At 38.0% G+C, this 57,671-nt stretch carries 49 protein-coding genes and 2 pseudogenes (1 of these 51 running past the window's edge); 25 read left to right on the plus strand and 26 right to left on the minus strand.

Annotated elements, in window-relative coordinates:
- The 4 genes from IPO27_12580 to IPO27_12595 all read left to right on the plus strand — a co-directional run.
- Window positions 1-390: hypothetical protein (locus IPO27_12580; protein ID MBK8847323.1), on the plus strand; the 390-nt coding region annotated here is incomplete at its 5' end.
- A gap of 8 nt (window positions 391-398) precedes the next feature.
- Window positions 399-1,037, plus strand: coding sequence for a hypothetical protein (locus tag IPO27_12585; protein MBK8847324.1), 639 nt, complete (start codon window positions 399-401; stop codon window positions 1,035-1,037).
- 57 nt (window positions 1,038-1,094) lie between these two features.
- Window positions 1,095-2,051: a hypothetical protein gene (locus tag IPO27_12590; protein ID MBK8847325.1), complete on the plus strand. Its 957-nt coding sequence runs from the start codon at window positions 1,095-1,097 to the stop codon at window positions 2,049-2,051.
- Window positions 2,018-3,043: a hypothetical protein gene (locus tag IPO27_12595; protein ID MBK8847326.1), complete on the plus strand. Its 1,026-nt coding sequence runs from the start codon at window positions 2,018-2,020 to the stop codon at window positions 3,041-3,043. The genes IPO27_12590 and IPO27_12595 overlap by 34 nt, the downstream gene beginning before the upstream one ends.
- 168 nt (window positions 3,044-3,211) lie before the next feature.
- Here IPO27_12595 and IPO27_12600 read toward each other — a convergent pair whose 3' ends face one another.
- Entirely contained in the window at window positions 3,212-3,541 is a 330-nt protein-coding gene (locus IPO27_12600) for a hypothetical protein (GenBank protein MBK8847327.1), read from the minus strand.
- Entirely contained in the window at window positions 3,501-3,929 is a 429-nt protein-coding gene (locus IPO27_12605) for a thioesterase family protein (GenBank protein ID MBK8847328.1), read from the minus strand. Before IPO27_12605 ends, IPO27_12600 begins: the two co-directional genes overlap by 41 nt.
- A 113-nt stretch (window positions 3,930-4,042) precedes the next feature.
- Between IPO27_12605 and IPO27_12610 the strand changes: the two genes are divergently transcribed.
- From IPO27_12610 to IPO27_12625, 4 genes are all read left to right on the plus strand, one after another.
- Window positions 4,043-4,912 (plus strand): nucleoside phosphorylase, encoded by an 870-nt coding sequence (locus IPO27_12610; GenBank protein MBK8847329.1) that lies wholly within the window; start codon window positions 4,043-4,045, stop codon window positions 4,910-4,912.
- A 56-nt stretch (window positions 4,913-4,968) separates the two neighbouring features.
- Complete coding sequence (locus IPO27_12615) at window positions 4,969-5,370, plus strand: hypothetical protein (protein ID MBK8847330.1); 402 nt, start codon at window positions 4,969-4,971, stop codon at window positions 5,368-5,370.
- A gap of 11 nt (window positions 5,371-5,381) precedes the next feature.
- Window positions 5,382-6,641 (plus strand): T9SS type A sorting domain-containing protein, encoded by a 1,260-nt coding sequence (locus IPO27_12620; GenBank protein MBK8847331.1) that lies wholly within the window; start codon window positions 5,382-5,384, stop codon window positions 6,639-6,641.
- Between the two features lie 212 nt (window positions 6,642-6,853).
- A complete protein-coding gene (locus IPO27_12625; GenBank protein MBK8847332.1) occupies window positions 6,854-7,828 on the plus strand; it encodes an AAA family ATPase in 975 nt (324 codons plus the stop codon).
- Between the two features lie 51 nt (window positions 7,829-7,879).
- On the opposite strand, the gene IPO27_12630 is transcribed toward IPO27_12625, so the two are convergent.
- The 3 genes from IPO27_12630 to IPO27_12640 all read right to left on the minus strand — a co-directional run bounded on the left by IPO27_12630 (window position 7,880) and on the right by IPO27_12640 (window position 10,894).
- Window positions 7,880-8,506, minus strand: a complete 627-nt coding sequence (locus tag IPO27_12630; protein ID MBK8847333.1) for a hypothetical protein — start codon at window positions 8,504-8,506, stop codon at window positions 7,880-7,882.
- Window positions 8,507-8,654: 148 nt separating this feature from the next.
- Entirely contained in the window at window positions 8,655-10,079 is a 1,425-nt protein-coding gene (locus IPO27_12635) for a spore maturation protein (GenBank protein MBK8847334.1), read from the minus strand.
- Between the two features lie 317 nt (window positions 10,080-10,396).
- The gene (locus IPO27_12640) at window positions 10,397-10,894 is read right to left on the minus strand and encodes a ClbS/DfsB family four-helix bundle protein (GenBank protein MBK8847335.1); all 498 of its coding nucleotides are present in this window, start codon (window positions 10,892-10,894) and stop codon (window positions 10,397-10,399) included.
- Window positions 10,895-11,092: 198 nt separating this feature from the next.
- On the opposite strand from IPO27_12640, the gene IPO27_12645 reads away from it, so the two are divergent.
- Entirely contained in the window at window positions 11,093-12,595 is a 1,503-nt protein-coding gene (locus tag IPO27_12645) for a DUF92 domain-containing protein (GenBank protein ID MBK8847336.1), read from the plus strand.
- 213 nt (window positions 12,596-12,808) lie between these two features.
- Here IPO27_12645 and IPO27_12650 read toward each other — a convergent pair whose 3' ends face one another.
- Window positions 12,809-13,378 (minus strand): aminodeoxychorismate/anthranilate synthase component II, encoded by a 570-nt coding sequence (locus IPO27_12650; protein MBK8847337.1) that lies wholly within the window; start codon window positions 13,376-13,378, stop codon window positions 12,809-12,811.
- Between the two features lie 35 nt (window positions 13,379-13,413).
- On the opposite strand from IPO27_12650, the gene IPO27_12655 reads away from it, so the two are divergent.
- From IPO27_12655 to IPO27_12670, 4 genes are all read left to right on the plus strand, one after another.
- Window positions 13,414-13,800, plus strand: coding sequence for a RidA family protein (locus IPO27_12655; GenBank protein ID MBK8847338.1), 387 nt, complete (start codon window positions 13,414-13,416; stop codon window positions 13,798-13,800).
- 359 nt (window positions 13,801-14,159) lie between these two features.
- Window positions 14,160-16,685 carry a CotH kinase family protein gene (locus IPO27_12660; protein ID MBK8847339.1) on the plus strand — a complete coding sequence of 842 codons (2,526 nt, stop codon included), beginning with the start codon at window positions 14,160-14,162 and terminating at the stop codon, window positions 16,683-16,685.
- Window positions 16,686-16,773: 88 nt separating this feature from the next.
- Window positions 16,774-17,424 carry a hypothetical protein gene (locus IPO27_12665; GenBank protein ID MBK8847340.1) on the plus strand — a complete coding sequence of 217 codons (651 nt, stop codon included), beginning with the start codon at window positions 16,774-16,776 and terminating at the stop codon, window positions 17,422-17,424.
- Window positions 17,425-17,438: 14 nt separating this feature from the next.
- A complete protein-coding gene (locus IPO27_12670; GenBank protein MBK8847341.1) occupies window positions 17,439-18,686 on the plus strand; it encodes an LTA synthase family protein in 1,248 nt (415 codons plus the stop codon).
- Here IPO27_12670 and IPO27_12675 read toward each other — a convergent pair.
- From IPO27_12675 to lptC, 3 genes are all read right to left on the minus strand, one after another.
- Complete coding sequence (locus IPO27_12675; protein ID MBK8847342.1) at window positions 18,683-19,159, minus strand: TonB family protein; 477 nt, start codon at window positions 19,157-19,159, stop codon at window positions 18,683-18,685. The two genes, IPO27_12670 and IPO27_12675, sit on opposite strands and share 4 nt — an antisense overlap.
- Window positions 19,160-19,169: 10 nt before the next feature.
- Window positions 19,170-19,913 (minus strand): hypothetical protein, encoded by a 744-nt coding sequence (locus IPO27_12680; GenBank protein ID MBK8847343.1) that lies wholly within the window; start codon window positions 19,911-19,913, stop codon window positions 19,170-19,172.
- Window positions 19,914-20,125: 212 nt separating this feature from the next.
- On the minus strand, window positions 20,126-20,701 hold the full coding sequence (lptC, locus tag IPO27_12685; GenBank protein MBK8847344.1) for an LPS export ABC transporter periplasmic protein LptC: 576 nt from the start codon (window positions 20,699-20,701) through the stop codon (window positions 20,126-20,128).
- A gap of 142 nt (window positions 20,702-20,843) precedes the next feature.
- Here lptC and IPO27_12690 point away from each other — a divergent pair, with 142 nt between their 5' ends.
- The 4 genes and pseudogenes from IPO27_12690 to IPO27_12705 all read left to right on the plus strand — a co-directional run bounded on the left by IPO27_12690 (window position 20,844) and on the right by IPO27_12705 (window position 29,287).
- Complete coding sequence (locus IPO27_12690; protein MBK8847345.1) at window positions 20,844-22,100, plus strand: hypothetical protein; 1,257 nt, start codon at window positions 20,844-20,846, stop codon at window positions 22,098-22,100.
- A 949-nt stretch (window positions 22,101-23,049) separates the two neighbouring features.
- Window positions 23,050-25,090, plus strand: a pseudogene (locus IPO27_12695) (oligopeptide transporter, OPT family).
- Window positions 25,091-25,342: 252 nt separating this feature from the next.
- Window positions 25,343-26,961: pseudogene (locus IPO27_12700) on the plus strand (CTP synthase).
- A gap of 286 nt (window positions 26,962-27,247) precedes the next feature.
- Window positions 27,248-29,287: a T9SS type A sorting domain-containing protein gene (locus IPO27_12705; GenBank protein ID MBK8847346.1), complete on the plus strand. Its 2,040-nt coding sequence runs from the start codon at window positions 27,248-27,250 to the stop codon at window positions 29,285-29,287.
- A gap of 106 nt (window positions 29,288-29,393) precedes the next feature.
- Here the strand turns inward: IPO27_12705 and IPO27_12710 are convergent, their stop codons facing one another.
- The 10 genes from IPO27_12710 to IPO27_12755 form a co-directional block, all read right to left on the minus strand.
- On the minus strand, window positions 29,394-29,960 hold the full coding sequence (locus tag IPO27_12710) for a HupE/UreJ family protein (GenBank protein ID MBK8847347.1): 567 nt from the start codon (window positions 29,958-29,960) through the stop codon (window positions 29,394-29,396).
- Between the two features lie 14 nt (window positions 29,961-29,974).
- Window positions 29,975-31,345 (minus strand): T9SS type A sorting domain-containing protein, encoded by a 1,371-nt coding sequence (locus IPO27_12715; GenBank protein ID MBK8847348.1) that lies wholly within the window; start codon window positions 31,343-31,345, stop codon window positions 29,975-29,977.
- Window positions 31,346-31,372: 27 nt separating this feature from the next.
- Window positions 31,373-32,176 (minus strand): M48 family metallopeptidase, encoded by an 804-nt coding sequence (locus IPO27_12720; protein MBK8847349.1) that lies wholly within the window; start codon window positions 32,174-32,176, stop codon window positions 31,373-31,375.
- A 12-nt stretch (window positions 32,177-32,188) separates the two neighbouring features.
- A complete protein-coding gene (locus IPO27_12725; GenBank protein MBK8847350.1) occupies window positions 32,189-33,190 on the minus strand; it encodes an alkane 1-monooxygenase in 1,002 nt (333 codons plus the stop codon).
- 1 nt (window position 33,191) lies between these two features.
- Window positions 33,192-34,649, minus strand: a complete 1,458-nt coding sequence (locus tag IPO27_12730; GenBank protein MBK8847351.1) for a TlpA family protein disulfide reductase — start codon at window positions 34,647-34,649, stop codon at window positions 33,192-33,194.
- Between the two features lie 371 nt (window positions 34,650-35,020).
- Window positions 35,021-36,385 (minus strand): pyridoxal-phosphate dependent enzyme, encoded by a 1,365-nt coding sequence (locus IPO27_12735; protein ID MBK8847352.1) that lies wholly within the window; start codon window positions 36,383-36,385, stop codon window positions 35,021-35,023.
- Window positions 36,386-36,500: 115 nt separating this feature from the next.
- Window positions 36,501-36,869, minus strand: a complete 369-nt coding sequence (locus IPO27_12740; GenBank protein MBK8847353.1) for a CrcB family protein — start codon at window positions 36,867-36,869, stop codon at window positions 36,501-36,503.
- The gene (locus IPO27_12745) at window positions 36,866-37,468 is read right to left on the minus strand and encodes a phosphatase PAP2 family protein (GenBank protein MBK8847354.1); all 603 of its coding nucleotides are present in this window, start codon (window positions 37,466-37,468) and stop codon (window positions 36,866-36,868) included. The genes IPO27_12740 and IPO27_12745 overlap by 4 nt, the downstream gene beginning before the upstream one ends.
- Window positions 37,468-38,478, minus strand: a complete 1,011-nt coding sequence (gene obgE / locus IPO27_12750; protein MBK8847355.1) for a GTPase ObgE — start codon at window positions 38,476-38,478, stop codon at window positions 37,468-37,470. The genes IPO27_12745 and obgE overlap by 1 nt, the downstream gene beginning before the upstream one ends.
- 46 nt (window positions 38,479-38,524) lie before the next feature.
- On the minus strand, window positions 38,525-39,550 hold the full coding sequence (locus IPO27_12755) for a quinone-dependent dihydroorotate dehydrogenase (protein MBK8847356.1): 1,026 nt from the start codon (window positions 39,548-39,550) through the stop codon (window positions 38,525-38,527).
- 123 nt (window positions 39,551-39,673) lie between these two features.
- On the opposite strand from IPO27_12755, the gene IPO27_12760 reads away from it, so the two are divergent.
- From IPO27_12760 to IPO27_12770, 3 genes are all read left to right on the plus strand, one after another.
- Window positions 39,674-40,339 carry a metal-dependent transcriptional regulator gene (locus tag IPO27_12760; GenBank protein MBK8847357.1) on the plus strand — a complete coding sequence of 222 codons (666 nt, stop codon included), beginning with the start codon at window positions 39,674-39,676 and terminating at the stop codon, window positions 40,337-40,339.
- Window positions 40,340-40,361: 22 nt separating this feature from the next.
- Complete coding sequence (locus IPO27_12765) at window positions 40,362-42,227, plus strand: Nramp family divalent metal transporter (protein ID MBK8847358.1); 1,866 nt, start codon at window positions 40,362-40,364, stop codon at window positions 42,225-42,227.
- A gap of 96 nt (window positions 42,228-42,323) precedes the next feature.
- Window positions 42,324-44,096, plus strand: coding sequence for a tail fiber domain-containing protein (locus IPO27_12770; protein MBK8847359.1), 1,773 nt, complete (start codon window positions 42,324-42,326; stop codon window positions 44,094-44,096).
- 154 nt (window positions 44,097-44,250) lie between these two features.
- On the opposite strand, the gene IPO27_12775 is transcribed toward IPO27_12770, so the two are convergent.
- The 4 genes from IPO27_12775 to IPO27_12790 form a co-directional block, all read right to left on the minus strand.
- Entirely contained in the window at window positions 44,251-45,450 is a 1,200-nt protein-coding gene (locus IPO27_12775; protein ID MBK8847360.1) for an amidohydrolase, read from the minus strand.
- A 10-nt stretch (window positions 45,451-45,460) separates the two neighbouring features.
- Window positions 45,461-46,429 (minus strand): hypothetical protein, encoded by a 969-nt coding sequence (locus tag IPO27_12780; protein MBK8847361.1) that lies wholly within the window; start codon window positions 46,427-46,429, stop codon window positions 45,461-45,463.
- A 12-nt stretch (window positions 46,430-46,441) separates the two neighbouring features.
- Window positions 46,442-46,804, minus strand: a complete 363-nt coding sequence (locus tag IPO27_12785) for a sulfite exporter TauE/SafE family protein (GenBank protein ID MBK8847362.1) — start codon at window positions 46,802-46,804, stop codon at window positions 46,442-46,444.
- Between the two features lie 137 nt (window positions 46,805-46,941).
- Window positions 46,942-50,217, minus strand: coding sequence for a hypothetical protein (locus IPO27_12790; protein MBK8847363.1), 3,276 nt, complete (start codon window positions 50,215-50,217; stop codon window positions 46,942-46,944).
- Window positions 50,218-50,309: 92 nt separating this feature from the next.
- Between IPO27_12790 and IPO27_12795 the strand changes: the two genes are divergently transcribed.
- The 3 genes from IPO27_12795 (at window position 50,310) to IPO27_12805 (ending at window position 52,807) form a co-directional block, all read left to right on the plus strand.
- Window positions 50,310-50,768 carry a hypothetical protein gene (locus tag IPO27_12795; protein ID MBK8847364.1) on the plus strand — a complete coding sequence of 153 codons (459 nt, stop codon included), beginning with the start codon at window positions 50,310-50,312 and terminating at the stop codon, window positions 50,766-50,768.
- Between the two features lie 87 nt (window positions 50,769-50,855).
- A complete protein-coding gene (locus tag IPO27_12800; GenBank protein ID MBK8847365.1) occupies window positions 50,856-51,719 on the plus strand; it encodes a lysophospholipid acyltransferase family protein in 864 nt (287 codons plus the stop codon).
- 221 nt (window positions 51,720-51,940) lie between these two features.
- On the plus strand, window positions 51,941-52,807 hold the full coding sequence (locus IPO27_12805) for a hypothetical protein (GenBank protein ID MBK8847366.1): 867 nt from the start codon (window positions 51,941-51,943) through the stop codon (window positions 52,805-52,807).
- A 204-nt stretch (window positions 52,808-53,011) separates the two neighbouring features.
- On the opposite strand, the gene IPO27_12810 is transcribed toward IPO27_12805, so the two are convergent.
- The 3 genes from IPO27_12810 to IPO27_12820 all read right to left on the minus strand — a co-directional run bounded on the left by IPO27_12810 (window position 53,012) and on the right by IPO27_12820 (window position 55,967).
- Entirely contained in the window at window positions 53,012-54,664 is a 1,653-nt protein-coding gene (locus IPO27_12810) for a gliding motility-associated C-terminal domain-containing protein (GenBank protein MBK8847367.1), read from the minus strand.
- Window positions 54,665-54,807: 143 nt separating this feature from the next.
- Window positions 54,808-55,425, minus strand: a complete 618-nt coding sequence (locus tag IPO27_12815) for a hypothetical protein (protein MBK8847368.1) — start codon at window positions 55,423-55,425, stop codon at window positions 54,808-54,810.
- Between the two features lie 23 nt (window positions 55,426-55,448).
- Entirely contained in the window at window positions 55,449-55,967 is a 519-nt protein-coding gene (locus tag IPO27_12820; protein MBK8847369.1) for a DUF4199 domain-containing protein, read from the minus strand.
- A 176-nt stretch (window positions 55,968-56,143) separates the two neighbouring features.
- On the opposite strand from IPO27_12820, the gene IPO27_12825 reads away from it, so the two are divergent.
- The gene (locus IPO27_12825; GenBank protein MBK8847370.1) at window positions 56,144-57,118 is read left to right on the plus strand and encodes a hypothetical protein; all 975 of its coding nucleotides are present in this window, start codon (window positions 56,144-56,146) and stop codon (window positions 57,116-57,118) included.
- A protein-coding gene (locus IPO27_12830) for an O-antigen ligase family protein (protein MBK8847371.1) crosses the window boundary here: on the plus strand, window positions 57,118-57,671 show its beginning. The gene runs 886 nt beyond the window's last position; 554 of the gene's 1,440 nt are visible here — the first part of the coding sequence; it begins with the start codon at window positions 57,118-57,120; its stop codon lies beyond the right edge, outside the window. The genes IPO27_12825 and IPO27_12830 overlap by 1 nt, the downstream gene beginning before the upstream one ends.

Below are 57,671 nucleotides of genomic sequence, written 5' to 3' on the forward strand. Positions count from 1 at the left end.
ACCTATGATGATTTCAGTTGGATCGTATTTTATGGCGTGGGCTTTTTTTTCGTGGTAACGATGATGATATACGTTTTCCCACGTTTGTTTGGGTTTAAAAAACCATTGCCTATAACCAATACTACACCACGTCCTAAAGTAGCCTTCCCTTCTTGGTTTTGGTGGGGTGGAGGTGTTTGGCTGGTAGTATTGGGATTTTTGTTAGGTCATTTTTCTTCACCTAAATGGCTGCTCAATTGGGCTTATGTGCCGCTTTATTGGGGTTTAACTTTTTATTGGATGGCATTGTTTATAAACGAACCGGAGGCAAATCTATGTTCAATAACGATCCAAGAGTTGGTTGGTATTGGTGTATCATCTACTGCCGGATGGCTCATTTTGAATACTTAAATTTTTTCGTGCTTGAATTTTGGTATTATCCTAATGGTGAAATGATTCCCGATGCTCAGTTTTGTACGTATGCAATTTTTGCATCATCTGCTTTGTTGCCATTGGGTTTCCAGTTTTATAGTTTGTTTAATTCATTTCCCCGATTTGTAAGTCTTTATCAGAATGGGATAAAAATTCGCTTTGGAAAAAACATGCAGGTCCTGATACTTGTAGCCTCTTATATAGGATTATTTTTAATGAGTTTTATGCCTGATATTCTTTGTCCTGTAATATGGTTGGCACCCTTGTTTATACTTACATGCATGTTAGACTTACTTGGTATATGGTCACCGTTTACACCAATTACCAAAGGTAATTGGTCGCCTGTGCTGCTTACTGCCCTTACCTATCTGGTATCAGGATTTTTGCTTGAAGGGCAAAACTTCCTGAGTGCAACGCATGAAGGTGGAGTGCTACATTCGCACTTGCCAGGGTACTGGGTTTATAATGTTCCATTTATAAATAAATTTCATGTTTTTGAAATGCCCGTGATGGGATTTTATGGCTATCTACCCTTTGGTATATATTGTTTGGTTTGGTGGATATGTTTTGCATTCACGCTAAATATTCCTACCAACTTTGCTAAGTACGAGAGTCCTGTATATTAAAAATCAAGAATCAATATTAGTTTATAATTCTTTTTGTGTAATGATAAAAACTATCAGATGAAAGAAAAAATTACATCCTTGCTTATTGTTGCGATGTTGTATATGGTGACATCAACTTTGCAATCACAACCTCTTAAATGGGATGGAGAAGAAAAAAAATTGGAAATCGGCAATAAGGTGACTATATTGGAAGATGCAAATGGTATCCTTACTTTTGAGCAAGCACGTGGTGACGGCTACAGCAAGCAGTATAAGCCCTCCGAATCCACTAACCTTATTTTGGGATATACGCTGTCGGTGTTTTGGGTTAAGTTTTCACTTGATAATTCGATGGCTGCGCCCTTACTGTTGGAGGTAACGCAAGCAGGATTGCCCGACTGCGATCTTTATTATAAAGATGACAGCAATAAAACCGTTTGTTGGCAAGCCGGATTCAATACAGAATTTAAAGACCGTGCCGTAAAGAGTTCGTTTCAGGTTTTTCCACTCTTAACAGGCCAACGCGATTATTATTTGCGACTCACTACAAACTCCGGCCCAATACCTTTGCGTATTTATACCAAGCCAGAGTATGATGAAAAAACCATCTATCTGAAATTTGTTTATGGAATTTATTTGGGATTAATGTTGTTCGTTTTTCTCAGTAACATGTTTTTCTTTTTCTCCATGCGACAATTTCTGTATTTGTTTAATGCTATCATGGTATTAATATTTATTACGTACTCAGCAATCGTTGTTGATGGTTTTATTGTATATTTTTTCAATAAGGTGGATATGCTATTTTGGTACACCATAATTCCTTGTTTTGGAGTAACACTACAAACCCTTTATTGTTTGTGGTTTCTAGAAGTGAAGAAATACAAACCCCGTGTGTACAAGTTTACTATCTGGGCCGTAGTTATATTTTTTGCCTGGTGGATAATCGAATTCTTCCTTCCTTTTCCAATTAAGCAACCTATAAACACGTTGCACTCGCTATTGTGCTTCTTTATTATGGGCCATACATTGGTGTAGTGGTAGGCCGAAGTGGCAACCGCTTTGGATACCTTTTTGCTCTTACCTATTTCGCATATTTCTTGCTTGTACTTACCGAGGCCGCGTATATCAATGTTGGCAAGCCGGAGTATATTCTTGGTTTTAGCTACTCGGGCTGGGCAACTGTAATGGAAGCGCTGGCACTTTCATTCTTACTTACACAACGCTTCGAAGTTGAAAAGGAGGATGTGTTGCAAAAAGAAAGTGAAACACAATTAAGGCTAATGGAAAAAACTTTGGAAAACGAGCGAATTGTGCGTAATCAGAATAAGATGCTGGAACAAAAAGTGGAAGAACGTACCCGCGATTTGCAAATGGAAAAGCAAAAAAGTGACGACTTGCTATTAAACATATTACCTGCCGAAACCGCCAATGAACTTAAGTTACACGGAAAGGCATTGGCCAAATCATTCGACATGGTTACGGTTATGTTTACCGACTTTAAAGATTTTACAACTGTTAGTGAAAAAGTGAGTGCCGAAGTGTTGGTTGAAGAAATTAATACATGCTTTAGTACGTTCGACCTGATATTGCAAAAACATAATGTAGAAAAAATAAAAACTATAGGCGATGCGTACTTATGCGTTACCGGCTTGCCGGTAAGCAGTTCAACTCATGCCGAAGATATGTTGAATGCAGCTCTCGAAATTCGCGACTTTATGGAGAAACGCAAGCAAGAACAAACAGCACGTGGTGGATTTTCGTTTCAGATTAGACTAGGTATGCATACCGGACCTATTGTAGCTGGCATAGTAGGCCTTAAAAAATATGCTTATGATATATGGGGCGATACTGTAAACTTTGCTGCACGTATGGAACAAAACTCTGAAGCAGGTAAAATAAATATAAGTGGTACTACCTACGAACTTATAAAGGATAAATACAACTGTTCTTACCGTGGAAAAATTCCGGCTAAAAACAAGGGAGAACTGGACATGTATTTTGCAGAGCGAATAGGGGAGATGGCTTAATTTTTTCAAAGAGCAGATACAAAGTATGAGTATCGCTCCCAACGCATTTTTATAGTAAACGAAAGAAGCCGCAAAATTTCTTTTGCGGCCTCACTACATTACTAACCTTAAAACTAATTATTTAATTTAACTAACCAATGTGAGTTTATTTGCATAAAGCAAGTCACATTAGTTTTTCGACTCAATGGCGCTCACTATCTGCTCACTCATTGGTTTGGTGCCCGACCGATACCGATGAATCAGCTTGCCTGATTCGTCAAATAAAAATTTTTCGAAGTTCCATTTTATATCTCCTGTGAAATCAGGATTGGGTGCTTGAGTTAACCACTTAAACATTGGATGTTGGTCATCTCCATCAACTGATAGTTTTGAAGCAACCAAAAAGGTTACCCCATAATTTTTGCTGCAAAATTCTGCAATCTCCTTGTTAGTGCCTGGTTCCTGACGTCCATAGTTGTTAGCTGGTACACCTACAATAACTAAAAAATTTTTCTGGATTGGATACTACCTTTTTACGCTCGTAGTCGTAACAGAGTATGCCGGTTTTTACAATGGCAATTTCTTTATCACCTTTTTGAATGCGATAGAAAATATCAAAGGAGGCCCGTCCTGTAATTTTTATTGCAATCGAAAAATTAAGAACATCACTCAAAAACGCTTCGTTTTTATACACAATTTGCGCATCGGTCATGATAATGCCGTTGCCAAAAAAATTGAGCTCAGTGCTTTGAATCGATTGTAAGTAAAGCACACGTGCCTCGTGCGCCAGGCTAAGCACCCTATCGTTGCTTAGGTGATTTCCATAGTTAAGGTCGTACACGCGCACGGTTAACAAACATTCATAAACCTGCAGATTTTGCGGAAACTCTATAACAAAACGTGACATATTAAAATGCAAAACAAGTAAACTTCCCATACTTATCAATAAAATGATATTTAAAATCGGTTTGTGCAACTTCAATTTCTTTTTTATGTTTACCCAATAAAGAATACTAAGCTATGATTGCAGAAACAGAATTAATCTTAAATCCTGATGGAAGTGTATATCACCTTAATCTAAAGCCTGAGGACATTTCGGATATCATTATCAATGTAGGCGACCCGGACCGCACCAAAACAGTAAGCGATTTTTTTGATAAAATAGAAATACGCAAGCAGAAGCGCGAATTTGTAACGCATACCGGCACGTATAAAGGCCGCAGAATGACTGTTATTTCTACCGGCATTGGCACAGATAATATAGATATCGTTTATAACGAACTAGATGCATTGGTAAATGTAGACCTGGATAAGCGTGTAATAAAAGACCAAAAGACAGCGCTAAAGTTGATAAGGTTAGGCACTAGCGGTGCACTGCAAGCAGATATTGCCCCTGATAGTTTTGTTTTCTCACTCTATGGCTTAGGATTAGATGGCCTGCTAAATTTTTATCGCTATGAAAATACGGAAGACGAAAAGGCAATCATTCAGAAATTTCAGGAATATTATCCTCATTACAATACGTTTGCCCAGTCATATTTATTTAAAGGTAGCAAATTGTTGTTGGATGCAGTAAGCGAAGGAATGTTCAAAGGCATTACTGCATCTTGTTGCGGCTTTTATGGTCCGCAGGGGCGCATGGTACGCGCGCCTTTGGCGCGTGCCAATATGATTGACCTCTTAAGTGATTATCGATTTAATGATTTACGCATTACCAATTTTGAAATGGAAACCAGTGCCATGTTTGGCCTTGCCAGTATTTTAGGACATCACTGTGCAAGTGTGAATGTAATTGTTGCAAACAGGGTGCGGAAGGAATTCAGCAAAGATTATAAGAAAAGCCTGAACGAGATGATTGAAACCACCTTAGACCGACTGGCTACCTTATGAGAATAGTTTATTTGATTGTATCTATTTACCTCTTTGCATTACTAACATCGTGTACAATGCAACCTTTGCAATACAAACGATACGAAAAGCTGAAAGTTGCGAAACTTAAACTTAATCCTGAATTGCAAATGGACTTGGTGTTTTTTAATCCGAATGGTGTTGGATGCGCTTTAGAAAATATTGATGTAAAAATTGTGAGTGAGTCAAATGATACGGTTGCATATGTAATTTTGCAAAATGAGATTAAACTTCCGGCAAACACTGAATTTAAAGTACCCATTGCGTGCAATATTTCGACAGGAAGGCTTTTGAAAAATTCATTACAAGAAATGATTAACGGTGAGGATATACAGGTAACTTATGTCGGAAATTTTACAGTGCGTAAATTTATATTCAAAAAAGAATATAGTTTTGTTTCGAAAGAAAAGTTTAATCGAAAAATGTTTCTAGGATTTTAATTTTATAAAAAATGAAAAAAAGAAATTTACTATGGCTGCTAATTGCTTTCCTGTTTGCTACAAATACAAAAACTCAACTGAATTATGTTGACCAGCAATATAACTTTGTAAAGGAAGCAAGTGTATTGTATGGTGTCGATAATCAATATAATGGTGCTAACACTAACTTGTACATGGACATATACAAGCCTGTGGGTGACAATAATACTTCGCGGCTTATATTGATGTTTATACACGGTGGAGGCTTTGTGCAAGGAACGCGGCAAGAGATGGATCAAATGTGTATTGACTTTGCCAAGCGTGGCTATGTTACTGCAACCATTGATTATAGATTGGGATTTTATCAACCATCTTTTTACCATCACCTTTTGCTTACGATTCGGCAGAGGTGGTGCGGGCTGCCACGTGCGGTTCAGGATGCTCATGGTGCTATGCGATTTTTAAAAGGCAGAGCAGCGCAGGATAGCTCAAATGTAAATCTTGCTTTTGTAGGCGGTGCAAGTGCAGGCAGCATTACCGCGATGCACATGACTTATGTAGATAAATTAGCTGAGGAGCCTCCCGCTGCTGGTTCTATAAGTAATGTAGTTACTAACACTCTTAATGTACCACGACCTGCCTTAGGAAGTATCTTTGGTGTGCTTAATCAAAATGGTCAAAATTCGCAGGTACAGGCTGTCGTAAATATATTTGGTGCATTGCTCGATACCTTGTTAATTGAAACAGCCAATGATGTACCTTTATTCAGCTACCATCAAACTGGTGATCCGGTTGTGGCATGCGACAATAAAAAAGGCTTATGGGGTATGCCTCTTGGCATAGGCCAAAATTATCCTTACCTCTATGGTAGTTGCAGTATTGAACCACGTATGCAAACGCTAGGGTTTACTGCTCAACATTATCAATCTATTATTTATACCGGAAATACCCATGGAATTCATGATGCTGTCTTGCTTGATACCACCGCAGCCATATTTCTGGCACAACGTATTCAGGAAATATTTTCAATCTCGATTCCTGAAAGCAAACAACTTATAGCTACGGTATTTCCTAATCCAGCCAATAATATTATTACCATACAAACAAATGTACTGGATGGTGTAACCGTAAGTATATACGATGCTATGGGTAAGTTGTGTTTTGATGATAATGTTACCAGCAGTGAGCCTTCGTTTAATATCAGCACGGCTAGTCTTAACTCGGGCTTATATACACTAAAGGTAACTTCCAATAAATCAGAACTTGTAAGGAAGGTATTGATTATCCATTAAATGATGCCAGTTTATTTGATGATACGCGGGTTGTAAAACCTGCAAGTTGGAGAATCTAAACCTGCTTAGATTTCGCTATTATCAGTCAATTAGTTTCAATTTTATGTTGGCAATGCATGTTTAATCAAAATAACACATACTTAACTACACCAAAGAGTACCAATGGTCTAAAACATTTCTTTAATTTGCGCCTCAATTTTTTGTATTAAACTATGGTAAAGAATTATGACTCAGATGTAGAGGCAGTCGATGAATTAAGAAAATCATATTCGGCTCTAAGATCAGAAATAGGAAAAGTAATTATTGGACAAGATGAAATAGTACGTGATGTGCTGATTTCAATATTTAGCAATGGCCACTGTTTATTAGTTGGTGTTCCGGGACTTGCAAAAACGCTTTTAGTAAATACCATTGCACGGGTTTTAGGACTATCGTATAATCGTATTCAGTTTACCCCCGACTTAATGCCTTCGGATATTATAGGCACCGAAATTTTGAATGAGCAACGCCATTTTCAATTTATTAAAGGTCCATTGTTTGCTAACATAATTTTGGCCGATGAGATTAACCGAACGCCACCAAAAACACAAGCTGCATTGCTCGAAGCCATGCAAGAGCGCGCTGTTACAGCTGCTGGTAAGCGCTACGAACTCGACAGTCCCTTTTTCGTATTGGCTACACAAAATCCGATTGAGCAAGAAGGAACCTACCCATTGCCCGAAGCGCAGTTAGACCGATTTATGTTTAACGTGTTGCTTACTTACCCCAAGTTTGATGAGGAAGTTACTGTGGTAAAAAATACTACTTCGTCATACAACCCTGAACTGAAAAAAATAGTAAGTGGGGAGGAGATACTTGCCTACCAACAATTAATTAAGCGTGTTCCAATTCCTGACAATGTATTGAATTATGCTGTGGGATTAGCATCTAAAACCAGAACCGGCACAAGCACTGCGGCAGCAGTATCCAATCAATATATTGCCTGGGGTGCGGGACCAAGAGCGTCACAATTTTTAGTAGTAGGCGCCAAGTGCCATGCTATACTTAATGGTAAATATGCCCCCGATATTGAAGATGTAAGGGCCATAGCGCCAGCTATACTGCGCCATCGCATAGTGAAAAATTATAAGGCCGAGGCAGAAGGCATTTCGGTCGAAAAGATAATTGACGACTTAATTAGGTTGTAAAAAAAAAGCATATCAAACGATATGCTTTTTTTTTGTAATCTAGTTGACTTGTTAGTCTATTTCGTTCAGTTTGCTTTTTAAAGCTTCTACTTGCTTTAATTGGTCATCCGTTTGCAACTTGGCATCTTCCTGCTTTTTGATATTGTCTTGAATATCTTTTTCACGATCTGAAATTTTGCGTTTATAATCTTCGATGTCGCGCTCATAGTCGGCCTTTCTTTTCACCAAATCCTTTTGATCATCCTGACGTTTTTCCAATTCTTTGGCTGCTTTTTCTACTTCTTCTTCTACTACTTTCTTTTTCATACGAACAGCAAAATCATAGAGATACTTCTTTACATTATCTGCATCTGCCTGCGAAGCAGTAGTGCTTACAAATTGCCCATCTTTAACCACAGCTGCTGTAAGGCGCACACCGCCCTTGTCTTCGAGCAAGCGAGAAAAAATGGCAACAGGCGAGGCACTCATGGATGGGATTACGGCATTGGCAGCGCTCACATCATTTTTATCCGTAGTAAGTTTTGCCTTTTGATCTTCAAGCATTCTTTTCCATGCCTTCATTACAGTCTTATATTCGGTACCTTCCATATACACCGAAAAAACATTGTTCATGCTTCCCCCAATGTTGTCAGTAGTTTCGGAAATTGTTGTTTTTGTGCTGTCAATAAGCCGGAGCATAAAATAAATGCCAGGGCTAAATACATTTTTACTTTCATCATCTTTTTTACTTTCATCATCTTTTTTGTTTTTATTTTTTTTAAAATTTATCGGGGATGTTCAATAATTATGCCGCATAGCGTAAAGGCAAAACTAATTTTTTTTATCATTAAAAATACATTTTACAAACTCCAATAGCCGTTAGTACACAAACCAAATCTACCAGCAACATAATGGCAAGGGTGTAACGTGTGTTTTTTATGTTAACACTTCCATAGTAAAGGGCAATTACATAAAAGGTAGTTTCGGCTGCACCTTGAAACAAACAGGACAGTTGCCCGGCCAGGCTGTCGGCTCCATAGGTTTTCATGGCATCGAGCATAAATCCTCGTGAGCCTCCGGCACTAAAAGGTCGCATGAGTGCAACAGGAAGGGCATCTATTATTTGCCTTTCCACATTAAAATATCCAAGTAATGTGCTAAGTCCACTCATTAGTATATTCATCAATCCACTGTTTCTAAAAAGGCTAAGCACAGCAAGCATAGCAATCATGTAAGGCAATATTCGCAAGCCTGTTGTGAACCCATCTTTGGCACCATGCACAAACGAGTCGAATAGGTTGGTATTTTTTGCAATAAATATTTTTTCACGATAAAACGCATAGCCCACTATGGATAGAATAATAATTAGCAATACTGCATTGCTCAGGTTGCCAGTAAACGATAACTTGGTAGTGCTGTCAAGTTTTTGTATATAAAACAAGAGCATACTTATTAACGCACTTACACCAGTTACCAGGCCAATAATAGTAAGGTTAACCAAGTTGATGCGTTGTCTGATGCTAACAAAAACTAAGGCTGCTACGGTACCTATAAACGAAGTAATTATACATGGCACCATAATATCGGACGGATTTGCTGCATGTTGTGCTGCACGATACCCAATGATGGAAGTGGGTATAAGGGTAAGTCCGGCCGCGTGAAGACATAAAAACATAATTTGACTGTCAGATGCTTTGTCTTTGTCAATATTAGTTTCTTGTAAACTCTCCATGGCTTTTAGTCCAAAAGGGGTAGCAGCATTATCAAGACCCAAAAAATTTGCTGCAAAGTTCATAGTCATAAAACCAAAGGCCGGATGGCCTTTTGGCAATTGAGGAAAAATTTTATTAAACAAAGGAGAAAGTAATCTGGCTAACCCCGATGTTGCATCCGAGTCACTTAGCAAGTGAAGCAACCCGCAGAAAAAAGTGAGATAGCCGATTATAGGGAGCCAGATATCTATGATAGCATTTTTACATGTAGGAAACAATCCATCGGCAGCCTGTTTTCCGTGGCTCACTTGTACTATCATATTGTTGGCAAGTGTGTACGTTTTTCCAAGATGCTCCGCTGTTTTTTCCGAAATTAATTGGTTGTATAACAAGGTGTCTTCCTTTAGCGAACTAAGAGCAACTTCACTTACTAACACCGGATCGTTTTGCTTTCCATTGATAACACCACTAAGTGTGTATATGTTGCCTGCAAACAGATTGAATAGTATAAATACAATACTGGAAATAATTATAAATGTCCAAAACCTGCTTAGCGCCATAAACTATAAATGGTTGAATTGTTTGATTATGCAATTATAGATAAAATAGTTGCAAGAAAAATATGGCTTTCTCGCAGCATTTAAACAATAGCAAAATACTGACTTGGGGTGACTAAATATGTCTGCTGCCAAATACTTATTGGTCAACTTTTTGCCATCGGGTGCTTGTTATTAAGTTGCATAGCAAGGTAACAATCACTGCGAGTCTTTTGGAAAAAAAAAGTAATCAATTTTTATAAAGCATAAAATAATGAAATACTCATTCGTTAGTTTGGTAATTCATAAGCTTAGAACAGGTGCATCTGCATTTCCCCTATTTATTTCATCGCTTTCTTAATCAACCTAAAGGCCCAATCGTAATGACTGGAAGTAGCCGAAATAAAATACGCTCCCAAGGAAGTGGTGCCCGTCCATTTATATCTCTTTTTTTCAAAAAGTTCCTCGTTACTATGCTTGCCAATTAATTCCATCATTTGGATATTTGACATAGTTAATTGCCTTCTTGCATTTTTTAAGTCGGTGGCACGATAGGTTTCCCATATTTTTTTATTCAAGTCAGGTGTAGTTTTCCAGGTGTATCCTTTGGCAGGCACTTCGGGCAAAGCGCCCTTCATGCCAATGTTGTACCATTCAGCCATAAGCAAGTGCCAGTGATATAGATGTGCAAGCACATCTCGTATGTTTCGGTTCATGGTACCCTTAGGAAATTCCTTATTTTGTTCTGCAACCGAAAAGGAGTCAACAAGATTATTTAAGGCTTTAAAATTCTTTTCGCTCAGGCTTAGCAATTCTAGTTTGTTGGTTGGTCGTGGCATGATGTTTTTGTTTTAATAACTGGCTTTTATTCAAGAATTATATTTATTGTCATACAGCAAAAGTAAAAAACATAAATCGTTGACATTGTATGGCGAGCAATTTATTTTTTGATTAACCAAAAAGACCAGTCCATCAAGAAATTTTTATTCTATAAGTCTTATCAAGCTGAAGTTATAATTATATAGGATAAGAAAACTTTGCAAGGCAAAATTTTATTACTTCGTCATCAATTTATGGAAGATATTCTTGCTATCATAAGTCTTATTACCATTATTTTGTTTAGCACCATCACCAGTGAAGCATTAACAAGGTATGGATTGGTTCAAGCTACGCTTGGCCGCAAGTTGCTTCATATTTCTGCAATTACAAGTTGTGCCGTTGCTCCATTAATTATTGCAAATCACATTGTATTTGTATGTATTGTGGCTTCTTTTACTATCATACTTTTTTTTGCGGTTCGCAAAAAACTTTTTCAGCTAGATCAAGCACATCATCGCAGTTGGGGCATCTTCTTTTTTGTATTGGCATTTTTAATTTTAATCGTGTTATGCCATCCACATAGTAATTATTTAATTTTTTATCCCATGATTATAATGGCCTGGAGTGACAGTGTTGCAGGTTTAGTTGGGATTAAATTTTCAAAAAAATATTTTCAACCAATTAGCGAGAAGAAATCACTATTGGGCTGCCTAGCTTTTTTTTCAACAAGCTGCCTTATTTTTGGTTTATCAAAGTTGTTCCCGGGGCGCTTCCCTGTTATTCCATTATCGCAGGATGTAGCGTATTTTATAAGTGCTGTTATCATTATTGGATTAATGCTTACGCTATGCGAAGCAGTTTCTACCCGCGGCAGCGATAATTTATCAGTACCATTAGTTGCAGCTATACTGATGCATTTACTTTTCGAAAACAAAACTTCATCTCCCATAGTTCAATATTGGTTTGCCATGATGCTAGCAGTACTATTTGCTGCGGCAGCATACCGATATAAGTTGTTATCGTTGAGTGGTTCACTTACAGCACTTGCACTTGCTTTTTTTGTTTTTGGTATAGGCGGATTAGCATGGTCCGTACCAATACTATTATTCTTTGTTAGCGGAAGTCTTGCTTCAAAGCTTAATAAAAAATCAGGAGTAAGCAGCGATGCTAAATCTAAAAGGCCTCGCGATTATATTCAGGTAATATGCAACGGTGGTGTTGGTTTAGTTTGCATTTGGTGTTATGGTATAACAGCCAACACCGATTGGTACCTGGTGTACCTTGTTAGCATAGCAGTGAGCACAGCCGATACGCTTAGCAGCGAAATTGGAATTTACATGCGTAGACAAACGGTACATATTATAAATTTTAAAAAATTGCCGACAGGAGTTTCAGGCGGAGTTTCGTTACCCGGAACGTTGGCAGCCGCAGTTGGTGCTGCGTGCATAGCCGCAGTTGGCGTTTTTTATCTTTCTACAAATTATGCAAAAGCATTTGTTTTAATAACAACATTAGGTTTTGCTGGTAGTATTGCAGACAGCATAATTGGGGCCTGTCTACAAGCAAAGTATATGCATACCGATACAGTTAGCGATGTGCCCCAACATCCGGGTGATAAATTAATTTCCGGTATGCGTTGGATGACCAATGATATGGTAAACATTCTAGCGAACATCATTATTAGTTTGCTAGCCGTTCTTTTAATTAATATACCACAATAGGCATGTATCTGCTCTTACACTTACAGTTGCGCATGCAATCTTGCGGCAAAGCAAAAGGGCAATGGTACCTAAAACCATAGCTTTGCATATTTTCAGTAAAATCACTAGTAGCACATGCCAAAATTCTGTGCCAACTGTTTGTAATAATTACGTACGCAATTGACACGTATTAAAATTGCTAAACAAAAAAACCAATTTTCAATCAAGATTTGATTAGCAATGAAAAAGCCAGTTGTAAACTAATTGTTCGCCATAGGGGGTGAGTACCGACTCGGGATGGAATTGCACTCCACGCAAATTAAATTGCTTGTGCTTTGCTGCCATGATGTTGTTTTCTTTATCTATAGCGGTAATCTCGAGGCTGTCGGGAAAGTCATCTTCATCAACCACCCACGAGTGATACCTGCCGCATTCAAATTCGTTGGGAATATTAGCAAAAAGTAAATCCGGTTTTACAATAACGGTTGGTTGGGCAATACCATGCTGAACCTGCTTAAGGTTTTTGAGCTTTGCTCCAAAACAAATTCCCATAGCCTGCAATCCAAGACATACACCAAGTATTTTTTTTGTAGGGGCATATTTTTGTAGCAGAGGCAAAGTAATACCTGCATGTTCCGGTAAACCCGGGCCGGGCGAAATCAGTATTGCATCGAATTCTGCGGCTTGTTCAAGCGTAAGTTTATCATTTAAAAAAACACTGGTTTTTATACCCTCATATTTTTCTAAATAGTGCACAAGATTATATGTGAACGAATCGTAATTATCAATGACTAAAATGTGCATATTTGAAAAAAATTTACGCGCAAATTAATTTTCTTATGGATAATAAAAAAATCATATTTACCGAGCAGGCACCAAAACCTATTGGACCTTACAGTCAAGCAGTATTGATAGGCAATACAATATATGTTAGTGGACAAATAGCAATTATTCCGGAAACGGGTGCTATGGCTCTGGATAATATTATTGAAGAAACCACCCAGGTTATGAAAAACATTACTGCAGTGCTTGATGCGGCAGGCATGAGCTTGGCGCAAGTAGTTAAAACCAGTATTTTTCTTAAGGACATGAATAGTTTCGCTCAAGTCAATGAAGTGTATGGGTCCTTCTTCAGTAAGAATTTTCCAGCACGCGAAACAGTTCAGGTAGCACGTCTTCCAAAGGATGTAAATGTTGAAATATCAGTTGTTGCTGTTAAAGACTAAGCGCAAAAAATATTTTTTGTAAATAAACGCTTTATACTCTATGGGATAATTACAACGGAAAGTGTTGTATTCAAAGTTTTAATTATTGAAAGAATGCAACCTTTGATTGTGTAAGTTCATGCCTACCAGGTTGAAGAATATATTGCTTAGTTTGGATGATTTACTGACGGTATCTATATGTTTTGTTTGGACTTTTAAAGGTTATGCTTTCAGATCCTTCTCCTTTTTCAGTATTTAACCCAAACTTGCGGTTATTTTTTTTTTAATTATTCAATTGTTACATTTGTACTCCATAGGATTCATGAAAATCATTTTAAAAAGCAAGTCCAAAAAATTTTAACGAATAAAATTATATCAGAATGAAAAAAAAGTTATTTAGCGTTCTATTAGTATTATGCTGCGTTTTCGGATCAAAAGCGCAACTCGTAGTTAATGAATACTCGTGTAGTAATCTTACACAGTATGTTGACAATCATAGCGACTACAACGATTGGTTCGAAATATATAATGCAGGTGCAAGCTCTGTTAATCTGGCTGGTTATTATCTAAGCGATGATTCGTTGGTTAACAATAAGTATATAATACCACCTAATGTTTCTATTGCAGCAAATGGTTTTTTACGCGTTTGGGCTTCGGGCCGCAACGAGGTATCATTACCCCATTTGCATGTAAACTTTAAATTAACTCAAACCAAAAAGAATAGCGAGTTTATTGTTATTTCAGACCCATCGGGTGTAATTCTTGATTATGTAAAACTTAGCAAGCAAACCAAGAATGGCCATTCGCGCGGCCGTAAACCTGATGGAGGTTCTACATGGGGAGTATTTACAGTGCCTACTCCTAATGGTACTAATAATAATGCATTGCAATACATTCGTTATGCAGATAAACCTGATTACAGTGTAAATGGTGGCTATTATGCTTCGGCCCAGACGGTTACCATAACTACAAACGACAGTAATGCCATCATTCGTTATACGATTGACGGCAGCGAACCCACCAATGCATCTCCAGTATATTCTGCGCCAATTACTGTAAGTTCAACAAAGGTATTGAAGGCAATAACATACACCAGCAATCAGGGAGTACTGCCAAGTTTTATAGAGTACCAAACACTTTTTATCAATGTTTCTCATACGCTTCCAATTGTGTCTGTGTCGGCTACCTCATTAACAAGTTTGGCTAATGGAAATGGAAATCTTGAACCTCACGGATCTTTTGAGTTGTATGATACAACCGGAAATCGTGTTGGACATTCGTATGGTGAGTTTAACCGTCATGGACAAGACTCTTGGGTGCTAAGTCAAAGAAGTCTTGATTTTATTTCGAGAGATGAGCATGGGTATACGGACGCCATTCGTGAGCAAATATTTCTTGACTCGCCTCGCGATAGTTATCAGCGTGTGATGATACGTGCTGCCGGAGACGATAATTATCCTGCTGATTTTAATTCAGCCAATGCAGGAAGTGCACACTTACGCGATGCCTATATTCATACACTTGCTATTAGAGGAGGTATGAACCTGGATGTACGCAGAGCAAGAAAAGTTGTAGTGTATTTAAATGGTCAATACTGGGGTGTGTATGATATTCGTGATAATCCTGATGATCATGATAATACTAAATTCTATTATGGACAAGATAAATATAACTTGCAGTTTATTGAAACATGGGGAAACACATGGGCACAATATGGAGGCCAGGCTTCACTTACCGCTTATAGCTCTTTGCGCAGTTATATATTAAACAGTTCAAATAATTTTAGCGATCCAGCGAAGTATCAGTTTGTCTACGATCAGTATGATGTAACCAGTTTAGTGGATTATGTTATTGCCAATACATTTACCGTTTGTACCGATTGGTTAAATTATAATACAGGTTGGTGGCGTGGAATGGATAGCACCGGTACGCACTTAAAATGGGGTTATATATTATGGGATAATGATGCTACCTTCGATCATTATATTAACTATACTAATGTACCAGGAACCCTATATGACAGCGACCCTTGCGATGTAGAAAACAGCTCGCAAGTAAGCGACCCACAGTTTCACATTGATGTTTTGAATAAGTTACGTCAGAACCCTGGCTTTAATCAATATTATATTTCGCGTCAGATTGATATGTGGAATACCGTATGGAGTTGTAGCAATATGCTTGCAGAATTTGATAGTGTTGTAGCTGTAATTGATCCTGAGATGGCAGCACATGCTACACGTTGGGGCGGAAGTTACAGCGGTTGGGTTGCTAACAAAAATACACTGCGCCAATTTATTGAAAACCGTTGCAATTGGATGCATAATGGATTTATTAATTGCTATCAACTTACAGGACCTTATGATATAACCATTACTGCAAATCCTACTAATGGAGGCTCTATTGATTTTAATACTTTAAAGCATACGCAACTTCCTTTTACCGGAAAATATTTTGGTGGTATGGATAACAAATTTCATATAGACGCAAACCCCGGATACACCTTTGCCAATTGGTCGGCCAATGTAAATACCATTAATCCGATTAATACCAGTGTAGATATTACAGTTAACCCAAATGCTTCAGATACGATAACTGCACATCTTACCTTTGGAATTGGATTTTTGGAGCACGAAGGATCGGTTCCGCATATGAGCGCATTTCCTTCTGTATTTAATAGTGCTACAACAGTGGAGTATTACCTTCCTGAAAATGCATCGGTAAATATCAGAATATTCAATAACCTTGGAACTGAAGTTGCTACCTTGGTAAGCAATATCGAAATGGTAAAAGGTAACTACATGGTAAATGTAGATTTTGGTCGCACCCAATTACCAGCCGGAGTGTATTATGTTCAGATGATTGCCGGTGGTCACAAAGCTGAAACTAAATTGATGTACGTAAAGTAAATCTCTTTATAATCATAATATATTAAACCACCGGAAATTAAACCGGTGGTTTTTTTATTGTTTTGCACTTTAACTCAGAATGCCTTCTATGTCTATTGAATATAAACTATTACTAAAGCGCATACTTCTGCTTCAGGTGGTTTACCTGGTATTGAGACTATTGTTTGTTGTTTTCAATTTTGCATTTCTTGATACGGCAAGCAGCAACATATGTATGCTTTTTGTGCATGGGGTAAGGTTCGATATGGCAGCTATTATTTATACCAATGTGCTTTTTATTTTGATGCATTTGTTTTGTTTTGGTTTGTTTCACAATAAAGTATTCCAACATTTACTATTCACCTTATTTTTACTTTGCAATACAGTTTTTTTTGCCTTTAATTTTATCGATTTAGCTTATTTCCCTTTTTCGCATAAACGAAGCACTATGGATGCCCTGCGCATTTGGACCATGGGAACCGACACCGGAAATAACCTGACTGATATGGCCATCGATTTTTGGAAGGCTCCCGTATTTCTGATCTCGTTTGTTGCGATCTTAATCATTTTTTATCCTAAGTATAAAGACATCAAATACAATTATGCGGGATGGAAGCAAATTGTGCTACGTTTATTTTTGGGTATAATAATTTGCGGCCTCTGTTTTGGCATTGTGCGCGGTAGCTTAAGTATTAAGCCCATGCAGGTATTCAAACAGCATCGGCTGAAGCAAATACAACCAATGCACCTTTTGTGTTGAATACGACTTATACCATGATCCGCTCTTATGGGCAAGAAACGATTGAAACTAAAAACTACTTTTCGAATGAGGAATGCGACAACATCGCTCCATATATTAAAAGGGTAACAAGTGGCAATACTGATTTCGATAAGAAAAATATAGTCATCATTATTCTCGAAGGAATAGGCAAGGAGTACATTGGTGCATATACTCCGCAAAATAATTTTACACCTTTCCTCGATTCGTTGCGCTTGCACGCTACCGAATTTTCGAATAGCTATGCCAATGGCACTATGAGTATAGAAGGTATTCCGGCAATTGTAGCAGGTATTCCTTCGTGGATGAACAACACTTTTATTTCTTCGCCTTACAACGGCAATCAATTCCCCCCCCCCCCCCCCCCCCCACAATTTGAATCGATTGCTACCGTGCTGAAAAAGGAAGGATATAGTACTGTTTTTTTTCATGGGGGTAACAATGGAACCATGGGCTTTGATAACTTTACGCTAGCAGCTGGCTTTGACAAATACATTGGAAGAAGAGAATACGGCAACAAAGATTATGATGGCAATTGGGGTGTATTCGACAAACCATTTCTTGAATTTGCCTGCAGGCAAATGACACAACTCGATACCCCATTTTGTTCCACCATTTTTACATTGAGCTCGCATCATCCATACACCATATCCGATGATTACAAAGAATTGGTAAAGAAAGGCAACCATCCTTTTTTGAGTTCTGTTAATTATGTTGACTATGCTTTAAGTAATTTTTTTGCCATGGCAAAAAAAACAGATTGGTATGAGCATACTGTTTTTGTTATAACTGCAGATCATACTAGTCATCGCACCTTACCATATTATCAAACAAGGAAGGGCCTATACGAAATTCCGCTGTTGATTTATGATGCAAAGAGACCGGTGCACAACGAAGTAAATACTTGTATACAGCAAATTGATATTTATCCTACATTACTTGGTTACTTGGGGTATAACAACTATGTTTATTCATTTGGTAATAATGCATTGCTCGATTCTGCCAATACCGTAATACAATATGGCAATGGTGCTTATCAATTGATAAGCAAGGATAGCTTGCTTGAGTTTGATGGAGAAAAATTTATAGGATTATATCATCATGCGAGCGATAGCTTATTGCAGCAAAATTTAAAAACCAATGTTGAATCTGAAGGCTTTATGCAACAGCGCCTAAAGGCATCGGTGCAGCAGTACAACAACCGTATGATAAAAAATAAAATGGCCATACGAACAGCGCGTTAATCATTCAACTTAATCGAAATATTGTAAACCTGTTCTTGTGGTTTTGGGCTTTCAGCTGGTTTGTCGGATGCAACCGCAGGTGTGGTAGAATAAACAACACGAATTCCTGTTGGGTGTGTAATTTTAACTTCGGCATGACGTATTTTGTATTCAGTAATGCTGAATTGTATATTCAACGTTTCGTGAAAGGTAATGCGTACTCCACGATTATGTGTCTTTGCAAATTTTAAAAGCGATGCTATGCGCATTGCTTCAGCATCTATTAATTCGTGAACACCACTTTTAATTTTGATATTACTGGTGTTGCCTTTGTTATCTACATCAAGCTGCATTTGCACTACACCTTCAATTCCCTTTTCTAGGCAAAGTTCAGGATATTTCATTTCGCTTAATATAAACTTGCGCAATTCTTCGGGCCCACCTGGATAGAATGTTTTGCTTATAAAACTTTCAGGCTTTCTGTTTTTTTTCATTCTTTAAATTTTACTTTTCGGTTACGAAAATATCATATTTGGTTTTGGGCCTGTCTGCTATTCGCCAATTAAAGCCTCGCAATAGTAGTTCGTTGGTGTTTAACTCATTCATTGGATATAGCGTTGCTTCGGGCTTGGTAAGCATAATGATGCGTTTCACTGTATTACTATCTATGTAAATAACCATGTCGGTGCAGTCTGCACGGTTTACACCTATATACTTCTTGGCGTCATCGCGGGCGTAGTAGATGGTTTGTCCACTTCCTGTTACCGTTATTTGCTTTAATTCATTATCACTAAATAATCCAATCATATCCGCTCCCTTTATCTGATTAAATCGTTCAGCATCTTCTTGAGAGGCGATAAATGATTTGTCGTACATAAATAATTTGTCAATCCGTTCATTAGCAAGTTGCAAGTAAATGGTGTCGGCTGTAATTTGATTAGAATCGGTCCACAAAACAGGATCGTTAAACATGCGCAATAATGTATCAGTATTACTATACGATAGCGAATCGCAACGTCCCTGCATGTTTGATTTAAAAAACACAACATGGTGGTAAGCAAAATAAGATTTATTTCCGGTAGCAGTGTCCTCAATAGCATACAAAGTATCAGCGTGCATAAATAAGGTATCGTTATCCATTACCTGCATCAGTTGCGATCTGCCGGTTACAAAAGAGTGTTGCGTGACTTCACTATAGCTGGCATAGTTACCTCCAATGAGTACTTTTTGATCATCATCTGAAATCATTACATTTCCGTAAGCTTCGCCAAGTCCCTTTTTCTTATCATAACGAAGGCTGTCGCCAACTATTTTTTGTCGTTTACTTTGTATATAAGCATCGTTACTAAAATAGGACTTATCGTTGTCGGTATTATACCATCCATTCTTGCAAAAGATAAATGTGCTGTCTGCACCTGTTGAATTAATATGCGTGGGGCCAACAAAATAGGCCGTGTGCGTTAAGGTGTTGTATAGTAACGTGTCCGCAAGGGTTTATACCTCGGATTAACCAATACCACAGCATCTCTGAACGAAAGCATTTTGGTTTTTCCATTGTATAAACCGACACGACTGGTTAGGGTGTTTTGCTTGTCAACGATGGTTGCTCCTGCAGTATAATTAGCGGCTTCAGTTGCCATGTCATAATGCAATTCCTCTGTGGTTAAGGTCATTTGATTATCACTCATATACACATTTTGCCGAACAATAGCTTTACGTGTATCGCCATTATAGTTCAGGTATTTGCCTGTAAGTTGGGCTCCATCCGGTTTTGTGATTCGCACATTTTCGTAGGCTTCAATCTGGTTTTGCTCATCATAAAAATACGCGCTGTCACAGTACATGCGCATCTCTCCCTGACTAAATATAACATTGCCTCTTAGGCGTCTTGCCTTGCTAAAGCCTTGATCGTATACTAACTCATCAGCCTGCTCGAGTTTAATCTTTTCTTTTTTTTCCTGCGCATACAAATGGCAATATACCATGAACAACAGCATGGCGGTTAAGAAAAATCGTGTCTTTATTATCGATTCCATATTTCTATGCAAAACTACTATTTCAACTATAATCTGATATGTGCTTGCAATGAACTGTTAAAATATTTTTACGCGTTTGTATTGTGTATAAGCAATATCTGATTTTCTTTGCATCAATCACAAAAAAATTTAATTAGAGGATATGATGAAAAAAAATATTTTACTGCTATGCCTTGTACTTTCTTCCATTGTGGGGGTTAGTCAAAACATGATAGGGTTGCAAGGAAGTAATTATGCAGGAATAAATGCTATACAGCAAAACCCTGCCGCAACTGCCGATTCGCGTTACCTTCTTGATATCGCAATTGGTACTGGAGGCGTGTATTTTAATAACGACTATTTCTATCTGCAAAAAAACAAAACTGCGTTTTTCGGAATGCGTGCATATACTGATGCATTAACAAACGATGGATTATCTGAAAAATTAGATCTTACTAAATCGTTTAACGAAGGAACAGTTAACTTTAGAGGCATGGTATTGTCAGGGCTTTGGTCAATCAATCCGAAGCATTCGGTTGGAATTTATTTTCAAGCACGCGCTGCCATCACACTATCGAAGGCCACGCCACAAGCAGTTAATTTTGCAAACAGTGGTTTTACAAATGAATCCTTATGGAACAAAACCCAAACCGTTCGCGACCTTGATTTTTCAGCTGCCAGTTGGCTGGAATATGGAGTTTCTTATGCTACAGTTTTTCATAATAAGAACAATAATGTGTGGAAAGCAGGAGCAAATTTGAAATATTGTGGAGCTATTGCGGGTGGTTATGTTAAGGATGTAGATTTGGATATATTAATAAAGAATGATTCGCTTGCAGATATTACCGTGCGTAATATCGAATATGCACGAGTAGATGTTGAAAATTCTAGTCGCGAGAACTTTGCCGGTACCGGCTTTGGATTTGATTTGGGAGTACAGTATGAATGGCGCGAAGACGCTTCGGTATATTCAACTGATCCAAAAGGGCAGGCAATGAGAGAGCGTAGTGTAAATAAATATAAGTTACGTGCCGGCCTTTCTATCATTGACATTGGTGGTTTAAGTTTTAATGAGAACACGCAAGTTAACCGCGTAGAAAACCGCAGTGGAACTAATTATTATTGGAAAGGTGTAACCTATAGCAACATTGAAGATTTTGATACTAGTTTTTCAAACTTCTTTTATGGCGATTCGCTAAAGACACGCGTAGCAGATAATTTTAAAATGTCGCTTCCTACTGCTATCAACATTCAAGTAGATTATCATATCAAAAAAGACTTTTATGCAGGCTTTCAATTTCAGAAAGATATAAATTTTGGCGATAAGTCGCGCCCCACAAGCCTGGAGTATCTTAGTATTATACCTCGTTGGGAGCGCAGATGGTTTGAAGTCAGTTTGCCAATTTCATTTATGGAGTAAAAGAAGATATCTGCAGGAATATTTCTGCGCTGTGGTCCATTGTTTTTTGGCAGCGATCGTATTGGAAATTTATTTGGAGGTAAAGACTTGTATGGCATGGATTATTATGGTGGCCTCAAAATTCCGTTATACCATCGCAGGTACGAACCTAAATCATAAGCACAAGATACAAAGCAATAATTGAATCTAAGGAGCCGGAAGTTCTTCCGGCTCTTTTGTTTTTCATTAGTACTTGATGGTTACAATACAAAATAAGAAATCGTTTGATTTATTATCATTTATTACTAAAAATCTAATTGCGTCTTTTTAAGAATTGAATAAAGTAGATATCAATTATTGTAAAATGAAAATACTAGCAAGTGTGAGGTTTATAAGAAGCAATGATTGGATAATAATTTAGTTCAACATCTGTTTTTTTTTAATTCAAGAATAAAATGTTGATAAGTGTAAACCCAATTTATAATAAAAGCTGATTAGAATTTTTAGTGAAAGAAAAAATCACTTTTCATTTTGCACCAACTACCTTAAAAACAAAAAGCGCCAAAACCATTGATTTTAGCGCTGTTTCGCGATTTTATTTGAAGATTTAGTTACGCGAGCAAATTAATTATTGTTTTCTTGATGTTTATTTAACGATGCAAAAGTAATCAATGTATTTCAATAAACATAATACATGATTGATTTTTTTTAACATGGAGTTTATCGAAACCCTATCTTGTAATTTAATAAGTAATTGAATTCAGTTTTACTGGTTGTTAAACATCGCATTCATATTTTTTTTAGCAGCAAAATTGTATTCTGATTTTTGATACATCATTTTATTTGGTACATGTATTTCTTCTGCTAAAACTGTCATTACATTATTTTAGCAAAATAATTTTTAGGCACGGCATTCAATACATCTTATTTATATATTTGATGCATCTATACTTTTAATCTCCATAAAAATATGAGCGAACAAAAAATTTTCAAGCCCTATATCTCGGCAACTGACAGTGTAGCTGAGTTTACTGTAAAGTCAATTTTATTAGGTTGCGTATTTGGTGTTTTGTTTGGCGCAGCTACAGTATACCTTGCACTAAAGGCAGGCCTTACAGTTAGCGCATCCATTCCAATTTCGGTATTAGCTATTTCGCTCGGTCGAAAATTTTTTCGTACCACCATTCTCGAAAATAATATTATTCAAACCACAGGTAGTGCAGGAGAATCTATTGCTGCAGGTGTGGTATTTACACTTCCCGGTTTTTTATTTTTAAGTAATACAGGAAATGGAAGTATAGGACTTCCTTATTTTAATTACCAAACTATTTTTGTGCTTGCTGCACTTGGAGGAATGCTCGGCACCATGATGATGATTCCTTTGCGTAGATCATTAATAGTGAAAGAACATGGAACACTGCCATATCCTGAAGGAACCGCATGTGCCAGTGTTCTTATTGCTGGCGAGAAGGGCGGAGATTTTGCACGCACTGCCTATTTAGGTCTTGCTGTAAGTTTGGTGTATGCAACCTTGCAAAAAGTATTTCATATCATTTGCGATGTTCCAGTTTACGTTACCGATCGTGCTTCCCGATATTTTCCTGCAGCGCGTATCGATTCAGAAATAACACCTGAATACCTTGGAGTAGGATATATAATTGGCCCTCGCATTGCTGCAGTGCTAGTTGCAGGAGGTGTGCTTAGTTCGTTTGTTCTTATTCCGTTGCTTGCTACCTTAGTGCCTGGCGAACTGATTTTTATGCAACTTACGAAACTTGGAATTAACCGGGCCAAGTTTGATTGGAATGCAACTAAAACCTTTGGCGATACCGCAGAAGCTATATATACCGTGCCTACACTACGTCAGATAGGTGCAGGGGCTGTAGCGGCAGGTGGATTTATTACATTAATAAAAACCATCCCTACCATAATTACATCTTTTAAAGAAAGTATTGGGTCGGTGAAGGCCGGAGCGGCAAAAGAAGTAGCACGCACCGAACGCGATATTAATTTAAAGGTAGTTTTGTTTGGTAGCTTAGCATTAATACTATTAATCATGTTACTTCCAATGATTCCAGGAGAAGGCATATTAAGTAAATTTCTTATCGGAGTGCTTGTAGTTATATTCGGAGCATTTTTTGTAACCGTGTCTTCGCGCATCGTAGGCATTATTGGTTCTTCCAATAATCCTATTTCAGGAATGACTATTGCCACAATCATGGCCACATGTCTTGTATTTATTGGAGTAGGGTGGAGTGGAAGTGTATATGAACCCATGGCACTTGTGGTAGGTGGAATGATTTGCATAGCGGCAGCCAATGCAGGAGCTACATCGCAAGATTTAAAAACAGGATATAATGGGATTGTGCCCTCGGTATCAGCAACTTGCATTATTTATTGGTGCCATTGTTTCTTCTTTAGTAATTGGTAGGACAGTAAATTTACTTGATACACCAACAGCTACTATGAAAGCTAACGGCATCATAAATACAAGTGGTTGGCACTTACAACGCCCGCAAGCAACATTAATAGCTCCTTTAATCAAAGGTATTCTGTCGTTTAACCTCGATTGGCAATTTGTAATAGTTGGTGCATGCCTTGCCCTTGTGTTAGAATTGTGCGGAATAAAATCGTTATCGTTTGCGGTAGGTGCCTATCTGCCACTGTCAACCACATTGCCCATTTTTGCCGGAGGCGCTTTAAAGGGTTTAGTAGATAAAGTGCAAGAGCGCAAAGGAGAAAAAAAGGAGGACGATGAACTAGGCAGAGGAAGTTTGTTTGCTACCGGCCTTGTTGCCGGAGGAGCCTTGGCAGGCGTGCTAGTTGCAATGCTTAATGTAAACGAATCGGTAGCAAAAAAGCTAGAATCAATTAGCGCTGCTTCCGGATTACAATCTATTTTAGGAGTAGGTGGCTATATGTGGCTTGGAGTGATTTTCTTTTTGGCCATGGCAGCAATTTTGTATCGTATAGCTACAACGGGCAAGCAATCCGATGTGACTCAGATGTAATTCTGAAAATAAGCTTTGATAGTTTCTGCTTAGCAAAATAGCCAATCGATTTGTTGGGCAATAGGTTGCCTTATTGTTATTTCTTTTTTTGAAATTATTGGTCTTGGTTATAGGGCTGCTATGATTGACAGGTAAGTCAATCTTCCATCTTTTGCAGAAAAATTAATACAAGAATAAATTTAATTTAATAAAAGCACTCAATATCTGTTTCACTTACTACTTTTGCATCCCGTGTTCTAAAAATTAAATCTGATGAATACGGTTAAATATATTTTTGTTACAGGAGGTGTTACCTCTTCACTTGGTAAAGGGATTATTAGTGCATCACTTGCCAAATTATTGCAAGCCCGAGGATATAGAGTTACGATCCAAAACTCGATCCATATATAAATGTAGACCCGGGCACACTCAATCCTTATGAACATGGAGAATGTTATGTGACTAATGATGGAGCCGAAACCGATTTGGATTTGGGACACTACGAGCGTTTTTTAAATACATCTACCTCTCAGGCCAATAATATAACTACAGGTCGAATTTATCAAACCGTTATTAACAAAGAGCGCGAGGGAGTATACCTTGGAAAAACGGTACAGGTAATTCCACATATTACCGATGAAATAAAATACCGGATAAAGCTGCTTGGCGAAACAGGAAATTATGATGTTATAATTACTGAAATAGGAGGAACCGTAGGTGACATTGAATCGTTGCCATACATTGAATCGGTTCGTCAGCTTATTTGGGAAATGCAAAGTAATTGCTGTGTGGTGCATCTTACGCTATTGCCTTACCTTGCAACTACCGGAGAGTTAAAAACAAAGCCTACCCAGCATTCTGTAAAAACATTGCTTGAACACGGTATACAACCTGATGTACTTGTGTGCCGCACCGAGCATGCCATGAATAATGACTTGCGCAGAAAGATTGCCTTATTTTGCAATGTAAATATCAATTCGGTGATAGAATCGATTGATGCTCCCACCATTTATGATGTACCACTACTGATGATGAAAGAGCAATTAGATAAGGTAGTGTTGTCCAAATTGAAATTGCCGCTTAAGCAAGAGCCAGAGATGGAAGTCTGGAAATCATTTTTGGGAAAACTTAAAAATCCGGTGAATGAAGTAAGAATTGGGCTGGTAGGGAAGTACATCGAATTAAAAGATGCCTATAAAAGTATAAGCGAAGCGCTTATACATGCCGGTGTTGCCAACGAAACCAAAGTAAATGTAGAGTGGATACATTCGGAAAAAATAAGCGAAGAAAATATAGGCGAAAAATTAAAAGGACTGAATGCCGTATTGGTAGCACCGGGATTCGGAAATCGTGGAATTGAGGGTAAGTTGATTGCGATAAGATATGTGAGAGAAAATAAAATTCCATTTTTGGGAATTTGCCTGGGTATGCAATGTGCTGTAATTGAGTTTGCGCGAAATGTATTAAAAATTGAAAATGCTAATTCAAGCGAAATGCATCTGGATTGCAAAGACCCGGTAATTGATATAATGGAATCGCAAAAAGACATAACGCGAAAAGGGGGCACCATGCGCCTTGGCGAGTACTCTTGCAATTTGCTCAAAGGCAGCAAGATTTCTTCGGTTTATAACAAACAAAAAATAAGCGAGAGACACCGGCATCGCTATGAGTTTAATAATGATTATCTTGAACGTTTTGAAGCAGCAGGAATAATTGCCAGTGGAATTCATCAGGGTGAAAAGGGAGATTTGGTGGAGATAATTGAATTAAAAAATCATCCTTTTTTTATTGGCGTGCAGTTTCATCCTGAATATAAGAGTACGGTAGAAACACCGCATCCTTTATTTGTAAAGTTTGTAAAGTCGGCACTCGAATATCGATTACATAAATAGATTTATTGCATCAAGTTGGGTCCGTTGCTTTTCTATTTTATGGTGGTTAGATTTTATCAATTCTAAAATTGGTTTTGTAAAAATTTACCTATGCGCTATATCGCACTAGCCAATTACGTAGTAGCGCAACCCTTAATGCACTTATTAGAGTTTCAATAAAGGTGCCATTTTGCTTAAGCATGCTAGTCTTGTTTAAATTAACATTGCTTCATGCGTAATTGTCGCAACAAAAAAATAAATATTACATTTCGCACACTAAAAAACCACCTCTAATTTAATGAATAAAATGAAAAAAACTCTTGTATACTTATTTGCATTAGTTATTCAATTCGCTAATCCTGCAAATGCTCAAGTTGCCGCATTACCTTATGTTCCTGGGCTTGATTCTTTCAATGTTTTTTCGGGAATAACGGTTGATTACAATATGGCTGATGATGTTGTGTTTTCAAACATTCCTATCGGATTTGATTTCTACTATGGCGGAGCGCTTCACCAAAAAATGTCCATTAGCACCAATGGATTTATTGAGCTTGACACTACGTCTTCAAGCTTTTGGATTAATATTTTAAGCGGTGTACGTAATAATATTATCGCTCCATTTGGTGCTGATTTAAGAAATAGTGGCTCAAACTCAAGTTTACAGTATACCGTTACCGGAACAGCACCCAATCGTATTTGCATTATTCAATGGTTGCACTATACCTATTTTGCCGGACAGGCAGATATCAATTTTCAGATAAAATTATACGAAACCAGCAACTGTATAAAGTTTGTTTATGGCACAACCACGCTACTTACAAATCCACTTAATACGCAAATCGGATTACGTGGCAGCAATAACCTTGATTTTCTTGTGCTAGGTGATACCGTTTGTTCATGGGCAAATGCATTTCCATATCCACTTATCACCACACTTTTTCCTGTAAGTTTAAATTGCAGTATGCCATCCGGCTTTGCCTTTAATTTTGGATCTTGCAATGGAGGCAATGCCAATTTCGGGTTTCTTGACGGTTCCATATTTATTGATGATAACGGCAATGGATTTTTAGATAATAACGAAAGTCCGATTGCAAATAAAATTGTGAATATGCAGCCGGGCAATTATTTTGTAAGCTCCAATACGCAAGGCAACTATACTTTTTTCTTTGTTGACTCAACACTTACTTATAGCTTAAGCACTGCTCCAATATTATATTGGAATCAAACCACATTGCCAACTGTGCTTACCTGTAACCCAGCTTCGCAATCAACAAAGGATCTTGATTTTGGTTTCCAACCTATTCCAAATATACATGAAGTATCAGTGTATTGCCCAAACTGGAATGCCAAGCCCGGTCAGCCGGAGCCTATGCCTATAAGTTATCATAACAATGGTACTGCTGTTGAGAGCGATACTATTGTTTTAGAAATGGATTCGTTGTATTCATTTATCAGCGCAACACCGGCACCCCTCTTGGTAAATGGTAAAACCATCACCTGGGTCTACTCTAATTTGCAGCCTGGTCAATCTGGAAGTATTATGTTGTATCTGCTTCCTGATTCCAACGCAGTTATGGGCAATTATCTTGACTCTAAACTTACCATAGGACCGGTTGCAAATGATACAGTGCCTGCAAACAATCTGGTTGCATTGCATCAGTTAATTGCCAATTCATGGGATCCCAATGATAAGTTAGCCGAGCCAGCAGGCATTATTAAGGCTGGCGATAAGATTAATTACACTATTCGCTTTCAAAATACCGGAACTGCCTCTGCCGACAATGTAACCATTCTTGATACCCTTGATGCTAATTTGGATTTACTTTCATTTAAGTTGTTAGGTGCTTCCCATTCGGTTAATTTTACAATGGAAGGAAATGGAATTGCCCGTTTCACTTTTTATAACATTCAATTGCCTGATAGTGGCACCGACCTTGCCGGTAGTAATGGTGCTGTATGGTTTTCGATTAATGCCAAGGCTAATTTGCTTCCACTAACGATAATTAATAATACCGCAGGAATTTATTTCGATTTTAATCCGGCAGTTATTACCAATACAACAGCAGATACTATTGCAAATATATTATCGGTTGGCGATGTTGATGGAACAAGCAAGTTTGCAATTGCACTGCCCAACCCTGCCTCTAACCTGATTATTTTTAATTCCAATGATGGCAGTTCAATTCAAGCGGTAAGCATTTACAACACGGTTGGACAATTATGCCTTGATCAGCAAATTGCATCACCCAACAGTCCGGTAAATATCTCGCAACTATCCAATGGTACCTATGTTGCAAAAATTGTCACCGACAAAGACTTTTATCAAGTCAAGTTTATTAAACAGTAAGCTTTAGCTTATTTAATTCTATAGTTGATTGTTGCATCAGCAATCGCATTAACAAATAAGCCGGAATTTATTCCGGCTTTTTTGTTTCGTAAAAATATAAAATCCATTAGATACGCTCTACTATCAACCAAGCAGCATATATACCTACCGGTACACTAATCATATAGCAAAGCACCTTGTCAGAATTTTTTAAATTTGAAGTGATTTTATAATAGATAGACATTAGGGTTAAGCAAATAGCCAACACTACAATTTGACCAATCTCAATGCCTAAATTAAATGGCAATAAGGTTGTAAACCAATTAATCTGCATGCCGGTAAACAATTCTTTGAGATGACCGCTAAAGCCCATGCCATGCACCAAGCCAAAGCAAAGACTTGTAAATATACGCAACTGCTTAGCTTTGCTAAGCAATATGTTTTCAAGACAAGCAAGCAATATGGTGGCCGCAATAGCTATTTCAACCCAATTAGAAGGAATTGATAAAATATTGAGGGCGCTAAAGACCAATGTCATACTATGCGCTATTGTAAACATGGTAACTACCAACAGTAATTGTTTCCATTCATGATAACGATAGATAGCTACCAGTGCCAGTAAAAACAAGATATGATCCAATGCATCGGCAGATAATATATGAGTAGCGCCTTGCTGAAAAAAGGTTTGAAACATAAACGAAATATTTATTACTTTTTAACAAACATCTTTCTGATATTTGATTTAGCGCTTACCAATTTTAAGGTGTACATTCCTTTTGAAAACTTACTTATGTCAATAGTAGAAAGAGAAGAACGGTTTTCATAGACCAATCTTCCAGCATAATCAAAAATTGCAATTGAATAACCTGAAACAGGTGTACCACTTAGTGTTATATACTCCTGAGCAGGATTAGGACTCATAATTAGTTCGTTCTTGTCAACCGATTGCAGGCCAATGCTTATCACATTTTTACAGATAGATGTATCGGTGCAACCATTTTGAGTAACTGATACGGCATAGCTTCCATTAACAGTGGCAGTATACGTAGCGCTTGTTGCATTTGGAATTATGGCAAACCCATTATTGCAATCAAGCCATTGATAGGTGGCATTTGGTGTTAGGCAAGTAAGGTTTGCACCAACCTGACTTACTACTATTTGAATAAGATTTTGTGAAAGCGAAAGTACAAACATCGAATCGCAGTTGCCATTAGCTGCACTGACTGCATACACACCCGGTACTGCATACGAAATTCCATTATAGATGTATGCCTGACCGGCACAACCTGTGTCAACTATAAGTCCAAAGTTTTGAGAAACGCCATCAACAAAATTTGAATTGCTACCTGTAAGTGCAAACCCTGTTATATCGGAGTTTAATTTGTTTGCCGAAAAGTCTAAGGCCGAAAAGATACTCGTATTGTTTCCAGCGGGCTCACCATCATTTAGACTATAATAAAGTTCGAGTGATGGATGGTTAAGGTCAAGAGCATTGGATGCATAAAGGCATTGCGCATCGGCTGCAGTAAGAGCGCTTGACCACAAGGCTACATCATCAATCTTTCCATCGGTAAAAAATTGTGTATTTTGAAAAGGCAGCATTCCCATATACAGTGGATCAGATGTGCTTATAAATGAACCACTAGCGTTTGCAGTTCCAGAAAAGATTCCGTTGTGATACAGGCTGATTGCAGTACCATCATATACAAATAAAAAATGTTGCCAGGTGTTCAATTGCAATCCGGTAAATACAATATCGCTTGCAATGCCATTATCACCTCTATAGCGTGCTTCCACATCGGTGGCTGACAACTGCAAAATATAAAAGTCGCAGTTGATATTATTTCTAAATCCGGCAAAGCCATCGAAATTAGGAAATGCAGGTGCGGTGTTTCGGGGATACACCCAAAATGACATACTCACAGCCTGACTAGATAAAACCAATTGCGAAGCATTTGGTGCAGCGCAGTAGTCATTTGTGCCATCAAAGTCCAGGCTGCTATGATACTGAGCCGATAAGGTACGAGCATTATAAAATATCATAGCGCATAGCACAAGTTTTAGTAATTGTGATTTCATCCTTTTAATTATTTTCAGCTAAACTATTTATTTTTTAATCGGCTTATAATATTTCAAAGCCTGAGGCATATATGCCTTCATAGTTGCCATGCGCTTAGCATCACTTGGATGCGTGCTTAAAAACTCAGGTGGCTTTTGACCTCCGGTTGCACTCATACGCGACCACATTTCGGGGGCTACGCGAGGGTCATAGCCCGCCATTGCCATAAATACCATTCCGAGTTTGTCAGCTTCAGTTTCGTGTAAACGCGAAAAGGGCAATATGGCTCCAACCGAGACTCCCATACCAAATGCCTGTTGAGCCAATACTCTTGTTTGCTGATTTTTTTGCGAAAGCGCAACATCTAAAGCTACACCACCAACTTGTGCTGCCAGTCCTTGACTTACTCGTTCATTACCATGGCGGGCTACTGCATGCGCAACCTCATGTCCCATAACAAAGGCAAGCGAGGTTTCATCTTTCGTAATAGGTAAGAGGCCTGTAAAAACAACTATTTTTCCACCAGGCATACAAAAAGCATTCACCGCTTTGTCTTCTACAAGATTGTATTCCCATTGGTAACCTTTAATACGGTCGCTGAGTTTGTTTTGTGCCATAAATAATTTTACCGCATTCGAAATCTTAGTGCCCACCGAATTAACCATTTTGGCATCGGCATTTTTTGGATCAACTACTTTGGCTTGCGACAAAAACTCTTTATACTCACTCAAACTTAGTTGTGTAATCTGCGATTCAGGTATTAGGTTCATTTGTTTGCGATTGGTAATAGGCACTTTGCTGCATGACGTTAGCAACAGGGCAACAACTAAAATTTTCCAGCTCTGTTTCATTTTATCTTTTTATTAAATTAATTTTCTATTTTTCAGTATGCGATGTGTAGCTTTAAACCACAACGGAGGAATCAAAACATAGTATATCATTTGAGCATATCCTCCTGGCAGTACTGGCGAATTTTCATATGACATTAATGTATGATAGGGCTTGGAAGCATAATAATGATGATCGGCATGCCTGCTCAAGTCAATAAGAAAAAAACGACTTATTACCTTATCGCTTTGCCAAGAATGTATCTCTCGTACGCGTTCATTTTCGTTCCTTATGAGTCCGTAGTGTTCAATATAGTTAACATACTCTAAAAGGAAGTTAGCTATCAGCACATGAAATAAAAAGGCAAGCGCACCGAGCGGAGAAATAGCAAAGTATACAGTAACTGTTAGAGCAAGAATTCCAACTATGGATATAAATACATAATTAGAAAGCATAGATGCTTTCTCCTTTTCAATCCGTTTGTTTTCAAGTTTAATGGAACTTTTTATTTGACCAATACAACTGCGTATAAAAAAACGGTAAATCGTTTCGTTTAATACAGATGTTGCAGGGTCCTTTTCTGTACCAACGTACTTATGATGCACCCTGAGGTGATCAACATAGAAGTAGCAGTTGCCAGCAGTAAAAAGTAAGTACTTGCCAAGCGTTTGCATAAAAGCGTTGGGACGGTGGATTAATTCGTGAGCAATGATAATGGCTGATGTGCTGCTGTGAATGCCTAACGAAAATGCACCTAGCATTAGTTGCATCGGGGTGTTGTCATAAAATTTCAAACTATAAAAGAAAGAAACAATACATGCCGTTTGCATCAATACATGCGTGTATAAAATCAAATCCGGTAACTTATCTTCTTTATCGCATTTATTCGATTTGTCTTCAGAGGTAAAAAATTCAAGCAGGGCCAGCACCACAAAAGAAAAAAAAGTATTCATACCCATATACCAGCCGCCAGCCAGGTTGCCAGTAACCACCACCATGCCAGGTGTTAAACTAAGTAAATATTTTGCGTTGCGCATGTTACTGCTTTATCAGTTTAATTAGATCATCGTACACTACCGGGTCTGCAGGTCGTTTTGCATTAAAGTCTACTACTTCTCCTTTTTTATTCATAATCATATAACGAGGTATGCTATTGATTTTAAAATAGCGACAGATTTCCGAATTCCAGTCACCAGGAACAATTCCGTTTTTTCCCTCTAACCCATTTTGCTTAACAGCATTGCGCCATGTTTCCTCATTGCTATCAATGGATATATACAAAAACTCAATTTCCTTCAATTCCTTTTTCGAAAACTTCTCATGTAAGGCTTTGCTAAATGGAAATTGCTGCCGGCAGGGCCCGCACCAGCTAGCCCAAAAATCAATATAAACTACTTTGCCTTTAAAATCTTCAAGCGTAAAATAATTTTCGTCAAGGTCTTTAATACGCGGTCCGCTTCCTGCTGGTTTATCAGTTGCGGTCTTTTTCGAAGCCACCGTCTTATCTTCTTTTTCTAGCATACGTGCATTCATCTGTACCCTAATGCAATTGGTCAATTCAGTGTTTTTGTAATTACCTTCTAGTTTAGTGAAAACCTGCTTTACCACTGACGGTGATATGCGCTTGTATTCATCACTCAGGTATTTGGCAATGTACCAATTGAGGGTTTTGTCTTTTAGATGGATAAATGCAAACGCACATTTTCGCTCACAAGAAACCGAATAGTCGGTGAACTTATTAAAGTTATTAAGCTTGGATGTTTGATAGGTAACATAATAGTGAACAAAATTGCGATACTGATCAATGTTTAATAATTCATCGTGCTGTGCGGTAGCATCAGAAATATTTTCGATCATAATATCAGGCAATGGTGATACCTGTAGTACTTCCTTATTGGCATTTGCAACTAAAATTGGGTATGATTGTAACTGATACAAGTAATTATAAGTAATAATACTTTTTATCAGGGTTTTAAAATTTTCGGAACAAGAACTAAATAAACTGTCGGTGGTAATAAAGCCGTTTTGCAATTTTCGCTGCTTATAAATTTCGATTTCAAATGCATCTATTGGATTCTCTAAAGCAGCATTCCGAATAAGTGTGTCGGAGTACGATTTAGCGAATTTATTTTTAAAATTTCTAAAAGATACATTTTCTGAAGCAAGGTCACCACTAAATGCGATGGATTTATGCAACGAATCGGTTCCTATTTGAAGTTGTAAATCTTTTCCAGGCTCTACATAAATTTCTGTTGTTTGATTGTCGAAATTAAAATTTACGAAACGGGGCTCGTTCACCGAAAATTTAATGATAGCCTCCCGCTCATGTAGGGGCGATGAAATAAATACAGGATTGCCAATGTAATTATGATCAATAGACACACTGCAACTATCCGAAAGGTCGAGTACAAAAGAGCACTGTAAGGTAACCTGTTGAGCATTTAGATTTAGCATTGCTGAACTAAAACAAAGTGCTGCGAAAATTATTTTTTTCATTTCTAGATTTGATAAAGCCATAGAGTGCAAACTTAATGCTAAATTACTTAAAGTTATTAGTTTGCCTAACAAGTATACATAATCATAAAGTAATATTGGCTAAATATTGGCTTAATAGACCTCCCTTATTTTTGCGTTAAAAATAAAATGATAATTCAAGCAACAAATACAATTACTCCAATCTGCAGTTGCACCAGATGCGGCAGCTTTGGACAGCCAATCGAGCTTTCAGTTTCGCAGAAGGTGGTCAATGCAATTACGCTAAACCTAATTAAACTTTCACGCTTTTACTGCCCATATTGTGCTAAAACTTTTGTAAAGGCCAGGTTAAATCCGCTATAGTTTGCCTTTGCAATGCAAGATGAGTAACTTTATTTTGCTAAAGCACTTAGCACATCGTACTTGGTAATGATATAGGTAGCATCGGTTTTAAAATCCTTTACCAGTATAGCAGTGTTATTGTTCAATATCATTTCTGATAAGGTTTCTATTCCGGTACTGATATCAGCAAACGGAAATGCCGGTTCCATTATATTCTTGATGGGTTGATTTTTAATATCAGGATTTTTTACAAGCTCACTCATCAAATGATTTTCGTTTATAGAACCCACTATACGTTTGTTTTCGGTTACAGGTATATGCGAATAGTCATTTTTGGTAATAATCTCAATAGCCTTACTTACAAGTTCACTAGATTCAAGCATAATTAAATCCTGCTTGCGGTTTCCGGTAAGATCTTTGGCGGTCATTCCTTTTATATCAAGGTATCCTTTGCTACGCATCCAATCATCGTTGAATATTTTGGCAATGTATCGTGAACCATGATCGTGAAAAATTACTACCACTACATCGGTTGGTTTTAATTGATCTTTTAACTGTAATAAACCTGCCACTGCACTGCCTGCGCTATTGCCAACCCAAATGGCTTCTTTGCTTACGAGGTCGCGGGTCATTAGCGCTGCTTCCTTATCGGTTACCTTTTCAAAGTGATCAATGACAGAAAAATCGTAGTTCTTCGGAATAAAATCTTCGCCAATACCTTCGGTTACATATGGATAGATTTCATTTTTATCAAGTTCTCCGGTTTCGTGATATTTCTTTAATGCACTTCCATACGTATCAACCGCCCAAATTTTTATGGCAGGATTTTTTTCTTTCAAAAACTTTCCTGTCCCCGTAATGGTGCCACCAGTGCCGGCACCCACTATCAAATGGGTAATGGTTCCATCGGTTTGATCCCATATTTCGGGACCTGTTTGTTCGTAATGTGCTTGCCTGTTAGAGAGGTTGTCGTATTGATTTGGATAAAAGGAATTTGGGATTTCTTTATTTAATCTTGCCGCAACACTATAATAGGAGCGAGGATCTTCGGGCTCTACATTAGTAGGACATACAATTACATCGGCACCGAATGCTTTTAAGGCATCAACTTTTTCCTTTGATTGCTTATCTGTTGTTGTAAATATGCATTTATAGCCCTTCACTATTCCGGCAATGGCAAGGCCCATGCCTGTGTTGCCGCTTGTGCCTTCTATAATTGTACCTCCAGGTTTAAGTTTTCCGGCCTTTTCGGCATCTTCAATCATCTTAACCGCCATGCGATCTTTAATAGAATTTCCGGGATTAAATGTTTCTACCTTGGCATAAACGGTACATGGTAAAGATGCGGTAACTTTGTTTAAACGAACAAGCGGTGTATTGCCAATGGCTTCAAGGATATTATTACAAACTTTCATATATAATTAGTGCCTTTATTATTTGAGGCGCAAAAGTAAATTAATTATTGAAGTGTCTGTTTAAGTGGTCGAAAAATGTTGTTGATTCAATCGCCTTTAAAAACAGGCACAAGGCCTAATTTTTTAAACAAACATAAATATAACTGCCTAGTAAAAAAGTAAGTATGCATAATACCATATTTGCAATAATATTTACTCCTGCTATGGACCAATTTCCCTGTTGTATTAAAGTCATGGATTCGAAAGTAAATGCTGAAAAGGTGCTAAAACCTCCGCATAATCCAACCAATAAAAACATGCGTGTCAAAGTTTGATTTTGTTGTAATAGGGCATTGGCCATTAGACCCATTATGAAGCAACTTAAAGCATTAACTATAAGCGTTGCAAGAGGAAATTGAAGGTTTTTTGAAAGCAGTAAAACATTTATACCATGTCTTGCTATGCAACCCAATCCTCCTCCTATAAATACCATTAACCAGTTCATTGTTCAGGCTTAAATATTTTATCAGTTAAATTATAAATCAAGTCATGGTCATGATGAATGAAAACAAAATAAAAGAGAAAGCCAATGGAAGTGCCAAGTGCTGCGCCTGCAAGTATATCGGTAGGGTAGTGCACACCCAGATATACACGGCTAATGCAATTGAGCATGGAATAGGCAAACAACACGTAATCGAGCCACACCAATTGCTTGCGCCATAGTAAGGCAACAAAAGTAGCCAGTGCAAATGTGTTGCATGCATGTTGCGAAACAAAACTATACAAGCCACCCTGATAGCCATTTACTATGTGCAGTAAATCCATAAATCCGGTATCGTGTGTAGGGCGTAAGCGCATAAAATAATTCTTAAGAAACAAACCACTCTGATCACTTGCCAGAATAAGTAATGGTATTAAAAACAAGGTAGCTATTGCTTTACGCTTATAGGTTTTGAAAATAAAGAAGATGATAAGGAGGTAAAGTGGAATCCATGTTTTGGCTTGCGAAATGTTCCAAAAAATAAAATCAAGGGTTGGTGTATTACAACCATTTACAAAAAGCAAAACTGCACGGTCCCACTCAAGAATTTTTTCAAGAATCATTACCTGGTTATTTGTTGCCACAAAACATCTTTAAGTTCTTGTAAATTTTGTGTTGCTACCGAAGAAATTAAAACAACCGGAATACTTGTTCCATCGGTTTGCTTATCGCGCGGTACTTCTTTTTTTAATTCCTTTTGCAATTCAGCATCGAGCATGTCACATTTGGTAATGGCAATTACCCTGCGTTTATGCATCAGTTCGGGATTGTGTAACTTTAATTCGCGCTTCAGTATTTTATATTCTTCTTTTAAGCTTTTTGCATCGCATGGAATCATAAAAAGTAAGGTAGAGTTGCGCTCAATATGTTTTAAAAAACGTAACCCCAGGCCTTTACCAAGATGAGCATCTTCAATTATACCGGGAATATCGGCCATCACAAATGACCGGTCGTCACGATAGCCTACCAAGCCAAGATTAGGAACTAGGGTTGTAAACGGATAATCAGCAATTTCGGGTTTGGCATTTGAGAGTGAAGCCAGCAAAGTGCTCTTTCCGGCATTTGGAAAGCCCACCAAACCAACATCTGCCATTAGTTTAAGTTCAAGAATCTTCCATTCATCGCGGCCCGGCTCTCCAGGCTGCGCATAGCGAGGAGTTTGGCGGGTGGCCGATTTGAAAAAGGCATTGCCTTTACCTCCTCGTCCTCCAGGTGTTAAAACAAATTCTTGCCCTTCATGCTCAATTTCTACCAGTAATTCGTTGGTTTCAAAATCGCGGGCTATGGTACCTAAAGGCACATCAAGAATTTCGTCTTTCCCATCCGAACCGGTCTTGTTAGAGCTGCTGCCATTGGTGCCTTCTTCTGCAATAATGTGTTTGCGGTATTTTAGGTGTAGCAATGTCCATAGTTGCTTGTTACCCCTTATTATAACATGTCCTCCGCGGCCGCCATCACCACCATCAGGGCCGCCTTTGGCAGTAAGGGCATCCCGGTGTAAATGTACTGATCCTGCTCCGCCCTTTCCACTGCGGCAGCATATCTTTACATAATCTATAAAATTACTTTCCATATGTTGTTAGGCGCAAAAGTACTGTATTTATTGGGTTACTGCGTCTTTATCTGCTTACAAGCGATTTGGAGATGGTACCTACTATCGAAGGACCTTGATAAACATAGCCAGTATATAATTGTATTAAATCAGCTCCAACATCAAGTTTCTCTTTTGCATCATAGGCTGTAAATATTCCTCCAACACCAATAATACAAAATTGCGAACTACAATTTTTTCGCAAATGTTTGATGACCTCGGTACTGCGTTTGCGCACCGGTGCCCCGCTCAATCCTCCGGTTTGCCCGGTTAATATTGAGGGTGAACTTAACCCTTCGCGACTCACAGTTGTATTGGTTGCAACAATGCCTGATAGTTTTGTCTGGTGGGAAATGTCTATTATTTCGTCCAACTGCGAATACTCCATATCTGGAGCAATTTTTAGAAGGATGGGTTTCGGATTAGCAAGTTCTTGATTGGCGGCCTGCAAGGTGATTAATAAATTACTAAGTGGTTCGCGGTCTTGTAAAGTGCGCAATCCCGGTGTATTGGGTGATGATACATTTACAACAAAGTAATCGGCTACCGGATGTAGTAATTTTAGACATGTAAGATAATCGTCCGATGCATTTTCATTTGGTGTCAGTTTGTTTTTTCCAATATTAACTCCAATGATGTTACCCGGTTTTTTTTGTTTTAATCGTTCCAATACTTTATGAGCGCCATCATTATTAAAACCCATACGGTTTATGAGTGCCTCATCTTTGGGCAACCTGAATAATCTTGGTTTATCATTGCCTGCTTGTGCCTTAGGTGTAACGGTTCCTACTTCCACGAATCCAAAACCCATATCATGAAACACATCGTACAAAATAGCATTTTTATCAAGACCGGCTGCCAACCCAACAGGACCGGGAAAGGTTATGCCCATGCACTTTCGCTCCAGGCCTGGATGTTTGTATCCGTATAATAATTTTAGTAAGTCAGAACCTCCGGGAATGTTGTTTATTATTCGCAAGGCAGCAAACGTAATATGGTGAGCCGTTTCTGCATCTAAGGTAAATAAAAGAGGTTTAAAAATGTGTTGGTACAACATCAAATAAAAATTTGAAAAGGCAATATTACATTAATTTAGTAAAGCGAGTGGCTGCGGCTGTTTAAAAAATATTAGGCGCGCCTAAAAATAATATTACTTTTGCCTCAAAATTAATTTAGGATGTATAAAAGCCAGTCAGTAGAAAACTACCTAAAGGCTATAGGAAAGCTTAGTAATTATGGAGAAAGTCCGGTACTGACCAATGCAATTGCTTCGGAAATGAATACCAAAGCAGCATCAGTTACCGAAATGCTAAAAAAACTAGCCGACAAAAAACTTATTAAGCACAAACCATATTATGGTGTGAGCCTCACAGTTTTAGGTATGCAACAAGCCATGCAGGTAATACGCAGACACCGCTTATGGGAGCTATTCCTTGTGCAAACGCTGCATTTTAAATGGAACGAAGTGCACGAAATAGCTGAGCAACTGGAACATGTGCAATCAGAAGAACTTGTAAGTCGAATAGATTCATTTCTTGAGCATCCTGAATTTGACCCCCATGGCGACCCTATACCTGATGCAAAAGGAAAAATTCCTAAGCGCAACGTTATCGAACTATCGAGCATTGCAGTGAATAAGGAAGTAGAATTGAAAGCAGTAACCAATCACACCGACTTGTTCTTCCAACATCTCGAAAACATGGGATTAAAAATTGGATCAACCTTAAAAATTATTTCTAAAAGCGATTTTGATAATTCGCTAAAAGTAAAAACACGCCAACATGCAGAAGTATTTATTACGCATGAAGTTGCAAGGCATTTATTAATGAAAATAAAAATATAAACCAATGGAGAATTCTAAAAATATCACTTCATCGCTTTCGGAAGTTAATGCAACCGTAGAGACACGACTTCAGGGAAGTTATTTTAAACGCCTTTTCGCGTTTATGGGCCCAGCCTATCTGGTTAGTGTTGGCTATATGGATCCCGGTAATTGGGCCACCGACCTTGCCGGTGGCAGCAGATATGGCTATGCATTGGTTTGGGTGTTGCTAATGTCAAACCTAATGGCCTTGCTGTTGCAAAGTTTTAGCGCTCGCTTGGGAATAGTGCGTAACAGAGACTTAGCACAGGCTTCGCGGGAATTTTACCATCCTGCTATCAACATGTTTTTATATGTGTTGGCAGAAATAGCTATTGCAGCATGCGACCTTGCCGAAGTGCTCGGAATGGCCATTGGTTTACAACTCCTGTTTGGCCTTCCTCTCAATTATGGCATTTTGATTTGTGTACTCGATACCTTTCTCTTGCTTTTTTTGCTAAACTATGGTATGCGTAAAATGGAAGCCTTCATACTTGCTCTGGTTGCATTAATTGGTGGCGCTTTTTTTATAGAGTTGTTGATGGCACAACCTTCCCTTGCTGCTATATCCACCGGATTTATACCATCACTACCTGATGACGAAGCACTTTACATTGCCATAGGAATAATAGGCGCCACGGTTATGCCACACAACTTGTACCTGCATTCGTCACTTGTACAAACACGTAGAATAGATCGTTCGTCATCTGGAATTAAAAAGGCAATAAAATTTAATTTTATTGATTCGGCCATTGCCCTCAATCTTGCCTTTTTTGTTAATGCTGCTATCTTAATATTAGCAGGCACTGTTTTTTATAATAATGGCTTGTTTGAAGTTGCTGAAATTCAGGATGCTTATAAATTGCTTTCGCCAATGCTTGGTACTAAGTGGGCATCCATTCTTTTTGCGCTTGCATTAATTGCGGCAGGACAAAGCTCTACTATTACCGGTACGCTGGCTGGACAAATTGTTATGGAAGGTTATCTCAACCTACGTATACAGCCTTGGATACGCAGAATAATTACCCGCACACTGGCAGTAGTTCCGGCTCTTATAGTAATTAATATTATGGGCGAAGGGGCTACAGGTAAGATGCTCATATTTAGCCAGGTGGTGCTTAGTCTGCAATTGGGTTTTGCGATTGTTCCACTTATACATTTTGTAAGTGATGCTAATACTATGAAGGAATTTGCGATAAAGCCGCTTTTAAAAATTCTGGGTTGGACATCGGCCATCATTATTATTGTACTTAATATCAGATTAGTTGTTCAGCAACTTACTGAATGGGAGGAAAGCGCAGGTTCAATGATTTGGATGGTTTATTCGGCTTATGCCATAGCATTACTTGCATTTGGTGTATTGGCATACATAACTGTTAAACCCTTTATAGTGAAACTGAAAGAAAGAGAACCTTATATACCGCATCGCGATGCAGGGTCGATGCCAAAGGTGTTGCCCTCGCATTACAGCCGTATTGCTGTTGCACTTGACTTTTCGAAAAGTGACAGTAAAACTGTATCGCATGCACTTTCGATTGGTGGTAAACAGGCAGAGTATATTCTTATTCATTCTGTTGAAACGGTTGGTGCTATGTTTTTTGGTAAAGATACCGGAGACTACGAATCTTCTTCGGATAATAAGATATTAGATACCTATATAGAACATCTAAGTAAGCAGGGATATCGTGTTTCCAAAGCCATTGCCTATGGAAATCCTAAAACGGAAATTCCCGCGGCTGTTAAAATATATCATGCCGATTTGCTTGTGCTAGGTTCACACGGACATAAAGGAATTAAAGACTTAATTTTTGGTACTACGGTTGATGCGGTTAGACATCGTGTAAAAGTGCCTGTATTCGTTATACAATAATCTTTCGAATCCTTAGTAATAATAAATTTCAAATTTACCTTGACAAGGGTGATTCATTATTGTACTATTGTGCATACCTAATAATTAAAAAATAATATGATGATTAAAAAATTAACCTTCCTTGCTGTGGCAATTGGAATTGCTATGAATGCACAAGCACAATGGTCGCTTAATGGAAATGCCGGAACTAACTCAGCCACAAACTATGTAGGAACCAGCGACAATGTGGCTTTTAAGATTAAGACCAATGGTACAACACGCATATTTGTTCAAAATAATGGACGTGTAGCTTTAGGAACAACGGCCGCAGGGTATGCGTTTGATGTTAAAACAGGGAGCATCAATACCGATTCGATGTACCGAATTAAGGGAACGCGAATTTTATATTCAACCAACAACTCAAATTTAGCTGTGGGTAATGCAGGTACCTTAAATATGACGGGAGTAGGAAATACGTTAGTTGGCGAAGGTGCTGGTACCAGCATTACCTCCGCAACTAATAACACCTTTGTAGGGCGCAGTGTGGGCGGTATATGCACCTCCAATAACAATACCGTAATGGGCCGTAGTGCAGCCTATACGTTAAGCACCGGAATCAATAATTGTTACTTTGGAATGAACTCGGGCTACAATGCCAACACCGGTAGTTCAAATGTTGGCATAGGAGCATTCACGTTATACTTTAATTCTGGCAGATCAGGCTTGGTGGCCATTGGCGACTCTGCTTTGTATAATAACAGTCAGGGTAGTGTGCAATCGTATGAAGCAACTCAAAATACTGCTGTGGGCAATAAAGCGCTTTTGTCAAATGGAAGTGGGTTCAATAATACCGCTGTTGGATTTCAAGCAATGCGTAATAATATCACCGGTCATTCTAATACTGCCGTTGGTCTTGTAGCATTATCAGGATGTACCTCCGGTTTTTATAATACAGTTTCCGGCTACTCTGCTTTTCAATCACTCACTACCGGCAGTCGCAATGTTTCGCTCGGGTATTTTACAGGAATTTCCATAATTACCGGAACCAACAATAGTTATGTTGGTACGTATGCAACAGGTAGTTTTAGCAGTATCACCAACAGCTCAGCAATTGGATACGATGCTTATGTAGATGCCTCTAATAAAGTAAGAATTGGAAATACTTCGGTTAGCTCTATTGGCGGTCAGGTTGGATGGACCAATTTTTCGGATGCGCGAATAAAAAATAATATCGTACAAAATGTACCCGGACTAGAGTTTGTAAATTTACTTCGTCCTGTTACCTATCATTATGATGTTAAAAAAGAAGAGGCATTGTTGAATAAGGAAATTAATGAAGAGTTTGAAGGCAAATATGATATCGAAAAAATTCAGTTTACAGGTTTTCTAGCTCAGGAAGTAGAAGCTGCAGCCCGTCAGGTAAATTATGACTTCAGTGGTCTGGATAACACCGGCAAAATAATGGGACTGCGCTATAGCGACTTTGTAGCTCCTCTGGTTAAGTCGGTTCAGGAATTGCATACTCAGAATCAGGAACTAAAAAATATGGTAAGCGATCAGCAAAAGCAAATTAATGAATTAAAAAATCTCGTTTTAAAATCGCAGGGCATCGAAACAGGAACATTAAATGAAAGCTTCCTGATGCAGAACGAACCCAATCCTTTTGCGGCAACTACAAATATAAATTATTCCATCCCGAATGAATGCACTAGTGCAATGCTGTTGATACAGTCGGGCACAGGAAGCGATGTTAAAAGGATTGCATTATCACAAAAGGGTAGGGGACTAGTAATAATAGACGGAGCAAATTTTGCTGCCGGGCAATATTTTTATTCGTTGATTGTTGATGGTAAGAGTATTGAAAAAAAGAGTTTTACTGTTTCAAAATAGTTTGTTAACTAATTAATGAAAAGAAAGGCCGCAATGATTAATTATTGCGGCTTTGTTTTTTGAAGCAGCTTTTTTTAGCGAATTTAAAATTTTGTATCGGAAAGTGATTTGTTTAATTAGTTTTTGATGTATTGTATCGGTAACAATATACGTACTACAAATTTTTTTGTATGGTCAACTCTTGAATAGCAAGATAAGTCATCAGGCCAACTCCGACTTTCAATGCATCTTCGTCAATATCAAATGTGCTGGTATGAACCGAAGAAGTTATTCCTCTGACTTCGTTGCGTGTACCCAATCTATAAAAGCAACCTTCGGCTACTTGTGTATAATAGGCAAAGTCTTCGGCAGCCATCCAAATGTCAAGATCAAGCACATTTTCCTTTCCCAGATAATTTTCAGCATGAGCGCGCGCGCGTGCCGTTAGCTGCGGATTATTGTATAGTGCCGGATAGCCTTTTCGAATTTCAATTTCAGCTTTACCGCCCATACTTTCGCAAATACCAATTAGCAATTTTTCAAGCTTTACATGCATTTGATTGCGCCACTGCTCATCAAGCGTGCGAAAGGTGCCCTCTATGTAAACCTCGTCAGGTATAACATTGGTTGCGCCATTAGCAATTACTTTTCCAAAGCTTAAAACACTAGGCATGGTTGGATTAGCAGCACGACTTACCAATTGCTGTGCAGCAACAATAAAATGAGAAGTAATTAACACCGGGTCAATATTCAAATGGGGCATTGCCCCATGTCCACCTTTCCCTTTAATTTTAATATAGAGTTCATCGGTACTAGCCATATAGATACCGCTGCGAAATCCAACTTTACCAACATCTATCAAAGGCATTACATGTTGTCCTATTATTCCTGATGGCGAGGGATTTTGAAGCACACCTTCCTTTATCATCATGGAAGCGCCTCCCGGTAGTTTTTCTTCGGCAGGTTGAAAAATGCACTTTATACTGCCTTCGAAATTATCTTTCAATTCATTCAGAATTTTTGCTGCACCAAGTAAGCAACTGGTATGCACATCGTGACCACAGGCATGCATTACGCCTGCATGTAGAGATTTATAAGGCACATCATTGGTTTCTTGTATAGGCAATGCATCCATATCGCCACGCAATGCTATCACCTTCGACTCTGGTTTTTTTCCCTCTATTAGTGCTACTATACCTGTATTCGCTATGCGCTCAAATTTTGTGATACCAATTTCTTGCAATTTTTCTTCAATAAATTTGGCCGTCTTGTGTTCGCTATACGATAATTCGGGATGCGCATGCAAATGCCTTCGGTTTGCACGGGTTTCTTCAAAGTACTTTTCAGTAAGCGATTTTATTTTATCTATCATCAGAAAATTTAGTCTATAAAACTTGAATCTTTCTCGTAATTATTTTTTCATTGTTTTTGCCGCCTGCACTGCCTTTAATGGTTGAAACCATTAAAGCTTCTATCATGGCACCTGAAGTGCTATCTATGGTAATGTTTTCAGTTGTATTAAAGTCAAACTTCATTGTTTGAATTTCTTCCAGTTCCTTTTTCTTTTTGTCGCTGCTTCCCATTTTCTCAATCATTTCCTTCATCATTTTTTTAAAGCCTTCTATAAATTCAGCCATATCATAGTTTGTAATACGTACTAGTTCATATTTGTTTTCAGTGGCTCCCTTTTTGAGAATTGATTTAGATGTGCCGGTGAGTAAGGCCCCTTTTTTAAAAGGATTTTGTTCGTTATTCTCTTCAAACAGGGTATCTGCAAAATTTAGCATTTTGCCATAGTGACTAAAAATAATTCCGTTGTCCTTGTCCATGGACTCTTTAATACTTTCTTCTGATTCATAAACGGATTTGAGTGGATCAAAAATCATTTTCAATAATGCGCTTTTTGAATTTTCCTCATCATCTCCCTTTGACATTGCCGAATCAAGTTTGGCAAACACTGCATTGGTGTTTCCCTGAATTTCTCCCCAATTAAGCAATTCTGTTGTTCCATCTTTTTTATTTAGGCGATAAATAATTTTGCTTTCTATTTCAGACACGCTTCCGGTTAAGGAGGTGTCTCCTAATTTTCGACCCAATGCTGCTACCGGATTTGCATCTATTATAGTAAATGTAAATCCTTCGGCATCTTCCCCAGTTACTTCATAGCGATAAGTGCGTTCATCCGGTTCCTCTTCATGCCATTTATCGCGTTTAAACTCTTTGCCCAAGTCGGTTATAGTAACTTGTTTTTTTTCACCTACCTTAAGGCGTGGTGTTAGCATGATTGATTGTGCCTGCACTAATTGAGTTGTAGCCAGAACGATACAAGACATGATTGAAATTTTAAACCTCATTTTTTTAATTCATTATTTCCAAAAAACCATTTTTAATCCAAGTGCAATTATAATTACACCAAACGCTTTTTTAATTTGTTCAGGTGAGAGTGCAATGGCAAACTTACTTCCAAAATAACTGCCGGCAATAAAGCTGATGCAAAGAATGCCAGCTACTTTTAAGTCAACCATTCCTTTTTGATAGTAATTGTAAACCGCCATAATACCAATAGGTGGAAGCATCATGGCAAGTGATGTGCCCTGTGCTGTATGTTGCGAAAGACCTACAAAATAAACCAGGCATGGTACCACAACCAATCCGCCACCAATACCTATAAAGCCGCTGAATATGCCGGCCACAATACCTATACATAGTAAAATGATAATATTTGCCATGCGATGCTTTGTTTGTGGCGAATGTAGAAAGGTTTTTTAAAAAAAAGCGGGCTTTTTATTTATTGGTAATTTCTCTAATAAAGCATGAGTAGGCTAAGATTAGACTGACTTTTATTCGTAATGCAGCCAATACTATATTAAAAGTCTAAGCCAAGCGAAAAGTTGAACAAGGGTTTTTTAGCAAGAACTCGGTCGGCAAATCCATAGCTCCAATCGGCACGCATAAAGTAGCCTAAAAATTGCGCATGCATTCCCCACCCATATCCTGCAACTATAGGATCCGTCTTTTTGTTAACGGTAATAGTAAACGGTCCTGTTTGAATAACATCTATATTTATATTGTTATCCTTGCTCCAGGGTGTGAGGCCGTTCCATGCAGTACCAGCATCCACAAATCCTACTAATTGAAAACTGCGGAAAAAATCGGAGCGAATTGGTTTACTACTTAGTAATTGAAATACCGGAACGCGCAGTTCAGAATTGATTACTGAAAACGAACTTCCGTTTCGTATGTTCTGTCTGAAACCACGCATATTTGTGGCGATTGCCTGAAAGGCGTAATTCTGCGAATAGTCGATCTTAATGGTATTGTCAAAATTCTGATTTGGCACAATAGCATTATCTACACCTCCCAGATAATAAATCAATTTGGCCGCACCCCCCGACTTGCTTCCGGCAACGCGATTGCACCAAATTAGATTTTTATAAATTTTCAAATAATGTCGTGCATCAAATCCAACAACGGTTAGTAGTTTTTTCTTTTCATCCAGTTGATTAAACATTTCAGCAAAGATTTTATATCTGAAACCATTTAATGTATTGATGCCTGTGCTGAGGGTATTATCAAACACATATTCAACCTTAGCGGTTCCCCAATAGCGATTAAACCCGGGCGCTTCAAGGTTGACCGAATCAATAGATAAAGCCGTGTTGCGGTCATTTCTAATTGTAGCTGTGCCGCGTATGGCTGCTATATCATTTAGCGGGTACTTGGTAATATACTTGGCTTCGTAGGTTACAATTTTGAGTAACGAAAATCCAATAACATCATTCCTCGCTTGACGATATAAGTAATAAGACTGATCAATTTTTTTATGCAGATTATCAAATCCTACTATATATTCATTACTATTAAAATTGCCCGAAAAGCGCACACCGGCCATCATGCGATAATCTTCCATTACATCGGTCAAGCCTATTTTAAATAAGCCATTCAGGCCCGGATCGAAAAATGGTGATCCACCTGTAAACGTCTGATACGATGCATTGAGTAATTGATTATCGAGTTGTGTTACAAAATACTGTGTGCTTAAAGCGATATCATAGTTACGCTGTTTAGGGAAAATATAATTAGTGACGGCAGTATTATAACGGCCTATGCTTGCGGTATCGGCCTTAATAACTGTTACCGTATCCGTTGCTATAGTTTTTACCTTTGGTGCAAATTCGCTTTCGAAAGAATACCCTGAAGGTTTGCTAATTTCAGGCTTCTCATCTTTTGACTTATTAGGAATAACAGTGTCTGAAGTTTGTTTTAAAAATGGATTTTCGAAAAACTGATTTACCTTTGTTGTATCATTGAGCTCAAAGGCCGGTTGAGCATCGCTGTAAATCTTGTACCTTCCATTGTCAAGTAAAATATAGGCATATCTCCTTTTCGAAAAGGTAAGGTCAAAATCAAGTATGTTTCGAGGCGAATTAGTTTGTACAAAATTAGAAGCCACATACTTAAAATGTCTGGTCGAATCGTAGTAATCAAAAACACTGTCTATTCGGGCAATGTAAATATTTTTGCTTCCATTATAATTGCCAAGGTAAGCAACCCTGCCTTCATCGGCACCGTGCGTTTGTGTTTCGTTTACATTGGGTGTATTGGTTATTCGAATTAGTTTATTCGAATTTTTCTGAAGGTCATAAACAAATATATCAAACTGATTTTGACCAAGCCTGCGATGCGTTTCATATCCTATCGAATCAATATCACGATTGGATGAAAACACTATTTTATGACTGCTGTCGGCAAATGAGGGCGAAAGATCATCATATACGTCTTTGGTTATTTGAGTTGACTTGCGACCACGCAAATTCCAAATAAAAATATCGCTTTGACCCTTTTGTATAGCAGACATTACAAAACTTTGTCCATCATCAGCATAGTCAAAGCTCAATACCTTTGTAAAGTTTACTAACTTGTTTGTGCTTCGTTTTTTCTTATTCGTAGGATAGTAATGCATTAACCAATTATATCCCTTGTTTTCATAAATTATACTAAGATGCTTGCCTCCCGGATGCCACTCTAGCAATGGATAGGATTCATCGGCCTCGGTATTGAGTGCTTTATATCCACCTTTGAGCACACAGCTTTTCTTTTTGCGTTTTAGATCAAAAATATATACTTTGTAGCGTCCCATTTCATTTGTTGCATATGCAATTCGGTTTCCATCGTTGCTCACAGCTATGCGCGTAACTTTTACATTCTTCTTAAATTTCAATTGCGCAATATGTCCTTTGGGAAGTATTTTTCCAGAATCTGCATTTAGATATTTACGTTGATAGAATATCAACCATTCGTTAAATAACTGTTTGCTCGATTTGCCATACGTATTTTGAAATGCATATTCTGCACTTCGGAATATGCGTGTGCTGTAAAGCAAATTAGCAAAGGTTTCGCGGCCATAAGTTTGTTCCAGAAAAAACCAAAAACTTTTGCCGGCAAGTAACTCATCTTGCACCACCAATTTGTTAAAATTAAATCTATCACTTTTAACCTTGTCAAGCAACTTATTATCATCTGTCTCGGTCCAGCCATATCCTATATATTTTGAATTGCCATAAGCAAACCATGGTGGTAACGATAGTAAAATAGAATTTTGCAAACGCTCTTTGAGGCTGCCGCCAAACATGAGTTGCTCAAGCAGCACTTTTGCTATTCCTTCTCTTATTTGATTAAGGAGATGCTGATGGTCGCCATTAAAATAAACCAGAATCTTGTTTCCGCTAATCTTGGTTGTACCTCCGGTATTATAGCTCGTTTGCATATCGGCATCAAGGCCAATGTTTGTTTGCTTCAAATCATTTAGCTTACTATATACCATAATATGTAACCTGCCTTCGGTATTGTAATCAAACAGCCTTTCTACTTCGGTAATGATGCCATCGCAATAAATGCCACAAAATTCTGCGTGCTCCCTGCCACCTTGATAATAGTAAATGTCGAAATTCTTATACCGCATAAATGTCCACTTAAACTCATTGTATTGAACACGGTTTTTTCCAAAGCTTTGTTGCAGGCCATTGTAGAATTGCGCTTTGGCATCAAGCGCAAGCACGAATATAATAATGTATAAAAATGTAATGCGTTTTAACATGCCGCTATAGAGAACGCCAATATCGTAATATTTATTGGTACACATAATAATATTGATTAGCCTTGACAAAATTTTGACAAAAAAAATCGTTTAAAGATTAGTGTTACATTTGAAGACTTTTTAAAAATCGCTTTAGAATGGTAAAACGCTTTATTTTAATCCCTTTGATGATGATGTGGTTGTGTGCCAGCGCACAAGATGCATCAAAAGAGCAGGTGAGTTGGATTGTTGAATATGTAAGTATAGATTCGCTTCATGGCGAATTGATAATGAAAGCAACCATGGACGATGGTATGCATATTTTTGCAATTGACCACACTGCAGATTTTGGCTTGCCAACTTTTTTTGAAGTTTCAAGCGATTCAAGCTATTACTATACCAATGGCCCGGTGTTGCAACCCGATCCTATTATTAAAGAGGGAAATTTTAGTGCCCCTTTGCGTTATTATTCGCATCAAGCAACATTTAAGCAGGCAATAGTTACCATAGGCAAAGTGCCTTTTATTATAAAAGGAAATATAAACTACCAGGCTTGCAACGATGAAATGTGCTTTTTGCCAAAGGATGTTCCCATTAAAGTAATTGTACGTAACTAACAGAATTAATTTAGGATGACTACCGTTTTCCTTTTTATTTGTAAAAAAGCAATTATTTTGCGTGGTAATTAGTTTTCAATCCATTAAATGCTGCTCTATCTTTTAGTTATCAAGCCTCTATCGCTATTGCCTTTAAGGTGGCTGCATTATTTAAGTGACTTCTTATATGTAGTTTTGTATAAAATTGCTGGTTATCGTAAGAAGATTGTGCGCGCTAATATTTCAAATTCGTTTCCTGAAAAAACCGAGCTTGAAAGATTGCAAATAGAGCAAGAATTCTATAGGCACTTTAGTGATGTTATTGTTGAGACCATCAAGTCTTTTTCAATATCAGCTAATCAATTGCAGCAATTTTTTAAAGTACTAGACAATATTCAATTAACCCGTCTATTCGAGAAAAATAAAAATATCATATTGGTAACTTCACATTATAACAATTGGGAATGGGGAGCATTGGCAATGCCGCTACATTTCAATCATAACACTTTTGGTATATATCAAAAGTTAAGCAACGCCTTTTGGAATAGAACAATGCTTTCAACGCGCGAGCAATTTGGTATTGATATGGTTGAAATGAAAGATGTGCTATCTCTTTTTCGCAATTATGAATCGCAATTAAAGGCGGTTGCCTTTATTGCCGATCAATCGCCTTTTCATGTTTCAAAAGCATATTGGGCAACCTTTTTAAATCAGGAAACACCCGTGTATCGTGGGCCTGCACGTTTCGCTCAAACTTTTGATTATGCATTGGTGTATGGGCATATACAAAAAAAAGCCCGCAGCCAATACGAAGTAACTTATGAATTATTGGCAGAAGATGCACAAGACTTTGCCGAAGATGAACTTACGCAAATGCACCTAACTGCTTTGGAAAAGGATATTCAAGCTCAACCGGCATTTTGGCTTTGGACACATAAACGCTGGAAACGAGCTAATCAAAAGAAAATCTAGTTTTTTTACTTCGTGTTTGACTGAATAAAGTTTCAAAGAGTATATTTGTGCAACTTTTCGTTTTACCATTTAACTAACATCTGAAATATTGTGAATTCATTATTTTATCAGGTATTGTGTGTTATTAAATTGGTGAATGAAAATATTTTGTAGGCGCTATGGCATAGTTCTTGGTTTGTGGCGTTTCGTATCCTCATACTAACATTAACTTATTTAACTGAATGAAAAGATTTTTTTTCGCTGCTTTGGCAGCAAGTACATTAATGATTGCTTGTAAAGATTATAAGCAGGAGTTAGATTCGGCAAACCGACTGAATGCTGAATTGCAAGCGCAAACCGATTACAAAGACAGCACCATAAATGATTTTATTAAGAATATAAGCGATATAGAGAGTGGCCTAAACGCCATAACCGATAAGCAAGATGCGGTGCAAATGCAGGCTAACGATAATGAAAACCGTTCGCAAGCCCGTGAAAGAATTCTTGGAAATATTAGTGAGATTGAACTGATGTTGAAAGAGAATAAAGAAAAACTTGCAGCACTGCAAGCACGACTTTCAAAGTCTGGTGTGAAAATTAAAGCTTTGGAAGAAATGATTACCGCTTTGAATTCGCAAATTGCAATGCGCGACTCTTCGATAGTATTGTTAACCGGACAAATTGAAGGATTGAATACCAAAGTAGCTAGTTTAAGCACTACAATAGATACCATGAGCCGAGTATCGAATGAAAAGACCGATGTAATAAATAAGCAAATAGCAACCATGCACACTGCCTATTACACAAAAGGAAATATGAAAGATTTGATACTGAAAAAAGTGGTGAGTAAAACCGGTGGATTTCTTGGCATGGGCAAATCGCAAAAACTTACCGGTGATTTTGAATCAAACAATTTTACTCAAATTGATATAACAACGTTTAGCAAAATTGATATCAACAGCAAATATTTTGAATTGGCTACGGCACATCCTTCCGACTCTTACAAAATAAACAAAGTAGGTAAGGACATGGTAACAGATATGGAAATTACCAATCCGGATAAATTCTGGAGTGCAAGCAAATATCTTGTGATAGTAACCGGAAAATAAAAAGCCTTTAGATGTTTTAAATGGATGGCGGTGAGTGACTCACCGCCTTTTTTTTGCGAGTCACAATCACTGATTAAATTTGAACTACTAAAACTTTACGCCATTAGAAAATTGGCAATAGTAAAATTCAATGATATGCCCCAATTAATTTAGAGTTTGAGTAAGAAATTAAGAATTCATTAGAAGGTTATCGCAAAACAGTTACTAATCTTCGGTAGGTAACATAATCATTGGTGCAAGGTGATATAAACGATACAAGATAGCCATAAGTTCCGGCAGGTGCAGGCCCATTCGGGGTATTACCATCCCAAAGCATTCCCGGATTTTTGATTGAAAAACAACACCACCAAAACGGTTAAAAATGGTTAGCTCATAGTCACGAATGTCAATAGATAAGGCACCAAACTTATCATTCACGCCATCATCGTTAGGTGTAAAAACTGATGGAAGATAAACATCAATTATTTCAGTAAGTGTAACTGTTACTGTATCCGTTTCAGAACATACACTATCACTTGCTGTAAGCCATACAGTGCCAATATCAGCTAAAGCGAATGTATTGTTGGTAGTGCCATCTTGCCACAAATAAGTAAGTAGGGGAGGAGCAGAAAAAAGCAATTGATTTCCTCGGCAAATACCTGTATCATTTCCTAAATTAATTTGTAAGTCGCGTCTTTCAATAAATGCGGTATCGGTTACTTTGCAACTTCCATTATCAGCTTCCAGATAATAGATGCTAGTTTGGGCAGGAGAAATTTGTTGTGTTGTTTCTCCGGTGCTCCAGATATAGTTTATGCCGGGAATACCGGCATCTAACATATAAGAGTCTGATTTGCATAAAATGGTATCAGGTCCTATATTAAGAAAAAAACCAGGGATGGTATCAATTTTAATAGAATCAATTTCGGTACAATAGCCGGTGGCGCTAATGGTTACCGTATAAGTACCATTCATTGTTATTGCTTGTGAAGCATTGGTGCTTCCCGTGCTCCATAAATAATTTGCATTGAGCGAAGTTAAATCAAGCAAGAAGGTTGAGCCATAACAAATGGTAGTGTCGTTGCCTAGGTTAAGATTGAAACTATTGGCAACGGAAATGTTAATTGTATCGGTAGCGCTGCAATAGGTATTGTCAACAATGGTTAATGTATATTGACCTGGTTGAGTTACTGTATAAGTTATGGTTGTGCTTCCATCTTGCCATAGGTAACTATTGCCATTGAGTCCTCCAATTAAAAAGATGGTGTCGCCAGAGCATAGGGTAGAGTCAGGCCCAAGATTTACTATTCCATTGAAATTTACGGTACTTTCCTGCAGTTTCAGGTTATGCAAGGTATTAAGCGTTGCATTATTAAAGCCATCGGTAGCTCCATTCGTTGTATTAAAACATGGCGATGTAGGAGATAGTTCTTTTCCGGCAAGGCCAGCTGATGTATTAATTGTAAGATTACCGGGAATTGTACCTGGAACTAACCATACTAAACCACTGCCACCTCCGCCACCGGGTCCAAAGCAATTAGCAATAGCTGAGTTTAAATCGCCACCTTTTGCACCTTTAGCTTCGGCAGTAAGAGGAGATAAAAAGTTATTAACCTCAAATAAAACGATACCACCTGCACCACCACCACCTGCGCCATCACCAATACCCGAAGTTTGGGCCAAATTATCGTTGCCGTTCGCCTTTATGCTATAACCATTACCATATATGTTGTTGGCTTTAATAAAAACAATGCCTCCACCATTTGTGCCTGCTGTACCAACAGCATTGTTGAAGTCTCCGCAGCCACCACCACCTCCCATAAATACCTTATTCTGAAAGTAGAAATTGCCTAGCGAAAGTCCTCCAATGCCGCCCACAGAATTATTGCAAAAATCATGACCTCCAGTACCTCCGGTTGTATAATTGCTGCCGCCTCCGCCTCCGGTATTATGTTTGTTGCCGCCTCCGCCTCCATTTGCCTTAGCGCCTCTACCTCCATTAATGGTAGTGCCTAGGATAGCTATTCCTTCTCCCTTCTCGGCTCCGCCCTCATTCCAGCTAGCACCCCTTGATTTACATCATATCCAAACAAATTACTTCCGGTGCCGCAACCTCCATCAGGATTATTGCTTATAGTTCCCCCACGGTAACCCATTCCGGATACATTAATATCAGCATTTAAGGTGAGTGAAGAATCAACCTCAATGGCTACTACCCCTCCGGTACTTCCATTCCATGGCTGACAGGTAACGGCACCAGTAACTGTAGCATCAGTATAATGTGGTACTTTAATTAATTGCACTTTACCTGCAACATCGTAATTGCGCTTTAAACTTCGTTTAAGCGAAATATCATTTCCACTTACTATCGACACGGTGGCAAACTCGTAATTTCCTGCGTTACCTATAGAAAGCACAGTGCCAAAAAAATTAGTTTGTGAAGTATCGATGGTGGCACCTTGCATTTGAATAATGACTACTCTGTCATTTGCAAAAAATCCGGCAGACGATTGCACCGTAATGGTATTGCACGTTACAGTTAATACGGGAGTATAAATATTTACAACGCCCGATAATTGTGCATTTGCGAGCAATGAGCTAAATAAAAACAGGTATAAAATTAAAGAATATCGATTCATTTAACAATCAAAGAGAATGGTAATTAAGCCATAGGGCCAATTTCATCCACTTTCTTTTTCTGAAATATTACAGCTGATATAAGCGCCACCAGCACATAAAAAATCAAGCTATATCCATAGTTTTTCAAATTCAACGATTTTGTTTCTTCTTTTCGTTTAAGCAATTCATTGGTAGTTTTTTCTAGTTGGTCTTCAGGCATTTTATCTCCATATTCATGCATCTGATTAATTACAAAATCAAAGTAATCGGTTTCAATATAATTGTAATGAACATAATTGTAAGAAGTAGTTATTATTGACATAACAAATCCACAAATAAGAGCAGCTATAAAAGCATCCTTAAAACTAATGAAACCTCCATTGGAAGCACGTGCTGCCTTGGTGCCTGCTATTACAAAAACAATGACTACAACAAAAACCAACAATAACCAAAGGCTACCCATTATACCCATACGGTGAAGGCCGGTAAGGTATAACAACAGCATATATACAATTACTGCAACCGACCCTATAATGCCATATTTGATTGAACTATTTATCATTGTTAGGTTTTTAAAATAATAGGAAACAAAGTTACATTTGTTTAAAAAACAAATCGAGGCCATTAAACTTAGATATTAACAAGTGTTTCAACGTTTTACGAATAAAATATTACTGCCGCGAGACAATGAAATTATACTATTTTTGCGCCTCCTAAAAATTAAATGATTAAATACATATGGAGTCTAATAGTTCTGCGGGTTCGCGGTTGGATTTAGTTTCACTAATATTGGTGCTAAGAAAATGGCGCAAGCACCTTGCTATAACTGCATTAGTTGCTGCGCTTGCTGGCATAATAATTACACTGCCATTTATTATGCCACCACAGTTTGAATCTACCGTAATATTATATCCCAGCAACCTTATTCCTTATTCTACCGAGAGTCCTACTGAGACAATGCTACAGCTGCTAGAATCAGATGATATAAAAGATAAACTAATTACCTCGTTTAGCTTATACGAGCATTATAAAATAGATCGAACATCAAAGTTTCCGCGCACTCGTATTTATAATCAACTTAAGGAAATGATTTCAATTTCGCGCACAGCATACGAGTCGGTTGAGATTTCAGTATTAGATGAAAATCCCAGAACAGCTTCTGCAATATGTGATACGATGGTTGCCCTGCTCGATTGGAAAGCTCGTAACTTACAACGCACTAAGACCAGCGAAGTTGTTAAAATATTTGAACGTCAGGTTGAAATTAAGAAACGAGAATTAGACTCGCTTGAGAAAATACAGGGCGAGTTGCGCAATACTTATGGAATACTTGATTACAAGTCCCAGTCGAAAGAACTTTCGAAGGCCATGTATAAAGGCAGTGGTGCTTCACTTTCTAAAGTTATGGAAGATTACAATAACCTTAAATTGAAAGGTGTGCAAGCTGAACAAGTTACAAATGCGATAACTAATGGAAGAAGGGTGTTTATGGATTATAAAGTAAACCTTGAACGTGCGCAAAGTGACTTAACTAAAATACTTACCTATTCGAACTACGTGACCAAGCCTTTGCCGGCCGAAAATAAGGCAAAACCAAAGCGTACAATCATAGTGCTATCACTAATTATTGTTTCAATATTTTTTGCTCTAATAGTTATTCTGCTAATTGAAAATTATCAACAAAATATAAAGCCAAGGCTAAACGCGCAGTGATGTTTCCCATTACGTTACAGACTAAGCTGGTATATTATTCTGCTATCCTGTTATTTGTAGCAATGGGATGTGCGGCCATATTTTTCGATATGATGTATTTATTGCTTCTGCCATTAGCATTACTGGTAGCAGCTGTGGGTTTTTTAAGGCTTGATATTCTATTTTTTGCTGCTGCAGCTCTTGTTCCTTTATCTATAAACCTAACCGAAACACCTATTGGTATAGGCATGAGCTTACCAAGCGAACCAATCATATTTGGTGCTATGCTGTTGGTATTACTCAAGTTTTTGACAGACAACAGCCTCGATCGCAAATTTCTGAATCATCCTGTTAGTTGGCTTGTGTATGGATATGTGGGTTGGATGTTTATTACCACCCTAACTTCCGAATTGCCATTGGTTTCATTTAAGTACTCGCTTGCACGCTTTACTTTTATACTTGTGTTTTATTTTTATGCTTCCGTACTTTTTAAAAAAATAAGCAACATTCATAAGTTTCTCTGGGCTTATCTGGCAGGCTTTATGTTGATTATCATTTACACTACTTATAATCA

The organism is Bacteroidota bacterium, assembly GCA_016714535.1.
Lineage (GTDB): Bacteria > Bacteroidota > Bacteroidia > AKYH767-A > OLB10 > JADKFV01.

Excerpts from the sequence above, each read along its gene's own strand:
- IPO27_12655 (MBK8847338.1), top strand. The coding sequence starts at position 13,414 with ATGGATAATAAAAAAATCATATTTACCGAGCAGGCACCAAAACCTATT.
- IPO27_12590 (MBK8847325.1), top strand. The coding sequence starts at position 1,095 with ATGAAAGAAAAAATTACATCCTTGCTTATTGTTGCGATGTTGTATATG.
- IPO27_12760 (MBK8847357.1), top strand. The coding sequence starts at position 39,674 with ATGTATAAAAGCCAGTCAGTAGAAAACTACCTAAAGGCTATAGGAAAG.
- IPO27_12805 (MBK8847366.1), top strand. The coding sequence starts at position 51,941 with ATGAAAAGATTTTTTTTCGCTGCTTTGGCAGCAAGTACATTAATGATT.
- IPO27_12650 (MBK8847337.1), bottom strand. The coding sequence starts at position 13,378 with ATGCACATTTTAGTCATTGATAATTACGATTCGTTCACATATAATCTT.
- IPO27_12670 (MBK8847341.1), top strand. The coding sequence starts at position 17,439 with ATGATCCGCTCTTATGGGCAAGAAACGATTGAAACTAAAAACTACTTT.
- IPO27_12785 (MBK8847362.1), bottom strand. The coding sequence starts at position 46,804 with ATGGCAAATATTATCATTTTACTATGTATAGGTATTGTGGCCGGCATA.
- IPO27_12720 (MBK8847349.1), bottom strand. The coding sequence starts at position 32,176 with ATGAAACAGAGCTGGAAAATTTTAGTTGTTGCCCTGTTGCTAACGTCA.
- IPO27_12730 (MBK8847351.1), bottom strand. The coding sequence starts at position 34,649 with ATGAAAAAAATAATTTTCGCAGCACTTTGTTTTAGTTCAGCAATGCTA.
- IPO27_12815 (MBK8847368.1), bottom strand. The coding sequence starts at position 55,425 with ATGAATCGATATTCTTTAATTTTATACCTGTTTTTATTTAGCTCATTG.
- IPO27_12795 (MBK8847364.1), top strand. The coding sequence starts at position 50,310 with ATGGTAAAACGCTTTATTTTAATCCCTTTGATGATGATGTGGTTGTGT.
- obgE (MBK8847355.1), bottom strand. The coding sequence starts at position 38,478 with ATGGAAAGTAATTTTATAGATTATGTAAAGATATGCTGCCGCAGTGGA.
- IPO27_12725 (MBK8847350.1), bottom strand. The coding sequence starts at position 33,190 with ATGCGCAACGCAAAATATTTACTTAGTTTAACACCTGGCATGGTGGTG.
- lptC (MBK8847344.1), bottom strand. The coding sequence starts at position 20,701 with ATGGAATCGATAATAAAGACACGATTTTTCTTAACCGCCATGCTGTTG.
- IPO27_12820 (MBK8847369.1), bottom strand. The coding sequence starts at position 55,967 with ATGATAAATAGTTCAATCAAATATGGCATTATAGGGTCGGTTGCAGTA.
- IPO27_12630 (MBK8847333.1), bottom strand. The coding sequence starts at position 8,506 with ATGCTCCGGCTTATTGACAGCACAAAAACAACAATTTCCGAAACTACT.
- IPO27_12610 (MBK8847329.1), top strand. The coding sequence starts at position 4,043 with ATGATTGCAGAAACAGAATTAATCTTAAATCCTGATGGAAGTGTATAT.
- IPO27_12665 (MBK8847340.1), top strand. The coding sequence starts at position 16,774 with ATGTCTATTGAATATAAACTATTACTAAAGCGCATACTTCTGCTTCAG.
- IPO27_12605 (MBK8847328.1), bottom strand. The coding sequence starts at position 3,929 with ATGTCACGTTTTGTTATAGAGTTTCCGCAAAATCTGCAGGTTTATGAA.
- IPO27_12740 (MBK8847353.1), bottom strand. The coding sequence starts at position 36,869 with ATGAACTGGTTAATGGTATTTATAGGAGGAGGATTGGGTTGCATAGCA.
- IPO27_12680 (MBK8847343.1), bottom strand. The coding sequence starts at position 19,913 with ATGATTTCAGATGATGATCAAAAAGTACTCATTGGAGGTAACTATGCC.
- IPO27_12800 (MBK8847365.1), top strand. The coding sequence starts at position 50,856 with ATGCTGCTCTATCTTTTAGTTATCAAGCCTCTATCGCTATTGCCTTTA.
- IPO27_12675 (MBK8847342.1), bottom strand. The coding sequence starts at position 19,159 with ATGAAAAAAAACAGAAAGCCTGAAAGTTTTATAAGCAAAACATTCTAT.
- IPO27_12620 (MBK8847331.1), top strand. The coding sequence starts at position 5,382 with ATGAAAAAAAGAAATTTACTATGGCTGCTAATTGCTTTCCTGTTTGCT.
- IPO27_12690 (MBK8847345.1), top strand. The coding sequence starts at position 20,844 with ATGATGAAAAAAAATATTTTACTGCTATGCCTTGTACTTTCTTCCATT.
- IPO27_12715 (MBK8847348.1), bottom strand. The coding sequence starts at position 31,345 with ATGAAATCACAATTACTAAAACTTGTGCTATGCGCTATGATATTTTAT.
- IPO27_12625 (MBK8847332.1), top strand. The coding sequence starts at position 6,854 with ATGGTAAAGAATTATGACTCAGATGTAGAGGCAGTCGATGAATTAAGA.
- IPO27_12780 (MBK8847361.1), bottom strand. The coding sequence starts at position 46,429 with ATGAGGTTTAAAATTTCAATCATGTCTTGTATCGTTCTGGCTACAACT.
- IPO27_12635 (MBK8847334.1), bottom strand. The coding sequence starts at position 10,079 with ATGGCGCTAAGCAGGTTTTGGACATTTATAATTATTTCCAGTATTGTA.
- IPO27_12710 (MBK8847347.1), bottom strand. The coding sequence starts at position 29,960 with ATGTTTCAAACCTTTTTTCAGCAAGGCGCTACTCATATATTATCTGCC.
- IPO27_12745 (MBK8847354.1), bottom strand. The coding sequence starts at position 37,468 with ATGATTCTTGAAAAAATTCTTGAGTGGGACCGTGCAGTTTTGCTTTTT.
- IPO27_12790 (MBK8847363.1), bottom strand. The coding sequence starts at position 50,217 with ATGTGTACCAATAAATATTACGATATTGGCGTTCTCTATAGCGGCATG.
- IPO27_12615 (MBK8847330.1), top strand. The coding sequence starts at position 4,969 with ATGCAACCTTTGCAATACAAACGATACGAAAAGCTGAAAGTTGCGAAA.
- IPO27_12705 (MBK8847346.1), top strand. The coding sequence starts at position 27,248 with ATGAAAAAAACTCTTGTATACTTATTTGCATTAGTTATTCAATTCGCT.
- IPO27_12660 (MBK8847339.1), top strand. The coding sequence starts at position 14,160 with ATGAAAAAAAAGTTATTTAGCGTTCTATTAGTATTATGCTGCGTTTTC.
- IPO27_12770 (MBK8847359.1), top strand. The coding sequence starts at position 42,324 with ATGATGATTAAAAAATTAACCTTCCTTGCTGTGGCAATTGGAATTGCT.
- IPO27_12735 (MBK8847352.1), bottom strand. The coding sequence starts at position 36,385 with ATGAAAGTTTGTAATAATATCCTTGAAGCCATTGGCAATACACCGCTT.
- IPO27_12825 (MBK8847370.1), top strand. The coding sequence starts at position 56,144 with ATGGAGTCTAATAGTTCTGCGGGTTCGCGGTTGGATTTAGTTTCACTA.
- IPO27_12640 (MBK8847335.1), bottom strand. The coding sequence starts at position 10,894 with ATGCCACGACCAACCAACAAACTAGAATTGCTAAGCCTGAGCGAAAAG.